Raw genomic sequence first — 45,194 nt, 5'->3', positions numbered from 1 at the left:
CCCCACAGCCGTGTCGATCTTCTACCGCCTACTGGTCGCGGTACATCTCGGCGACCAGGAACGCCAGGTCCAGCGACTGGCTGCGGTTGAGCCGCGGGTCGCAGGCCGTCTCGTAGCGCTGGTGCAGGTCGTCGACGAAGATCTCGTCGCCGCCGCCCACGCACTCCGTGACGTCGTCACCGGTCAGCTCGACGTGGATGCCGCCCGGGTGGGTGCCGAGGCCCTTGTGGACCTCGAAGAAGCCCTTGACCTCGTCGAGCACGTCGTCGAAGCGCCGCGTCTTGTGGCCGGAGGCGGCCTCGAAGGTGTTGCCGTGCATCGGGTCGGTCACCCACGCCACGGTGGCGCCGGAGGCGGTGACCTTCTCGACCAGCTCGGGGAGCTTGTCGCGGACCTTGTCGGCGCCCATGCGGACGACGAAGGTCAGCCGGCCGGGCTCGCGGTCCGGGTCCAGCTTGTCGACGTAGCTGAGCGCCTCGTCGACCGTGGTCGTCGGGCCGAGCTTCACGCCGATCGGGTTGCGGATCCGGGAGGCGAACTCGATGTGCGCGCCGTCGAGCTGGCGGGTGCGCTCACCGATCCACAGCATGTGGCCCGACACGTCGTACAGGTGGCCCGTACGCGAGTCGACCCGGGTCAGCGCCGTCTCGTAGTCCATGAGCAGCGCCTCGTGGGAGGCGTAGAACTCGACCGTGCGGAACTCGGCCGGGTCGGTGCCGGCGGCCTTCATGAAGTTCAGAGCGTTGTCGATCTCGCGGGCGAGCTGCTCGTAGCGCTGCCCGGAGGGGGACGACTTCACGAAGTCCTGGTTCCAGGCGTGCACCTGGCGCAGGTCCGCGTAACCGCCGGTGGTGAAGGCGCGTACGAGGTTCAGCGTCGAGGCGGACGCGTGGTACATCCGCTTCAGCCGCTCGGGGTCCGGGATCCGGGCCTTCTCGTTGAACTCGAAGCCGTTGACGGAGTCGCCGCGGTAGGTCGGCAGCGTCACGCCGTCGCGGGTCTCGGTGTTCTTGGAGCGCGGCTTGGAGTACTGGCCGGCGATCCGGCCCACCTTGACGACGGGCACGGACGCGGCGTACGTCAGGACCGCGCCCATCTGGAGGAGGGTCTTGAGCTTGTTGCGGATGTGGTCGGCGGACACGGCGTCGAAGGCCTCGGCGCAGTCGCCGCCCTGCAACAGGAACGCCTCGCCCTTGGCGACGGCTCCCAGTCGGGCGCGCAGCTGATCGCACTCGCCCGCGAAGACGAGCGGCGGATACGACTCGAGGTCCGCGATCACATCGCGCAGAGCCTCGGCATCGGGGTACTCGGGCTGCTGCGCCGCGGGAAGGTCTCGCCAGGTGTTGCCACCCTCAGGGGTGGTCTTAGCGTTCACGGTCACCTTCACCACATTACGGGGTCAGCCCGCATGTCCATTCTCCGGCTCACCAGATGAGACGGCGGCCGCTCGTACGGTCCGCTCCCCCGCGCTCGGCGCCGCGAGGGCCAGCGTGCGGTGCGTACGGCGCAGCACGGCGCGGGCCATGAAGGGGTGCACCCTGCCCACCACGGCCCAGTAGAGCCGCCCGCGCACGGTCTCGGCCGTCGCGACCGTGCTGAGCGTCACATGGTGTTCGTCGACCAGGACGGAGGCCCGCGCGCGGACGCCCGCGGTGTCGACGTTCATCAGCAGTTCGCCGTCCCGGCGCGCCACCACGGGGAAGGTGTCGCCCAGGATTCCCCTCCAGCCGTCGGGGTCGCGCGGCATTCCGGGCAGCAGCCGCATCCGGTACGCGTCCTGGTAACCGGGCCGGTCGAGGGCGCCGCGGATCAGCCGGGCATCCTCGGGTATCCCGACCGCGGCCGGCCTCTCCCAGTTGAGCCGGTGCAGCAGCCGCACCCAGGGCGACCACCGCACGGGGCGGTCCACGCCGCCCGCGGCCACCCGCTCGATGTTGTCGAGGACCTCCTCGACCACCGTGCCGTGCACCGCCTTCACCACGGCGTGCCACATCAGCAGAGCGGCGCCCCGCAGATCCTGTTCCAGTACGTGCCGGACGAGGCAGCGACCCGGGCCGAGCGGCTCCACGGTCATCTCGTGGAAGCCGTTGTCCGGCGGGGCGAATGTGAACCGGACCCGGCGGCCCGGTTCGAAGGCCGAGACGCTGTAGCGGACCGGGCCGTGGCCGCCGGCGGCCCCCACCGCGAGCGGCCCGTCGAAACGCATCGGCTCCCAGGCCGGCGTGGGGAAGATCGGGTCGTCTTCGGCGGAGAGCCGGTCGAGCAACGCGCCCACCACTTCCGCGGGGGCCTGGACGGTGCGCTCGTGGACATCTCGGATCGCGCTCATGACGGACCTCCATACGCTGGCGTACGGTTGACCATACGGTACCGTACGGTCATGGCACAACAGCGGGACAAGCAGGACAGGAAGCCCCGGCTGAGCGCGCGGGACTGGGCGGACGCGGCGCTCGCCGCGATCGCCGAGGGCGGCCTCGCGGCCGTCGCGGTGGAGCCGCTCGCCGTCCGGCTCGGCACCACCAAGGGCAGCTTCTACTGGCACTTCGCCAACCGCGAGGCGCTGATCGAGGCCGCCCTCGCCCGCTGGGCCGAGACCGCGACCGAGGCGGCCATCACGGAGATCGACGGCGAACCCGATCCCGCCGTCCGCATCCGCCGGCTCTTCACCGAGGCCACCGCGTCCGCGGTCGACGACCCGCTGGAGGTCTCCCTGCTGGCCACCGCGTCGCACCCGCAGGTCGCGGCGGCGCTGCGGCGGGTGACCGAGCGCCGGGTCGACTACGTGACCCGGCTCTTCGCCGACCTGGGCTTCCCCGAGCCGGAGGCACGCCGCCGCGGGCTGCTCGCGTACAGCGTCTACCTGGGGCACACCCAGCTCGGTCACGCCGCCCCCTCGGTGCTGCCCCGGGGCGACGAGCTGGGCGCGTACCTCGCGTCGGCGCTCGACGCGCTGACACGTCGCTGAGGCACGCATGGCGGCGCTGAGACACGCATGACGCGCGCGCCCGATTCCGCTAGGGTGCGGAGCATGTTCGCGCAGACGACTCAGAACTGGTGGTGGACCGCTCATCCGGCGGCCCACTGACAATCGCGCGCACCATTGATCGCGAAGGCCGCCCGAGGGGCGGCCTTTGGTGTTTCCAGCGGCTGTTCCTCTCCACCCGACCGCGTCCCCCGGACCGGCCGGACTCCCCCGGAAGGAACACCACCGATGCGCATCAGCTCCCTCCTCGACGACACCCGCCCTTTCGCCCTCCTGCGCCGGCGGACGCCCGGCCACGACCACGACACCGTCGAGCTGCTGATCGGCGACGTGCACGAGGCCGCCCGCCTCGCCGACATCCCCGTCGGGGACGACGGCCTGCCGGTGCTCGCGCTGGTGCCGTTCCGGCAGATCAGGGAGCGGGGGTTCGACGTACGCGACGACGGCACGCCGCTGAGCGTCCTGGTCCCCGAGGAGGCGCACGCGCTGCCGCTCCACGAGGCCCTCGCGCAGCTCCCCGCCCATGACGTGCGCGTGGAGGGCGGGGCGTTCGACGTGGCGGACGAGGAGTACGCCGGAATCGTCCGCCGGGTCGTCGACGACGAGATCGGGCAGGGCGAGGGCGCCAACTTCGTCATCCGCCGCACGTTCGAGGGCCGCCTCCCCGGGTTCGCCCGGGCCGACGCGCTGGCGCTGTTCCGGCGGCTGTTGGCCGGCGAACGGGGAGCGTACTGGACCTTCGTCGTGCACACCGGGGAGCGCACGCTGGTCGGCGCGAGCCCCGAGGTGCACGTGCGGATGAGCGGCGGAACGGTCGTGATGAACCCCATCAGCGGCACGTACCGCTACCCCTCGGACGGACCCAGCGCCGACGGCCTGCTCGACTTCCTCGACGACGGCAAGGAGCGCGCCGAGCTGTCGATGGTCGTCGACGAGGAGCTCAAGATGATGTGCACGGTCGGCGACATGGGCGGCGTCGTGGTCGGCCCGCGACTGAAGGAGATGTCCCACCTCGCGCACACCGAGTACGAGTTGCGCGGCCGCTCCTCGCTCGACGTGCGCGAGGTGCTGAGGGAGACGATGTTCGCGGCGACCGTCACCGGCTCGCCGGTGCAGAACGCCTGCCGCGTCATCGAGCGGTACGAACCCGGCGGCCGCGGCTACTACGCGGGCGCTCTGGCTCTCGTCGGCCGGGACGCGGGCGGCGCGCAGACACTGGACTCGCCCATCCTCATCCGTACCGCCGACATCGCGTCCGACGGCCGGCTGCGGGTGCCGGTCGGCGCGACCCTGGTGCGCGACTCGGATCCGGACAGCGAGGTCGCCGAGACGCACGCCAAGGCGGCCGGGGTCCTCGCGGCGCTGGGGGTGCGTCCGGGCAGGCCGGAGCACGAGAGCCGGCGGCCGAGGCTGGCGGACGACCCGCGCGTACGCGAGGCGCTGGACTCCCGGCGGGCGCTGCTCGCGCCGTTCTGGCTGCGGATGCGGGAGCGCGCGGCGACGCTGTCCGGGCACGCGCTGGTGATCGACGCCGAGGACACCTTCACCGCGATGCTCGCCCACCTGCTGCGGTCGTCGGGGCTCGACGTGACCGTACGGCGGTACGACGAGCCGGGGCTGCGGGCGGCCGCCCTCGCGCACGAGGGGCCCGTGGTGCTCGGCCCGGGGCCCGGCGACCCGCGCGACGCGGGCGACGCCAAGATGCGGTTCCTGCGCGGACTCGCCGCCGATCTGGTGCGCGGACACCGGCACGGGCTGCTCGGCGTCTGCCTCGGGCACGAGCTGCTGGCGGCCGAACTCGGCCTGGAGACCGTGCGCAAGCAGGTGCCGTACCAGGGGGCGCAGACCCGCGTCGACCTCTTCGGCCGCCCAGAGACGGTCGGTTTCTACAACAGCTTCGTCGCCCGCTGCGGCGACGAGGAGGCCGCCGAGCTGGCCGCGCACGGCGTCGAGGTCAGCCGCGATCCGGCCACCGGTGAGGTGCACGCGCTGCGCGGGCCGGGCTTCGCGGGCGTGCAGTTCCACCCGGAGTCGGTGCTGACGCTGCGGGGCACCGCGATCGTGGCTGGACTGCTGGGTCAGCTGGCAGCCGACGGCTCGCCGTCCCCGGCGGGGACCAGTACGTTCTCGCTGCGCCGGCCCGCCGTGTAGTCGAGGACGTTCCGCACGGTCGCCTCGACGATCTGGCCGACCGCGTCCACGGTGTAGTACGCCTGGTGCGAGGTGACCAGGACGTTCGGGAAGGTGACGAGCCGGGCCAGGGTGTCGTCGTCGATGCCCTCCAGGGACTTGTCGAGGAAGAAGAGCCCGGCTTCCGCCTCGTACACGTCGAGTCCCACTCCGGTGAAGCGGCCCTTGCGCAGTTCACGGACGAGAGCCGCGGTGTCCACGAGGCCGCCGCGGCTCGAGTTCACCAATATCGCGTCGTCCCGCATGGCCCGCAGTTCGCCGGCGCCGATGAGGTGCCGGGTGGCGGGCATCAGCGGTACGTGCAGGCTGACCAGGTCGGACTCGTCGAGGAGCCGGTCCTTGCCGACGTACTCCATGCCGAGTTCGACGCACGCCGGATTGGGCACCACGTCCCAGCCGAGCAGGTTCATGCCGAAGCCGTGGGCGATACGGGTGAAGGCCTCGCCGATCTTGCCGGTGCCGAGGACTCCGGCCGTACGGCCGCGCATGTCCCGCCCGAGGAGGCCGTCGAGGCGGAAGTCGAAGTCGCGGGTGCGGCTCGCCGCGCGCACGACGCGGCGGTTGACGGCCATCGCGAGGGTCCAGGCGAACTCGGCGACGGAGTACGGCGAGTAGTACGACACCCGGGCGACGGTCAGGCCGAGCTGCCGCGCGGTGTCGAGGTCGATGTTGTTGAACCCGGTGGAGCGCTGGGCGATCATCTTCGTCCCGCCGGCCGCGAGGGTGCGCAGCACGCGTGCGCCGAGGTCGGCGTTGACGCTGGAGCTGACGATCTCGTGGCCGGCGGCGATGGGCGCGGTGTCCTCGGTGAGGAACACGTCCAGGCAGCGGACGTCGTGGTGACCGGCGAAGGCCCGCTCGATGAGCGGCTTCTCGTCGGACTGCACGCCGAAAGCCAGGATTTCCACGTCTTCTCCCGCGAGGAGGCGAAAGTGGGGCTGTGGGCCGTTCAGCGCGAATATAAGGCCCACAGCTCCACCCCGCCCGGCCGCCCGGCTCAGCCGAAGAAGACGCCCACCTCGGCGTAGAGGGCCGGGTCGACCGTCTTCAGGCGCGCCGTCGCCTCCGCCATCGGGACCCGCACGATGTCCGTCCCGCGCAGCGCGACCATCGTGCCGAAGTCACCGTCCCGCACGGCATCGATCGCGTGCAGCCCGAACCGCGTCGCCAGCCACCGGTCGAAGGCGCTGGGCGTGCCGCCGCGCTGCACGTGCCCGAGGACGGTGGTCCGCGCCTCCTTGCCGGTCCGCTTCTCGATCTCCTTGGCCAGCCACTCGCCGACCCCCGAGAGCCGTACGTGACCGAACGAGTCGAGCGTGCCGTCCTTGAGGACCATCTCGCCGTCCTGGGGCATCGCGCCCTCGGCGACGACGACGATCGGCGCGTACGAGGCCCTGAAGCGGGAGGTGATCCAGCCGCAGACCCGCTCGATGTCGAAGCGCTGCTCGGGGATGAGGATGACGTTCGCGCCGCCCGCGAGGCCCGAGTGCAGGGCGATCCAGCCCGCGTGCCGGCCCATGACCTCGACGACCAGGACGCGCATGTGGGACTCGGCGGTGGTGTGGAGGCGGTCGATGGCCTCGGTCGCGATGCCCACGGCGGTGTCGAAGCCGAAGGTGTAGTCGGTGGCGGACAGGTCGTTGTCGATGGTCTTCGGCACGCCGACGCACGGGACGCCGTAGTCGTCGTAGAGCCGGGTGGCGACGCCCAGGGTGTCCTCGCCGCCTATCACCACGAGCGCGTCGACCTGGTGCTTCGCCAGATTCTCCTTGACCCGGCGGACGCCGTCCTCGGCCTGGAGCGGGTTGGTGCGCGAGGAGCCGAGGACCGTGCCGCCGCGCGGCAGGATGCCGCGCACCGCCGGAATGCCGAGTTGTACCGTGTCGCCTTCGAGGGGTCCGCGCCACCCGTCCCGGAAGCCGATGAAGTCGTAGCCGTACTCCTGGACGCCCTTGCGGACGACGGCGCGGATGACCGCGTTGAGCCCGGGGCAGTCGCCTCCCCCGGTCAGTACTCCTACCCGCATCACATGTCCCTTCGCCGCAGACAGCAGTGCCGTGCGGCGGCCACGCTAGTGGTGACCCAGGTCACAGCGACATGGGGCGTCGGGCATTTCAGGCGTTGCCCTAGGCGTCGTCCAGGCCGCGTTCGATCGCGTAGCGGACGAGCTCCACGCGGTTGTGCAGCTGGAGCTTGCCGAGGGTGTTCTGCACGTGGTTCTGCACGGTGCGGTGGGAGATCACCAGACGCTCGGCGATCTGCTTGTACGACAGTCCCTTCGCGACCAGCCGCAGCACTTCGGTCTCGCGGTCGGTGAGCTGCGGCGCCTTCGGCTCGTCGGAGGAGGCGGCGGGCGCCGGGTCGGAGGCCAGCCTGCGGTACTCGCCGAGGACCAGTCCGGCCAGCCCCGGGGTGAAGACCGGATCGCCCGCCGCGGTCCGCCGTACGGCGTCGATGAGTTCCTCGGGCCCCGCCGACTTCAGCAGATAGCCGGTCGCTCCGGACTTCACGGCCTCCAGTACGTCGGCGTGCTCTCCGCTCGCGGACAGCACGAGGACGCGCAGCGCCGGGTCCGACCCGACGAGCTCCTTGCAGACCTGGACACCGGGCATGCCCGGCAGGTTCAGGTCGAGGACGAGCACCTGCGGGCTCACCGCCCGGGCCCGGCGCACCGCCTGCGGTCCGTCGCCCGCCGTCGCCACCACGTCGAAGCCCGCCGCGGCCAGGTCGCGGGCGACCGCGTCCCGCCACATCGGATGGTCGTCGACGACCATCACCCTGATCGTCTGCTGTGTGTCGCTCATCGCGCCTGTACCGCCTTCCCCCGTGGAACCTTCAGTTCGACTTCAGTGCCCTGCCCCGGAACGGAGATCAGCTCGGCGGTGCCGCCGATGTCCCGCAGCCGCCCGCGGATCGACAGGGCGACACCGAGACGCCCCTCCCCCTCGGCCTGCGCGAGCCTGCCCTCCGGGATGCCGGGGCCGTCGTCCCGTACCGTCACGATCACTTCGTCCGGCCAGTCCTCGACCAGGATCCATGCCTGCGCCCCCTCCCCCGCGTGCCTGCGCACATTGTCCAGTGCCGCACTGACAGCGGCCGCCAGCTCCGTCGCCGCGGCGGGGGCCAGCAGGACCGGGGCGCCCGGCTCGGCGAGGCTGACCTTCGAGCCGGCGTGCGGGGCGAGCAGGGAGCGCAGGTCGCACTCGCGCCCGCCCGGGCCGCCCTCGTCGTCGCCCTCGTCCACCTCGACCGTACGGACGACCGCCCCCAGGGCGGCGTCCTCCGAGGCCCGCGTCGCGGGCACGAGGCCGCTGGAGACCAGGGTCCGCAGGGCGACCTCCTGCTCCCCCGCCATCCTGCCCAGTTCGGCGGCCTCGCCGCCGAGTGCGGTGCCGCGCCGCTGCACCATGGCGAGCACCTGGAGCACGCTGTCGTGGATGTCACGGGCCAGGCGCTCGCGCTCGCGGGTGGCGGCCTCGATCTCCAGGGCGCGGGCCAGGGTGCGTTCGGAGGCGCGGGCGACCTCGACGACGTACCCGATCGCGATGGAGGCGACCCACACGAGCAGGACGTTGTGGAAGGTGTCCCGGCTCGGTTCGCCGCGCTCGACGATGTTCGCGGCGGCCACGAACGAGGACGCGAAGGCCGCCCAGCGCCAGCCGCCCTTGATGGCGAAGGCGAGGACGGACCCCGCCGTCCATATCGACGGCAGGGTGGGGCCGTCGACCTGCTGCGCCTGGAAGTCGGCGAGCGGGGTGAGCAGGATGCCGGTGAGGGCGACGGTGAGGTCGGCGACCAGGAACCGCTTGGTGCAGCTCGCGGCGTTCGCCACCTTGGGGAGCGTGACGAGCGTCCATACGGTCATCACCGAGAGGAACGCCACGGCGACCCACGGACGCTCGAACTTGTCCCGCGTGAACACGAACAGGAGCACCGCGTAGAGCATCGTCAGTACGCGGTAGGCGGTGAGCGCACGCCACAGCGGCTGCTCGACCGACATGCGTACGACCCGCTCGCGTTGAGCCTTGGCCATCATCCCCACCCCCCGGCGGACGCTGTTACGCGCCGGACCGTTGCGCCTTCCCGGCCTTCTCCAGCTCCGCCCGCTCCGCCTTGGCGGCCTTCTCGGCGTCGGCGATCTGCCGCTTGGCCGCCGTCGCGTAGATGTCGACGTACTCCTGGCCGGAGAGCTTCATGATCTCGTACATGACCTCGTCCGTCACCGACCGCAGGATGAAGCGGTCGCCGTCCATCCCGTGGTAGCGGCTGAAGTCCAGCGGCTTGCCGATCCGGATGCCGGGCCGCATCAGCTTGGGGACGACCTTGCCGGGCGGCTGGATCTTCTCGGTGTCGATCATCGCGACCGGGATCACGGGCGCACCGGTGGCCAGCGCCACCCGCGCGAGACCGCCGGGCTTTCCCCGGTAGAGACGGCCGTCGGGCGACCGGGTGCCCTCCGGGTAGATGCCGAAGAGCCCGCCGCCCCGGATCACGTCGATGCCCGCCTTGATCGCGGCCTCGCCGGCGCCGCGGGCGCCCGAGCGGTCCACGGGGAGCTGGCCGACGCCCTTGAAGAAGGCCGCCGTCAGCCTGCCCTTCACGCCGGGCGAGGTGAAGTACTCCGCCTTGGCGATGAAGGTGACCTTGCGGTCGAGGACCGCGGGCAGGAAGAAGGAGTCCGAGAAGGACAGGTGGTTGCTCGCCAGGATCGCGGGGCCCTCGGCGGGGATGTTCTCGAGGCCCTCCACCCAGGGCCTGAAGGCGACCTTCAGGGATCCTCCGATGGAGAACTTCATTGCGCCGTAGATCAACCGAGTGCCTTCCCTTGTCTGTCGAGATGACCATAACCCGTGCCGGGCCTGGCCCCGCGCTCACAAGGAGGCCCGACGGACCTGGTCGGTGTCGGTCCGGTCGCGTACGGTGAAGGGCATCTTGCGACACCCTCCGCGCGCTGCGCGAACCCACTCATGAACAGGAGACCCCGGTGCCGGTCCTTCCTGGAGCCGAGCCGTTCCGCCACGAGGGCGGAGAGGTCGGCGTCCTCCTCTGTCACGGCTTCACCGGTTCCCCGCAGTCGCTGCGCCCCTGGGCGGACCACCTCGCCGAGCGCGGCCTGACTGTCTCCCTGCCGCTGCTGCCCGGGCACGGCACCCGCTGGGAGGACATGCAGCTCACGGGCTGGCAGGACTGGTACGCGGAGGTCGACCGCGAACTGCGCGCCCTGCGGGAGCGGTGCGCCCAGGTCTTCGTCTTCGGGCTCTCGATGGGCGGGGCGCTGACCCTGCGCCTGGCCGCCAAGCACGGGGACGCGGTGACCGGGATCGTCGTGGTCAACCCGGCGAACAAGGTGCACGGCCTGTCGGCGTACGCGCTGCCGGTCGCCCGCCACCTCGTGCGGACGACCAAGGGGCTGCGCAGCGACATCGCGAAGGAGGGCGTCGAGGAGGTCGGCTACGACCGTGTCCCGCTGCACGCGGCGCACTCCGTGCGGCAGTTCTTCCGGCTCGTCGACGGGGAGCTGCCCCAGGTGACGCAGCCGATGCTGCTGCTGCACAGCCCGCAGGACCACGTGGTGCCGGCCGCCGACTCGGCCCGCATCCTCAGCCGCGTCTCGTCCACGGACGTCACGGAGATCCTGCTGGAACAGAGCTACCACGTCGCGACGTTGGACCATGACGCGGAGCGGATCTTCGACGAGAGCTGTGCGTTCATCGGCCGCCTCGCTCCGAGTGTCGGGAAGAAGGGGAGCACGACCGGTGGCTGAGCACGACGCGGAGCCCGCGGGCCGCGAGGAGGAACGGGAGCCGGACCGTACGGCGGCGGACCCCGCCGGGGCCGCTGCCGCGGCGGGTGTGCCCGCCGGTAAGCCCGTCGACGAGGAGGCGGTGTGGGCCGCGATCGTCGCGGGGTACGGCGAGGAGCCGCCGGACCCGCCGGGCGCCAAGCCGTTCAAGCCGATCGAGGACCTCTACCTGCCGGAGGACGAGCGCAACACCACCGGCGGCGACCGGCCCGGCAGATCGCCGCGGAAGGACTCCGTGGCGACCGGCGGGCAGGACGAGAAGGACCCGGGCGCCGAGCCGGAAGCGGAAGCCGAAGCGGACCAGGAGAGACCGCTCGGCAGTTCCGTCGTCTTCGCGCCCGGCGTCGCCGGTCCGCGCGACTACTCGCTCGACGAGCCGGGCGAGGAGGACGCCGAGGAGAGCGAGGACGGCGACGAGGGCCACTTCGTGCCGCCGGAGCCGCCTCCCCTGCCGCCCGCGGACACCACCTCGCGGTTCGCCTGGCTGGCGGTCGTCGGCGGCCCCGTGCTGCTGCTCGCCGCCGTACTGCTGCAGTGGGACATGACGTGGTGGCTGACGACGCTCGGCGTCGGCGGCTTCCTCGGCGGCTTCGCCACGCTGGTGGCGCGCATGGCGCACGGCGACGACGAGGACGACGACCCGGGCCGCGGCGCGGTCGTCTAGCCACCGCCCCCGGCCGGGCCCGCGCCGCCCGGGGGCCGCGTTCCGGCCGGGGTGCGCGGACCCGCGCTCACGACGCAGGGACGCGCAGCGCCGCCAGTACCGGAAGGTGGTCCGTGGCCGCGCGCAGGTCCGCCTCCGGCAGTCCCCGGGGTACGCCGCAGCCGAGGACTTCGACCCCCGGCGTCGCGAAGAGGGCGTCGATGCGCTGGTGGGGCCGCTCGGGCGTCGAGGTGTACTCCCCGCCCCACGGCTTCACCGCCCAGCAGTCCTGGAGCTCACCGGCCAGCCGCCGGAACGTCGGTCCGTCCGGCCGTTCGTTGAGGTCGCCGCCGGCCACCGCGTGCGGTACGTCCATCGCCTTCAGGCGGTCGAGGAGCATCCCGCCCTGCGCGTACCGCTCCTCGCGCTGGAGGCTGAGGTGGCAGCTCAGTACGCCGAGTCTGGCGCCCCCGATCCGCACCACCGCCGTCGCGAACCCCCGCCGGTGCAGCCCCGGCGTACGCGGCAGCAGGACGTCCTCGGCGCTCTCCACGGTCACCCGCAGCGAGCTCAGCAGCATCGGGCCCGCGGCGGTCGCGCCGCCGCCGACCGTGACCAGGCCGCTGTGGGAGGCCAGCCACGCCGCGTGCTTGCGCCAGCGGAAGAACCGCGGCGCCTCCTGCACGAGGACGAGGTCCGGCTCGCAGGCGGCGACGACCCGGGCCAGCGCCTCGCGGTCGTCGCGCATCGAGCGGATGTTGTAGCCGAGGACACGGATCACGGCCGAACCGTCGGGCTCGGTACGGGACTCGGGCAGCGTGCTCGTACTCGTCGCCATGCCGATCAAGATACGGAAACGCCCGCCGCGCCCCAAGGGGGCACGGCGGGCGCGTCCACGGGCGTGCGAGCCGGCTCGTCAGCCCTGGCGCGCCAGGTCCGCCGCGCCGACCAGGCCGGCCTCGCCGCCGAGCTGCGCCGCGAGCACCTGCGCGTGCGGGCGCCACTGGCCGCCGATCAGCCACCGGCGGAACGACTTGCGGATCGGGTCGAGGACCAGCTCGCCCTCGTCCGAGACGCCGCCGCCGACGATGAACGCCGAGGGGTCGAAGAGCGAGGCCAGGTCGGCCAGGCCCGCGCCCGCCCAGCGGGCCAGCTCGCGGAACGAGTCGACGGCCACCGGGCAGCCCTGCCGGGCGGCGGCGCTGACGTGCTTGCCCTCGATGCCGGCGGCCGTGCCGTCGCCGAGGGCGAGGAGGATCTTCGCGTTCTCGGGTGTGGCGTTGGCGCGCTGCTTGGCGTACCGGACGAGGGCCCGCCCGGACGCGTACTGCTCCCAGCAGCCCTGGCTTCCGCAGCCGCACAGCAGGCCGTCGGGGACGACCCGGATGTGGCCGAACTCGGCGGCCACGCCGAAGCGTCCGCGGCGCAGCTTGTTGCCGATGATGATGCCGCCGCCGAGGCCGGTGCCGAGGGTGATGCAGATGACGTCCTCGTGGCCCTTGCCGGCACCGAACCGGTATTCCCCCCAGGCCGCCGCGTTCGCGTCGTTCTCGACGACGACCGGCATGCCGACGCGCTGCTCGACCTTGTCCTTCAGCGGCTCGTGCCGCCAGTGGATGTTGGGCGCGAACAGGACGGTGGCCCGCTTGTCGTCGACGTAACCGGCGGCGCCGATGCCGACCGCCTCGATCTGGTGCCCCTTGCCGGCCTCGGAGACGGCCGCGCAGATCGCGTCGACGATGCCTTCGGCGGTCGGCGGCGTCGGCACCTTGTGGGTGTCGAGAATGGTGCCCTCTTCGTCGACCACGCCTGCCGCGATCTTCGTGCCGCCGATGTCGACGCCGATGGTGAGTCCCATGTGTCCCTCAGTTTTCGGTCGAGCCCCGCTAGGGCCAACCGTACCCGAGGCGCAGCTCAGTCCAGGTCGATGTGAGTGCTCGGAGAAGGGCCTTCGGGGCCCTCTTCGCCGTCGTCGGGGTGCTGCGCGCGGTCCGCCGGACGCGCGGGGCCGCGGGTCCAGCGGCCCTCCTGCCCCTGGACGGCCGAGCGGTACGCGGCCAGCAGCTCGTTGCCCGCCGCCGCCAGGTGGTCGAAGACCTCCGGATTGCGCTCTATGACGGGTTCGACGGCGGACTTCGCCTGGTCGATGAGCTGGCTGACCGTGCCCTGCGCGGCCATGCCCGGCAGCACCGACTGGAAGGAGGCGACCTTGTCGGCCACGGCGTCGACGAGCTTGCGCAGCTCCTCGGCGGCCGACCCCGGCTGCGCCCCGCCGCTCTCGGCGCGACGGCGGGCCTTCTCGGCGGCGAGGTCCTCGGCGCACGCCTTCGCCCACGCGTCGGCTTCGGGCGCCTCGGCGGGCTCGGGGGTGGGACCCTCGGTGGCATCGCTCATGGCGGACTCCTGCGGCAGGGCGGCGGTTCGTACGGTGCGTACGCCTCGTACCACCGACGTTACCCGAACGGCGGCAGGCCGTTCACGTGGTCTTCGGCCACAGACCGGGGTCGGGCGTGAAGCGCACCTTCAGTACGCCGCCGGTCAGGCCCGCGCCCGACACGTCGCAGCGGCGCAGGGCGGAGGGCAGCGGCAGGATCCGGCGGAACGGGCCCGCGTCCAGGACGAGTTCGTCACCCCGGCGGACCAGGCCGAGTTCCTCCTTCACGGCTCCCGGCAGCGGCAGGTGCCAGACGAGGACGCCGTCCCGCGCGATCCGGTCCTCCACGCGCGGGAGGCCGTCCGCGCTCCCGGAGTCCCGGCGCGGCGGCTCGACGGCCAGGGCCCCGTCGGCGGCCAGCGCGTCGAGGTCGCCGAGGCCGCGCGGATCGCAGCCGTGGTGGCGCACCCGGCGCACGGGCGCCGCCGGCTGCCCCTCGTCGCACCACCCGTCCCACTCGGCCAGGCACTTGCGCTGCTGCGCGGCCGGCGCCGCGAGCCAGGGGTCCGGGGAGTCCCCCGGCAGGATCCGGTTGGCCGTCACCGCGTCGACGCGCAGCCCGAAGAGCGCGCATCCGGTACGGGCGGCGCGCAGCGCGTCGGCACCGGCGGGCCCCGGCTCGGCCACCAGCCGTACGGTCGTGTCCGGGTCGGCGAGCAGTGCCTGGACCGCGGCGAGTTCCGCGTCCCGGCGGGCGGCCGTCTCGTACAGCCACTGCGCGGGCATCGGAACGCCGGCGAGCTGCGCCAGCATGGGCCGCAGCGCGCGGGCCGCCTGGCGCTCGGGCGGCAGCAGCCGGCGCAGGTAGCGGCGCAGCTGCTCGGGGAGGGCCAGGGCGGCGAGCGCGGCGTGCAGCGGCGGCAGGTCGACGACCACGAGGTCGTACGCCCCGGCCGTCTCCCCGGCATCGCCGCACGCCCGCAGGGCGCTGAGCAGGGCGAACTGTTCGCTGCCCGGGAGTTCGGTCAGTTCCTCGGCGGCCAGGCGGTTGGCGCCGAGCAGGTCGAGCGCGGAGGCCGCGCGCTCCTGGAGGGCGAGGAGTTCGGCGCGGAAGTGGGCGCCGGAGTCGATCCTGGCGGCCCAGAGGTTCGGCGCGGCCTCGGCCGGGGCGGAACCGGTGGCCGTGCCCAGGGCCGCGCCCAGGGTGTCCGCCGCGTCGGTGGACAGGACCAGGGCGCGCTGCCCGCCGCGCGCCGCCGCCAGGGCGGTCGCGGCGGCGACGGTGGTGCGGCCCGCGCCGCCGGGGCCGGTGACGAGGACCGTACGCATCAGGGCATCAGGCCTTCGGGGCGCTCTCGACGCGCTTCTTGAGGCCGGCCAGGGCCCGGTCGATGATGACCTTCTCGGCCTTGCGCTTGATCATGCCGAGCATCGGGATCTTGACGTCGACGGTCAGCCGGTAGGTGACCTCGGTGCGGTCGCCGCCGCCGACGGGGGCGAGGCTGTACGAGCCGTCGAGGGAGCGCAGCATCTGCGACTTCACGAGCGTCCAGCCGACCTCGTTGTCGCCGGTCCAGGTGTACGCGAGGGTGTGGTCGTCCTTGATCGCGCCGGCGTCCAGCAGCAGCCGCACCTGCTCGGCGCGGCCCTGGGCGTCGGTGGCCAGCACCTCGGCCTCCTTCACCTCGCCGGTCCACTCGGGGTAGCGGGCGAAGTCGGCGATCACGGCCATCACGTCGGCCGGCGCCGCCTCGATCGTGATGCTCGAGCTGGTGTGTTCGGCCATCGCTGTGGCTCCTCCAGTGCGGTTCCGGTCAGGGGGCACGTGCTCACGGGGCGTGTACTCGGGGGTCACGTACCGCGTGAAGGCTACCGCGAGCCGCCGGACCGCAATTCACCGCTACGGGCTCACCACTCCATGGCCCAGGGGCGGCCGGAGGAGGCGAAGTGACCGACGTTGACGCACTCCGTCGGGCCGACGCGCATCCGCCGCACCTGCGGCTGGTGGACGTGGCCGAAGAGGGCGTACCTGGGCCGGGTCCTGCGGATCGCCGCGAGCAGCGCCCGGCTGCCGCGCTCGAACCGGCGGGCGACAGTGTCGTACACCAGCTCGGGGATCTCCGGCGGGATGTGCGAGCACAGCACGTCCACCTCGCCGAGCGCCTCGACCTTGGCGGCGTACTCCTCGTCGTCGATCTCGTAGGGCGTGCGCATCGGCGTCCTGAGCCCGCCGCCGACGAAGCCGAAGACGCGGCCGCCGATCTCGACGCGCTCGCCGTCCAGGACGGTGGTGCCGGGGCCGGCGTACTCGGGCCACAGCTGCGGCAGGTCGACGTTCCCGTAGGTGGCGTACGTCGGGGCGGGGAACGCGGCGAAGAGTTCGGCGTACTGCTTGCGCACCGCCTTCTCGATGGCGGCCGACCGGTCGACGTCCGCCCACAGCCGGCGGGTCAGTTCCCGGGCCTCCTCGAAGCGGCGGTCGGTGCGCAGCCCGACGAGGAGGTCCGCGTTGGCGGCGCCGAAGAGTTCGGGGAAGATGCCGCGGGAGTGATCGGCGTAGTCCAGGAAGAGCACCAGGTCACCGAGGCAGACGAGCGCGTCCGCGCCGTCCCCCGCCCTGGCCAGGTCCCGGGCGTTGCCGTGTACGTCGCTGACCACATGCACTCGCATGGCGATCACCCTAGGACGCCGGGGCGGCGCCTGGGTAGAGGGGGCCGGACCTGCGGTTACTTCCGTGCCGCCGCGTGGTTGGACTAGTCTGCCCGGAGCACCGCCACGGCGTGTGACGCAGCGAACATCTGGGCGGACCCCCCTATCCGGAACCGACTACCGGTGGGTAACGTCCGGGCAGTCCAACCGTGCTCACCCCACTGAGCACCTGCCCGGTCTTGGACCGCAACCGACGCGCACACCGATGTGGCGCCGGCGCCCGATGAGGAGCAGCAGTCTTGCGCGAGTTCAGCCTTCCGGCCCTGTACGAGGTCCCCTCGGACGGCAACCTGACAGATCTCATCCGCCGCAACGCCACGCAGCATCCCGATGTGGCCGTCATGAGCCGCAAGGTCGACGGCGCCTGGGCGGACGTCACCGCCACGGAGTTCCTCGCCGAGGTCCGCGCCGCCGCCAAGGGCCTGATCGCCGCCGGCGTGCAGCCGGGCGACCGGGTCGCCCTGATGTCCCGCACCCGCTACGAGTGGGTGCAGATGGACTTCGCGATCTGGAGCGCGGGCGCGGTGACCGTGCCGGTGTACGAGACCAGCTCCCCCGAGCAGGTGCAGTGGATCCTGGGCGACTCCGGCGCGGTCGCCGTCGTCGTCGAGAGCGACGCGCACGCCGCCTCCGTGGAGTCCGTGCGCGACCGGCTGCCCGCCCTCCGGCACGTCTGGCAGATCGACCGCGACGGCGTGGAGGAGCTGCGGATCGCGGGCGCCGGCGTCACGGACGAGACGGTCGACGAGCGCAGCGCCACCGCGAAGGCCGACGACCCGGCGACGATCGTCTACACCTCCGGCACCACCGGCCGCCCCAAGGGCTGCGTACTGAGCCACCGCAGCTTCTTCGCGGAGTGCGGGAACGCCGTGGAGCGCCTGAAACCGCTGTTCCGTACGGGCGAGTGCTCGGTGCTGCTGTTCCTCCCGGCCGCGCACGTCTTCGGCCGGCTCGTCGAGGTCGCCTCGGTCATGGCGCCGATCAAGCTCGGCTGCGTACCGGACATCAAGAACCTCACCGAGGAGCTCGCCTCCTTCCGCCCGACGCTGATCCTCGGTGTCCCGCGCGTCTTCGAGAAGGTCTACAACTCGGCGCGCGCCAAGGCGCAGGCGGACGGCAAGGGCAAGATCTTCGACAGGGCCGCCGACACCGCGATCGCCTACAGCCGGGCGATCGGCACGCCGCAGGGCCCGTCCCTGGGCCTGCGGCTCAAGCACAAGCTCTTCGACAAGCTCGTCTACAGCAAGCTGCGCGCGGTGCTCGGCGGGCGGGGCGAGTACGCGATCTCCGGCGGCGCCCCGCTGGGCGAGCGCCTCGGCCACTTCTTCCGGGGCATCGGCTTCACCGTCCTGGAGGGCTACGGCCTCACGGAGTCGTGCGCCGCCACCGCCTTCAACCCGTGGGACCGGCAGAAGATCGGTACGGTCGGCCAGCCGCTGCCGGGGTCGGTCGTGCGCATCGCCGACGACGGCGAGGTGCTGCTGCACGGCGAGCACCTGTTCTCGGGGTACTGGAACAACGACGCGGCCACCGCCGACGCGCTGACCGACGGCTGGTTCCACACCGGTGACATCGGCACGCTCGACGAGGACGGCTACCTCGCCATCACCGGCCGCAAGAAGGAGATCATCGTCACGGCGGGCGGCAAGAACGTCGCCCCCGCGGTGATCGAGGACCGCATCCGGGCGCACGCGCTGGTCGCGGAGTGCATGGTGGTGGGCGACGGGCGTCCGTTCGTCGGGGCGCTGGTCACCCTCGACGAGGAGTTCCTGGGCCGCTGGGCCGCCGAGAACGGCAAGCCGGCCGGTTCGACGGCGGCGTCGCTGCGGGACGACGCGCAGTTGCTGGCCGTCGTCCAGCAGGCGGTGAACGACGGCAACTCGGCGGTGTCGAAGGCCGAGTCGGTGCGCAAGTTCCGGGTGCTGCCGACCCAGTTCACCGAGGAGGCCGGTCACATCACGCCCTCGCTCAAGCTCAAGCGCAACGTCGTCGCGAAGGACTTCGCGGACGAGATCGAGGCGATCTACCAGGGCTGAGCAGGCCCAGTGACGCCAGAGCGGGCCCCGGAGCACGTCCGGGGCCCGCTCCCGCGTCCGTACGGCGGCAGGCGCGTCAGAGCAGCGTCCTGAGCTTCTCCGCCAGCAGGTCCCAGCGCCACTTCTCCTCGACCCACTGACGGCCGCGCTCACCCATCCGCCGCCGCAGCTCCGGGTCCTTGAGCAGCGTCACGATCCGGTCGGCCGACTCGTCGGCGGCGACCGCCGCGGGAGCGCCGCGCACCACCCACCCGGTCTCGCCGTCGAGTACGGCGTCGGGCGCGCCGCCCGAGTCCCCCGCCACCACGGGCAGCCCGGTCGCCGACGCCTCCAGGTAGACGATGCCGAGCCCTTCGACGTCGAGGCCGCCCCGGCGGGTGCGGCACGGCATCGCGAAGACGTCTCCCGCTCCGAAGTGCGCCGGCAGCTCCTCCCAGGGCACGGGCCCCGTGAAGCGCACGGAGTCCGCGACGCCGGTCTCGGCCGCCAGCTTCCTCAGGTCCTCGGCGTACGGCCCGCCGCCGACGACCAGCAGGACCGCGTCCGGCACCTCGCGCAGGACGCGGGGCATCGCCAGGATCAGGGTGTCCTGGCCCTTGCGGGGCACCAGGCGGGACACGCACACCACCACGGGACGGCCCGCCAGGCCGAGGCGCTCGCGCACGGCCTCGCCGCCGGAGCCGGGATGGAAGGTCTTCTCGTCGACGCCGGGCGGCAGTTGGACCATGCGCGCGGCGGCCTGCGGCGTGAGCGCGGCCGCTATGCGCGAGCGCGTGTACTCGCCGAGATAGGTGATCGTGTCCGTGCCCTCGCCGATCCTGCGCAGAAGCTGCCGGGAGGCCGGCAGCTGGGCCCAGCCCGCCTCGTGGCCGTGCGTGGTGGCGACGATCCGGCGCGCGCCCGCCCGGCGCAGCGCGGGGGCCATCAGGCCGAGCGGGGCGGCCGCCCCGAACCACACGGACGCGCAGCCGTGTTCGCGCAGCAGCGCGGTCGCCCGCCGGGTGACCCGCGGCGTCGGCAGCAGCATCGTCGTCCGGTCGCGCACGACGGTGAACGGCTGCTCGGCGTCGAAGGCGGCGGTGGCCAGCGCGCCCTCGCGGCCGCGCTTCCAGGTCGAGGCGTAGACGACGACCTGCTCGGGGTCCAGGCGCAGCGCCATGTTGTGCAGGAACGCCTGGATGCCGCCGGGGCGGGGCGGGAAGTCATTGGTCACGATCAAGGTCTTGTGCATCGCCGCCGACAGTACCGAACGGCCGAGCTCCTTGGCTCGGGCGGCCGGGCCCTGCATCATGTCTCCCTCAGCCATGCGGGAAACGGACGAGGGTGGTCATGACGGGCGCAGGCCGGACAAAGCTCATCGCCGTGTGGGTCCTCACCCGGGCCGTGCTCCTGCTGTGCGTCTTCAAGGTGCTGTCCGTGCCGGGCCCCGACGTGACCAGCGACGTCTCGGTGATCTACCAGGGCTGGTACGAGATCCTGCGCGCCGGCACCTTCCCGCTGGACGACATCACCTGGCAGTACCCGCCCGCCGCCGCCCTCGCGGTCCTCTCCCCCGCCCTGCTGCCGTTCCTCGGCTACGCGACGGCCTTCTTCCTGCTGGCCTGCCTCGCCGACGCGCTCGTCACCGGTCTGCTGCTGTACGCCGGACAGCGCCCCGGCAAGCGGCTCGCGGGCGCCTGGGTGTGGGTGGCCGGGGTGCCGCTGCTCGGGCCGACGGCGTACGCGCGCTACGACGTGATGGTGACCGCGGTCGCGGTGGCGGCCCTGCTGGCGGCGGCGCGCCGCCCCCGGGTCCTGGGGGCGCTCGCGGCCTTCGGCGCGCTGCTGAAGGTGTGGCCGGTGCTGCTGCTCGCCGGCGCCGTGCGCGGGCGGGCGAGCCGCGCCGCGTGGACGGCGGCGGCCGTGACCGGGGGCGCTCTGGTGGCGGTGTTCTGCGCCACGATGCCGGGGGCGCTCGCCTTCCTCACCTTCCAGCGGGACCGGGGCACCGAGATCGAGTCGCTCGGCGCGCTCGTCTTCCACGCCGCCCGGCACTTCGGGTGGCGGGGCGAGGTGCTGCTGAACTACGGGTCGGTGGAGTTCGTCGGCCCGTACGTCCCGCTCGTCAGCTCGGCGGCGATGGGCCTGACGGCACTGGCCTTCGGGTGGCTGCTGGTGTGGCGGCTGCGGGCGCGGGCGTTCCGGGCGTCGACGCCGTGCGACGCGGCCTTCGCGGCGGTCCTGCTGTTCACCACGACGAGCCGGGTGATCAGCCCGCAGTACCTGCTGTGGCTGGTCGGCCTGGCGGCGGTCTGCCTGGTCTTCCGGGGCAGCCGGATGGGGCGGCCCGCGCTCCTGGTGCTGGCCGCGACCGGGGTCACGTGCCTGGAGTTCCCGGTGTGGTTCTCGCACGTCGTGACGAGCGACGGGCTGGGCGTGCTGCTGCTGGTGGTGCGCAACGGGCTGCTGGTGGCGGCGACGGTGAGCGCCTGCCTCCGGCTGTGGCGCGACACGGTGCCCGGCCGCCGCACCCGCGACCCGAACGCGCTGCCCACGCAGCGGGCGGGGGCGGCCCAGGACCCTGAACTGCTGGCGTCCTGACACCGGGCCGGGACGTCAGGCCAGCCGCTGCCGTACGTACTCCCGCCACCGCGCGGTGAAGTCCTCCGGCGTCGTGTCCAGCACGCCCGCCATCGCCTTCTCCACCGCCCCCGCCCGCCGCTCGTGGCCGCCCACGGCCCGGTAGAAGGCGGTCAGCTTCTCCTCGCCCCAGTCCCGCGCGATCAGCTCGCACGCCAGCCACCCGCCCTCGTACGCCCGGGCCAGCGCGCCCGTCTCCCCGCCGAAGCCGAAGTCCCGGTCGGCCGGGAGGGCCGCGGGCGGGCTCCCGGCCTGTACGGCAGTACGCAGCGCGGGGGCGGTCTGCGCCGCCGTGCGTCCCGTCCCCCGGTACGCCGCCCAGTCCGCGAAGCCCTCGGAGAGCCACATCGGGGTGGCGGCCGAGGTGTGCGCCCGGGTGGCGACGTGCGTCGACTCGTGGACCAGGACGATCCGCTGCCCGAAGTCGCCCAGCGCCGCGTACGCCTCCGGATTGACGATCACCCGGTCCGCGGACGCCTCGTTCCGGCCGCCCGCCGAGCCGGTCGTGACGGCCGCTATTCCCCGGTATCCGGCCGCCGGGTCCCCCAGCAGCGAGGCCATGCCGTCGAGGGAGGGCGGCACGAGGACCACCAGCCGGCGGGACCATTCACCGCGCCAGGCCCGGTCGACGGCCGGCACCGCCCGGTCGGCGGCCTCGGCGACGGCGCGCAGCCGCCGCGCGTCCTGGCCCGCGCCGAGCACGAGGCTGCGCGCGCCGCGCACGGCCGTGACCCTGCCCTGGTCCCAGAGCCGGCCTCCGCCGGGGCGCTCCGGCCGCTCGGCGGCGACGTACCAGCGCCCGTCCCGCCGTACCAGGTCGAGCCGTTCGGCCGTCTTCACCGGGGCCTCGTCGTAGCCGGCGAAGCGGTACCGCAGCTCGACCCGCGCGGTGGCGCGTCCGGTGTCCGTACGGTCGAGGCCGGTCAGCCGGTACTGCCAGGACCCCAGCGGCACCTGCGCGAGGTTCGCGAACTCCGCTCGTTCCGCCGCCCTCAGCCGCGCCGCCCGGGGGTCCAGGTCCGCCAGGTAGGCGGCCTCGTCGCGGGAGAGGAGCGCCGCGGCCCTGCGGTCCAGCGCGCGCTGGATGTCCCGTGCGGCGGTGTCCGCGGGCTCGCCCGGCGTGGTGCACGCCGACGTGGCGGCGGACACGACGAGGAGCGGTGCGAGGACGGGCCCCGCCCACCGCCGCCACCGGGTACCGCGCCACCGACCAGCCACCCGGCCGATCGTACGGGCAGGCCGCGGGCGACGGGCAGGGCCCGGTCGGGGCCGCTCAGACCCGGGTCACCGACGAGATCGGCATCATGCCGACGGGGTCGTAGCGCACCGGGGCCCCGGGGTAGGGCGCGTGCACCACCTGGCCGTTGCCGACGTACATGCCGATGTGGCTGGCGTCGTCCCGGTAGGTCACCAGGTCTCCCGGCTGCGCCTGGGCGAGCGGGACCTGCCGGCCGGCGTACCGCTGCGCCTGCGAGGTGCGCGGCAGGGAGACGCCGGCCTGGGCGTACGACCACTGGGTGAGGCCCGAACAGTCGAAACCCGACGGGCCGTTGGCGCCCCACACGTACGGCTTGCCGACGGCGCCCTGCGCGGCCTGCACGGCCGCCGACGCGCGTCCGGAGACGGGCCCTCCGGTGGGGACGGGCGGCGTCGCGCCCCGGTCGCCGGACCGCGAGGACCGGCCTTCGAACTCCTCGCGCTCCTGCTCCGGCAGCGAGTTCAGCAGCCGCCGCGCCTCGGCGAGCTTGTGCTCGACGACGCGCTTGTGGCGGGCGACGGCGGCCCGGCTGCGCTCCAGCTCCCCGAGCTTCACGGACGCCTCCGCGCGCCGGCGGCCCAGGTCGCGCTGCGCCGCCTTGAGTTCGCCGAGGGCGGCGACCTGACGGGCGCCCATGCGGTCGAGGGCCGAGGCCTTGGCGAGGTAGCTGTCGGGGCTCTCGGACAGCAGCAGGGCGAGCGTCGGGTCCAGGCCGCCGGCCCGGTACTGTGCCCCGGCGACCGCGCCGAGGGCGCCCCGCATGTGGTTGATGCGCTCCTGGCCCCGGGCGGCCACGTCCTGGGCGTGGTCGACCTGTTGGCGCAGCCGGTCCGCGAGTTCGTCGGCCTTGTTGAACCGCTCGGTGGCCCGCTCGGCCTGCTCGAAGAGCCGGTCGACCCGCGCCCGGGTGGCCGTGGCGGTGTCCGGGGACGACGCCGACGCCGGGGCGGCCGATGACGTGTCGCGGGGGTCGGCGCTCGCCGGAGCCGAAACGAGCGCCGCCGCCGCCGTCGCCGCGGCGGCGGCGGACAGGACCGTGACCCGGGCGCTCTGCGTGAGGCCGGACTGTGAGGGACGCCGGTGGGTCGCCACAGGAGCCGCACTCCTTCCGCTGCGGGCAGCCCCCTGCCGCCCGGACGGGCGGACCAATGGACCGGGGAGCTGCGCGAGCAGACAGTAGCGGTGCGATCACGCGGCGGCCAAAAGCCCGCGCCGGGCGCCGTCGGGCGCAAATACCGGCGCCCCACCGGAGAACCAGGTCACCGGTGGGGCGCGGCGGTCAGCGGAAGGTGCCGGAATTCGCCCGAACGGGCGGTGTGGGCAACGGCCGTGAGGATCGGCGTTCGTCAGATACGCACACCGAACTGGAAGGAGCCCAGGTAGTCCATCGACTCGTAGCGCACGACCGTGCCCGGCTTGGGGGAGTGCAGCACCTGGTTGTTGCCGGCGTAGAGGCCGACGTGTGCCAGGTTGTTGAAGAACACCAGGTCGCCCGGCTTCAGCTGGCTCTTGCTGTACAGCTTCGTGCCGTCGTTGTGCTGCGTGAAGGTGGTCCGGCTGATGGCGACGCCGGCCTGGCCGTACGCCCACTGGGTCAGCCCGGAGCAGTCGTACGCGTTGGGGCCGGTCGCACCGGAGATGTACGGCTTGCCGATCTGGGTGGCGGCGGCGCTCAGCGCGGCGGCTCCCCGGCCGGAGGCCGGCTTCTCGTTGCCGAGTTCCACGCGCTCGGTGGCCGCGCGGCTGGCGCGCTGCTCCTTCTCGCGCATCTCTTCCCGCTCGGCGGCGGTCAGCGTGTTCAGGAGCCGCTGCGCCTCGGCGAGCTTGCCCTGGAACTTCTTCTTCTTCTCGCCGAGTTCCTGGCGTACGTCCTCGAGGTCGGCGAGCTTGTCCGTCGCCTCGGCGCGCTGCTGGGCGAGGATGCGCTGCTTCGCCTGGATCTTCTCCAGCGACGCGGCCTGCTTGGCGCTGAACTGGTCGACGGCCCCGGCCTTGTCGAGGTACTCGTCCGGGTCGGCGGAGAGGAAGAGCTGCACGGAGGGGTCGATCCCGCCGGAGCGGTACTGCGCGCTGGCCACCGAACCGATGGCGCCGCGCAGTTCGTTGAGGTCCTCCTGGCCGCGGGCGACCTTGTCCTGGAGGTTGTCGACCTCTTCCTTGAGCTTGTCCTGCCGCTCCTTGGACTGGTTGTACTTCTCGGTCGCGGCCTCGGCCTCGTGGTAGAGCTTGTCGACCTTGGCCTTGACCTCGCTCTTGCTCGGCTTCGGGTCGGCCTGAGCGGTCTGGGAGGTGAGTGCGACGGCTGCGGCTGCGGTCGCGGTGAGCACGGTCACACGAGTGCGGCTCGGCTGCTTGGGACGACGGTGGGACGCCACGAAGGCGAGCTCCTTCTTCCTCGAGCCGCCTACCGGGGTCGGGGACGTGAGCCCCGGCTCCACGCTTCGGTTCCCCCGCGGAAATGGACCGAATTGCATGGACTCGGCGGTACCTTCGCTGACACCCCGGGTGGGTGATCAACCGTTCGAAGGTTCGAGGGCAGACCTTAGTGACCTTCTTGTGATCAGTTCAAATCCTCATGAGTAAAAACTCACCCAGTGGTCACAATCTTTACTCTTATCCCACCCGCAGTGACCACGACTTGACGGTACGTTTCCCCAAATCGGGCATAGGGCCGAGAAGTTACTAGACGCGCGAAAGCCTCTTGAGCAACAATGCGGACGCGACGGGCCTGGCGCCCGATCTGGCGACGCCGTCGGCCACTTCGCGGTCGGTGGAGGCCACCACGACGGGCCGCCCCGGCGGTTCGGCGCGTACGAGCTGCCTGATGAGCTCGTCCGCCGTCACGCCCGGCTTGCTGAACAGCACCCGCACTCCGCGCGGCGGCGCGAGGAGCACCGGCGCCACCAGCTCCGCACCGTCGAAGACGCACGTCACCTCGGCGCCGGTCTGCGCCGCCAGCATCGAGAGGCCGCCGAGGAGCCGCAGCCGCTGCTTGTCGAGCGGCATCTGCGGATAACCGGTCTTGGTGACGTTGTAGCCGTCCACGACCAGGTGGCACTGCGGCAGTTCGAGCAGCTGGTCCAGGAGCGCCGGGTCGCTCTCGGACAGCGCCCGCGCGGCGATGTCCTTGGGTGTCATACGCCCCGGCTCGACCGCGTCGACCGTGTCGGCGGGGTGCACGGAGGCCGGCGGCAGGGCCAGTTCGCGGCGGAGCCCCTGGGCCGCGTCCAGCACCGTGTCGAGCAGCAGCCGCACCCGCATGTCCTCGATGCTGCGGCCCTCGCGCACGGCCCTGCGGCTCGCCTCGACCGACGCCTCCGCCTCGCCGAGGCGGGCCCGCAGCCGCCGTGCCTCGCTCTCGGCGGCGGTCACCCGGGCGGCGGCGTCGGACTTCACCGTCTCGGTCTCGGCGTTCGTACGGCGCAGGGCCGCCTCGCCGCGCTTGACGTCGCTGAGCGCGCTGCGCAGTTTGCGGCTGAGCACGTCGGCCTCCTTGCGGGCGGCCTCCAGTTCGGTGCGCAGCCGTTCGGTCTCGCTCTTCGTCTGCTCGCGCGCTTGCGCCAGTTCCTCGCGCAGCCGCTCCAGCTCGCGCTGGGCGGCCTCGTCGGCGCGCTCCGCGTCGGCGCGCAGCGCCTCCTCGCCTGCGGCGGCGACCAGTTTGACCCAGCCGACGGGGCGCAGGACGTACGCCGCCGCCGCCACGTCCACGGGGTCGGCCGCCGCCGGCGGGGAGCCCGCCTCCAGGGCGCGGGCCAGCTCCGGCTGCGCCTCGCGCAGCCGCTCGCCGATGCGCTGGCGGAACAGCGTGTCGCCCTCCAGGGCCGCGGCCATGGCGTTGCCCGCGAACTTGGCGCGCCGGCTCGGGGTGAAGCGGGCGTACTGCCTCAGCTGGGCGGGAAGTTCCGCGACCGTCAGCCCGCCGAAGGCGTCCGAGACCAGGGCGACGACCTTGTGCCGTACGCCTTCGGGCAGCGGGCGGTCGAGCACCTCGGCGGCGTCCCCGGCCGGGCCGGCCGGTTCACCGCCGCTTTCATGCTCCACAATCCGTCACCCCACTACTCTCGGGCCGGTCCCCTCAGGAGCCGGCGCCAGGCCTGTCCACCAGTTCGATCTGGTCCACCGCGTTGCACCAGCGGCAGCGCACGGACTCGATGGTCTCACTGACCACCTCGCGTTCCTCGACCTTCGACTCTCCGGCCAGGTCGAGATGCACGTACTCGATCACCTTCGACGAGCGGGTCACGTCGAAACGTGTGAGATTGCCGCACAGGGCGCAGCGCCACCGGGTGTCGGCAGTCGGCAGGGGAACCGTCGTCATCGTGCGTCCTCTTTCGTCGCGCCTACTGCCCGTAACCCTACGGCCTTACGGGTGCCCCCTGCGGCGGACCGTCCACGGTGCGGGACGGGGTCCGGCGAGGCGCTCTGTCCTGCCCGGTCCCGTTACGGGATGATCTGGTCATGATCAATTGGCGGGAAGCGGCCCGAGGGCCCGTGGTGACGTACGGCGCGATCGGTCTGTGCTGCCTGATCTTCGTCGTCGGCCCCCTCTCGGGCCTCAATCCGGGCTACGGCACGGGGGACGTGCTCCTCGCCGCGCAGAGCGGGTACTTCGAGCGGTGGGGCGTGATCCCCGACGAACTGCTGAGCAGCGGCCCGCCCGCGCTCGCCACCCCGCTGACGGCCCTTTTCGTGCACGGCAGCTGGCTCCACCTGCTGGGCAACATGCTGTTCCTGTTCGTCTTCGGAGCCATGGCCGAGGAACGGATGGGCCACCTCCAGTTCGCCCTGTTCTACGTGGGCTGCGGCTACCTGGCCCTCGTCGTGTACGCCGTCGTCCACTCCGACTCGGACCAGACGCTGGTCGGGGCCTCGGGGGCCATCTCGGCGGTCCTGGGCGCGTTCCTCTTCCTCTTCCCCAGGGCGCGCGTCACCAGCCTGTTCCCGTTCCTCTTCTTCCTGCCGCTGCGCTTCCCCGCCTGGATCGTGCTGATCTTCTGGTTCGCGCTCCAGTGGGTGGCGGCGCAGCGCGCCGGGTCGGGGCCCGGGGTGGCCTACCTGGCGCACGTGGCGGGGTTCTGCGCGGGCTTCCTCTACGCCTGGGGGCGCGGTCGGCGTACGGATAGAGTGAGGACCCCAGCGCCGGCCACCGAGGGAGAAAGCCAACCGTGATCACCGCGATCGTGCTCATCAAGACCAGCGTGGACCGGATCCCCGAGATCGCCGAGTCGATCGCCGCGCTGGACAGCGTCAGCGAGGTCTTCTCGGTCACCGGGACGTACGACCTGATCGCCATGGTCCGCGTGGCGAAGCACGACGACCTGGCGGACGTCATCCCCGGCCGGATCAGCAAGATCCCGGGCGTCGAGGGCACCGACACGCACGTCGCCTTCCGCACGTACTCGCAGCACGACCTGGAAGCGGCCTTCGCGATCGGCCTCGACGCGTAGCAGCCCGGCCTCGACGCGTAGCGGCCGGCCGCGGCGGCGCGTGCGCACCGGCGCGGCCGGGCGGGCCGGCCGACGGGCCCGAGGGCCCGGGGCGGTCAGACCGCCGGAACGCAGCGGCCTTCCTCGGTGCGGTAGTTCCACTTCGCACCGTCCCTGACCAGCTCCTTGACCGCGCCGACGAACCGCTCGACGTGCTCGTCGGGCGTGCCGGCGCCGAAGCTCACGCGGATCGCGTTCAGCGACCGCTCACCCGGCTCCGCCTCCGGGGCGCCGCACTCGCCCGGATCCTGCGGGTCGCTGCCGAGCAGCGTGCGGACCAGCGGGTGCGCGCAGAACAGGCCGTCCCGTACGCCGATGCCGTACTCGGCGGAGAGCGCCGCGGCGAAGTGCGAGCTGTTCCAGCCGTCGACGACGAACGAGATGACGCCGACGCGGGGCGCGTCGTCCCCGAACAGGGAGAGCACCCGGACGGCGCCCACCTCGGCCAGCCCTTCGCGCACCTTGGCCACCAGCCGCTGCTCGCGCTCGACCAGGGAGTCGAAGCCGGCCTCGGTGAGCGCCTTGCAGGCGGAGGCGATCGCGTAGACGCCGATGACGTTGGGCGATCCCGCCTCGTGGCGGGCGGCCGTGGTGTGCCACTCGACGTCCACGCCGCCGTCCGCGCGGCGGGCGACCTTGCGCGAGGCGCCGCCGCCCGCGAGGTACGGTTCGGCGCTCCGCAGCCAGTCGGCACGGCCCGCGAGCACGCCGGAGCCGAACGGGGCGTACAGCTTGTGCCCGGAGAAGGCCACCCAGTCGACGTCCAGCTCGGCGATGTCCAGCGGGTGGTGCGGCGCGAGCTGCGCGGCGTCCAGCACGATGCGCGCGCCGTGGGCGTGCGCGGCGGCGGCGAGTTCCTTCACCGGCCACAGCTCGCCGGTGACGTTGGAGGCGCCGGTGACGCACACCAGGGCGGGGCCGTACGGATCGCGGTCGGCCAGTGCGCGCTCCAGCGTCTCGACCGCCTGGGCCGGAGTGCGGGGCGCGTTCAGGAAGTTGACCCGGGCGTCGCGCCAGGGCAGCAGCGACGCGTGGTGCTCGGTCTCGAAGACGAACACCTGGCAGTCGGCGGGCAGGGCGGCGGCCAGCAGGTTCAGCGAGTCGGTGGTGGAGCGGGTGAAGACGACCTGGTCGTCGTCGCGGCAGCCGAGGAACTCGGCGACGGTGGCGCGGCTGTTCTCGAAGAGGTCCGTCGACAGCTGCGAGAGGTAGCCGGCGCCGCGGTGCACGCTGCCGTAGTACGGCGCGTACGCCGCCACGTCGTCCCACACGCGCTGGAGGGCCGGGGCGCTGGCGGCGTAGTCGAGGGCGGCGTAGGTGACCTCGCCGCCGGTCACGAGCGGCACACGGACATCGTGGCCGAGAACGGGCAGAGGTGCACAAACAGCGCGGTCGGCGGCAGCGGTGGAGACAGACATGGCGAACTCCCGTGTGGGGCAGGCGAATTCACTGCGCCGGCGAGAACGCGGCAGCGCAGGTGAAGAGAAAAGGGTGTGCGGAAGTGGGGCTTCGAGCCCTATCGCATTCGCTTGCTCACGAGACTGCTCCCTTGAGGACCAGGACCCCAGGGTGTGCAGGGGTCCGCGCTTGCCGTGGACCTTTCTGTCCACGACCTGGTCTTCACCCGGGGCACCCCGCCACGGACGGAGGGTTGCCGGACAGCAAGCCGGGGCCAAAACGCTGTCACTCATGACCTGTCAAGCATCTTGCCACAAGATCGGGACGACGCAAGGCGCGGTCCGCCTCTTGAGACCCGTAAAGGGGCCGGGGACCGCGCCTCGCCTCGACGGGAACCGCGCTCAGGCGTTGCTGGCCGCCACCCAGCGCTCCAGCGCCGCGCGGGCCGCCCCCGAGTCGATCGACTCGGCTGCCCGGGCGATCCCGGCCGCGAGCTGATCGTTCAGCGACGCGTCGGACGGATCGAGGGCGACCAGCGCCGCCGCCGTGTTCAGCAGCACCGCGTCCCGCACCGGACCGGTCTCACCGGCCAGCAGCCGCCGGGCGACGTCCGCGTTGTACGACGCGTCCGCGCCGCGCAGCGCCTCGACGGGCACGATGTCCAGGCCCACGTCGCGCGGGTCGAAGGGCTGCTCCGCCACCGCTCCGTCCCGTACGGTCCACACCCGCGAGGTCGCCGTCGTGGTGAGCTCGTCGAGGCCGTCGTCACCGCGGAAGACGAGCGCGGAGTTCCCCCGTTCGGCGAGCACGCCGGCCACGATGGGGGCCATCCGGGCGTCGGCGACACCGACCGCCTGGGCCTTCACCCGCGCGGGGTTCGTCAGCGGGCCGAGGATGTTGAACGTCGTCTGCGCGCCCAGCTCCTTGCGCGCCTTGGCGGCGTACCGCAGGGCGGGGTGGAACTTGACGGCGAAGCAGAAGGTGATGCCCGCCTCCTCGGCCACCTCGGCGACACGCCGGGGCGTCAGCTCCAGGTTGACGCCGAGCTTCTCCAGGACGTCGGAGGCGCCGCTCGCCGACGAGGCGGCCCGGTTGCCGTGCTTGACGACCTTCGCGCCGGTGCCCGCGACGACGATGGCCGACATCGTGGAGATGTTGACCGTCTTGGCCAGGTCGCCGCCGGTGCCGACGATGTCGACCGTACGGCCCGGCACCTCGATGGTGTTGGCGTGGGCGTACATCGCCCGGACCAGACCGGTGACCTCGCCGACCGTCTCCCCCTTGGCCCGCAGCGCGACCGCGAAGCCGGCGATCTGGGCGTCGGTGGCCTCGCCGCTCATGATGCGGTCCATGGCCCAGGCCGTGTCGTCGGCGGAGAGGTCCTCGCCGCGCAGCAGGGCGTTCAGGACACCCGGCCAGGAGCCGGCCGCCACGCTGTCGCCGCCAACCGGGGTCACCACGTTCATGGTCCGCTCCAGGGTCCACAGCCAGTAAGGTTCGCTCCTACCCTATCCAGCCGGGCGGACAGCGAAGAGCCCCGTCCGACGAATGGACGGGGCTCCCGCTGTGGCGACCTGGCGGTCGGAGATCAGTGGTGGCCGTGGCCGCTGGTGATCTCCTTGTACTCGTCGGCGGTCGGCTTGGGGATCTGGTTCCCCTCGCCGTAGTAGCCCTTGCTCAGCTTGGCCCGGAGCTTCTGGCCCCGCGACACCTTGCGCTCGACGCCGTTCTCGTCGACCGACGGGCCGATCTCGGCCGGCGCGTACTGCTCGTGCGCCGTCAGCGTGTGGAGCTGCTGCCGGCTGAGCGGCTCGTGGACCTCGACGAACTCACCGTGCGGCAGGCGCTTGATGATGCCGGACTCGCGTCCGTGCAGCACCTTGTCCTTGTCGCGGCGCTGGAGGCCGAGGCAGATCCGCCGGGTGACGACGAACGCCAGGACCGGTCCCACGAAGTAGGAGATCCGCACGAACCACGTGATCGAGTTGATCGACAGGTGGAAGTGGGTGGCGAAGATGTCGTTGCCACCACCGAGCAGCATGATCACGTAGCCGGTGATCCAGGCGACGCCCAGCGCGGTCCGGGTCGGCGCGTTGCGCGGCCGGTCCAGGATGTGGTGCTCGCGCTTGTCACCGGTGACCCACGACTCGATGAACGGGTAGACCGCCAGCGCGACGAGGACCAGACCGAAGAGCGTCAGCGGGATGAACACGCCCAGGGCGAGCGTGTGACCCCACAGGTTGATCTCCCAGCCGGGCATGACACGGATCAGACCCTCGGCGAAGCCCATGTACCAGTCGGGCTGGGCGCCGGTGGACACCTGGTCCGGACGGTACGGGCCGAGCGCCCAGACCGGGTTAATCGTGAACAGGCCCGCGATGGCCGCGATGACACCGAAGACCAGGAAGAAGAAGCCTCCGGCCTTGGCCATGTAGACCGGGAGCAGCGGCATGCCGACGACGTTCTTGTTCGTACGGCCGGGACCCGCGAACTGCGTGTGCTTGTGGTAGAAGACCAGGATCAGGTGGGCCACCACGAGGCCGAGCATGATGCCCGGCAGCAGCAGGATGTGGATCGAGTAGAACCGCGCCACCATGTCGTGGCCCGGGAACTCGCCGCCGAACAGGAAGAACGAGATGTACGTGCCGACGACGGGGGTCGCCAGGATCGCGCCCTGCGTGAAGCGGACACCGGTGCCGGAGAGGAGGTCGTCGGGGAGCGAGTAGCCGGTGAAACCGGTGAACATGCCCAGGACGAACAGCAGGAAGCCGAACAGCCAGTTGATCTCACGCGGCTTGCGGAACGCGCCCGTGAAGAACACGCGCATCATGTGCACGAACATCGCCGCGAGGAAGATCAGCGCGGCCCAGTGGTGGATCTGCCGGATGAGCAGACCGCCGCGGACGTCGAAGCTGATCTCCAGGGTCGACGCGTAGGCCTCCGTCATCCGGATGCCCTGCATCGGCACGTACGAGCCGTGGTACACGACCTCGTTCATGCTCGGGTGGAAGAACAGCGTCAGGTACACACCCGTGAGGATGATGATGATGAAGCTGTAGAGCGCGATCTCACCGAGCATGAAGGACCAGTGGTCCGGGAAGATCTTGCGCATGTTGGCCTTGGCCAGGCTGTAGATGCCCAGCCGGCCGTCCGCCCAGTCGGCGACCCGCTCGCCTGCGGGCGCCTTGCGCTTTTCGTCAGTCACGGTGCTCATCCGCGCTCCCAGAAACTAGGACCGACGGGCTCTTCGAAGTCGCCGAGCGCTTCGAGGAATCCTTCGTCATTCACGCCGATCCGCAGCTGCGGGAGGGCGTGGCCGGCCGGGCCGAAGATGACGCGCGCACCGTCGGAGAGGTCGAAAGTGGACTGGTGGCACGGGCAGAGCACGTGATGCGTCTGCTGCTCGTACAGGCTGATCGGGCAGCCGACATGGGTGCAGATCTTCGAGAACGCCACGATGCCCTGGTGGGACCAGTCGAGCTCGCGCTTGTCCTTGATGTCCGCCGGCTGGAGCCGGACGATCATCAGGGCCGCCTTGGCGATCTCGTTGTTGAACTCGTGGTTGTCCTCCTCCAGGCCCTCGGGCTTGGCGAAGGTCAGCGAACCGACCGCGACGTCCTCGGGACGCAGCGGCTCGTTCGTGTTCATGTTGATGAGCTGCTTGCCCTTGCCCCACAGCGTGTGGCGGAGCTTCTCCTCGGGCAGCGGACCCAGGTCGCGCAGCAGCACCACACCGGAGAGCGGCACCATGGCCAGCGCGCCGAACATCGTGGTGCGGATCAGCTTGCGGCGGCCGATCGCGGACTCCTCGGCGCCTGCCGCGAAGTCCGACATGACCTTGGCCTTGACGACCGGGTCGGCCTCGATCGGGTGACGGTCGTCGGCGACCTCGACGTCGGACATCAGGGTGCGGGCCCAGTGGACCGCTCCCGCGCCGATGCAGAAGAGGGCGAGGCCGAGCGTCACGCCCAGCGAGAGGTTCAGCGCGCTGACGTGGCCGAGCGGCCAGACGTACACGATCTTCTCGACCGGGAAGGCCACGAAGGAGGCGATGAAGCCGATCGTGGACAGCATGGACAGCGTGAACAGCAGGGCTACCGTGCGCTCGGAGCGCTTGGCGGCCCGCTCGTCGATGTCCTGGATGCGCGGCTTGTGGGGCGGCAGCCCCGGGTCCGCGAACGGGTCTTCCGCCACGGCCACCGCGCCGTGCGCGGTGGCCTGCTCACTGGGCAGGTTCTTCTCTGGAATCTCTTGGCTACTCATGACTTCTTGGCCTTAGCGGTGTGGGCCGCGACCCAGACGGCGACGGCGATCAGCGAACCGAGTCCGAAGATCCAGCCGAACAGACCCTCGCTGACGGGGCCGAGGCCGCCCAGCGCGAAGCCGCCGGGGGTCTCCGTCTCCTCGCCGTTCACCGTCTTGACGTACGCGATGATGTCCTTCTTCTGCTGCTCCGGCATCGTCGTGTCGGGGAAGGACGGCATGTTCTGCGGGCCGGTCTGCATGGCCTCGTAGAGGTGCTTCGGGCTCACGTCTTCCAGGCTCGGGGCGTACTTGCCGTTCGTCAGGGCACCGCCCTCGCCCGTGAAGTTGTGGCACTGGGCGCAGTTGGTACGGAACAGGTCGCCACCCTTGGCGATGTCCGCACCCTCAGGGCTGTACTGCTTCTCGGTCGGCGTGATCGGGCCGGCGCCGAGGGAAGCGACGTACGCGGCGAGCTGGTCGATCTCGGCCTGCGAATAGATGCGCGGCTTCTCGGGCACCTGGGCGCCGGGCTGCTGCGCCGGCATGCGGCCGGTGCCGACCTGGAAGTCCACTGCGGCAGAGCCGACGCCCACCAGGGACGGGCCGTCACTGCCGCCCTGACCGCCGGTGCCGTGGCAGCTGGAGCAGCCAGTGGCGTAGAGCTTCTTGCCCTCCTCGATGGCGAGGGACTGGGCGGTTTCGTCGGCCTGGGCCTTGCTCGCGGGCGCGAACGCGGCGTACAGCCCCCCGGTGGCCGCCAGCGCGAGGAGTAGGACGACGACCGCCGCCAGCGGATGGCGTCGTCGTGCGGAGAGCTTTTTCACGGATTACCCCGGTGTCAGGATCTTCTGCGTCGATGGTGCTGGATGTGGGCCGGGTTTCGGACCCGACCTACTTGATCATGTAGATCGTGGCGAAGAGGCCGATCCAGACGACATCGACGAAGTGCCAGTAGTAGGACACGACGATGGCGGCGGTTGCCTGCTCGTGGGTGAATCTCTTGGCCGCGTAGGTGCGGCCGAGGACCAGCAGGAAGGCGATGAGTCCGCCCGTCACATGCAGTCCGTGGAAGCCGGTCGTCAGGTAGAACACCGAGCCGTACGGGTCGGACGAGAGCGAGAGGTTCGCGTCCTTCACCAGCTCGGTGTACTCGAGGACCTGGCCTCCGATGAAGATCGCACCCATCACGAACGTGATGATGAACCACGCCCGGAGCTTCTTCACGTCCCCGCGCTCGGCGGCGAAGACGCCGAGCTGGCAGGTGAGGGAGGAGAGCACCAGGATCGTGGTGTTCGTCGCCGAGAACGGGAAGTTCAGGTGTTCGGCCTGCTGCTTCCAGAACTCGGGACCCGTCACCGATCGCAGGGTGAAGTACATCGCGAATAGGGCCGCGAAGAACATCAGCTCGGAACTCAGCCAGATGATGGTTCCGACGCTGGTGAGGTTCGGTCGATTGACCGACGGGTGCGCGTGCCCGGTATCTACTGTCGTTGCTGTCGCCACGACCGACATTATGTCGGTCGCTTATCCCGCCCTCACTCCCGGGGGTGCCATTCGGTGTGTCCATGCTCTGGGAAGGCGCCGCGACCTGAGCCGAACGGCCCATCGGAGGTACCGTCGAAGGCGTGAACGAACCCCTGCTGACCGGCTGTCCGACGGAGTAGCATCCGCGCATCGGTTCCTGATCCAACACCGAGCCCGCGCGGGCTCCTCGATGCATGGAGGAACAATGACCGCCACGGTCCTGGTCTACAGCGACAACGCGCACACCCGTGAACAGGTGCGGCTGGCGGCGGGTCGCAGGCCCGCCGCGGACGTGCCGCCGGTCGAGTTCCTGGAGTGCGCCACGCTGCCGGCCGTCCTCAAGGCGCTGGACGAGGGCGGTGTCGACGTCTGCGTGCTGGACGGCGAGGCGACGCCCGCGGGCGGCATGGGGGTCTGCCGGCAGATCAAGGACGAGGTCTTCAACTGCCCGCCCGTGCTGCTGCTGATCGGGCGCCCGCAGGACTCGTGGCTGGCCACCTGGAGCCGCGCCGAGAGCGCCGTGACCCTTCCGGTGGACCCCGTGGAGCTCGCGGACGCCCTGGCGGCGCTGCTGCGCGGCAGGCTCGCCGTCGAGGCGTGACACCGGCACGGGGCCCCGTCAGACCACCGGTCGCAGTCTGGCCGCTTCGACGGGGTCTCCGCCTTCCCTGACCCCTGCCATCAGGGCGCTGCCCTTGCGCCACTTGTCCCAGGGCAGGTTCCAGTCGCCGAAGCCGTTCCCGAACGGGGCCATCATGTCGCCGGCGCTGTTCACGACCTTGACGATGTCGCCCTCCCGGACGGTCTTGAAGAACCAGGCGGCGTTGCTGGTGCTCATGCCGGTGCAGCCGTGGCTGACGTTGGCGGACCCCTGCGAGCCGACCGACCAGGGCGCGGCATGGACGTACTCGCCGCTCCAGGTGACCCGTGTGGCGTAGTAGACGGGCAGGTCGTACGAGTCCGCCGAGCCCTCCGCGATGCCGACGGTCGTTCCGCGCATGCGTACGAAGTACTCCTTGCCCAGTACGACCTTGACGCCGTTGCGGGTGGAGAAGCCGGGCTTGCCCGTGGTCACCGGGATGGTGTTGATCACCTTGCCGTTGCGCAGGACCGTCATCTGGTGCGAGCCGGCGTCGGTGATGGCCTCCACCCGGTCCCCCGTGGTGATCCGCAGCGGCTTGGCGGTGCCTCCGTAGAGCCGGTCGGCGACCTTGATGCCGTCCAGGGTGCTGCGTGCCGTGATCGTGGCGTTGGCGGGCCAGTACTCCTTCGGACGGAAGTGCAGTTTCTTGTCGTCCACCCAGTGCCAGGACCCCTGCACCGCCGGCTCGGAGCGCACCTTCAGGGCGCGTTCGACGACCGCTCTGGCCGCCGCTCCCTTGACGGGGGCGCTGAGTTCGGCGGTGACCGGCTGGCCGACGCCGTACGTGCCCGCCTTGGGGCCGAAGGTCACCTGGAGGCGCTTCCTCGGCGGTACGGAGGTCTCGAAGGTGAGGGTGCGGGCGCCGGGCGCGCCGTCCTCGTCCTCGGTGCTGACCTTGACCGTGTAGCGCGCTCCCGCCGCCAGCGGGGCGGTGCTGTGCCAGCGGGAGCCGTCGGCGGAGAGTTCCCCCGCCAGATAGCGCCCGGCGGCGTCGGAGGCCGTCACGTCCGTGATCCGGCCGTCCTTGTTCCTGGCGGTGATCTCCAGGGGCTTCTCGGGGTCGGCCTTCGACGTGCCCGAGTCCGTGTTGAAGGAGACCTGGTCCGCCGCGTCGTACGGCGCCGCGGAGAGCGGATGGCCGTCACCGGACCCGCTGCACGCCGTCCCGGCCGCCGCGAGGGACGCGATCAGCAGGGAGCAGCTCAGAACCGTCCGGAGTCGAGGTGAATGGGTCATGATCACACATTAGGAACATTTCGTGTGTACGGCGCGCCGGGAGATGCCAAACGAGGGGCCCGCCCACCTGATGTGCAGGTGGGCGGGCCCCTCGGGCGTGTCGCTGGTGTTGCTACTGGTTCTGGTTCTCGCCCCGGTAGTACTCGAAGACCCAGCCGAACAGGCCGATCAGGATCAGCGGCGCGGAGAAGTACAGCAGCCACCAGCCCATCGCGACGCCGAGGAAGGCGAACGCGCCTCCGATGGCCAGCGAGAGCGGCTGCCAGCTGTGCGGCGAGAAGAAGCCGACGTCACCGGCCTCGTCCGCGACGTCGGCCTCCTTGTTGTCCTGGGCCATCGCGTCGACACGCTTGGCCGTGAAGGCCAGGTAGTAGCCGATCATGATGCTCAGGCCGAAGGCCAGGAAGAGCGCCGTGGTTCCGGCGGGCTCCTTCGACCACACGCCATAGACGATCGCCATGGCGAGGATGAAGATGCTCAACCAGATGAACATCTTTCCCTGGATCTTCACTTGCCGACCTCCTTGCCGCCGAACAGCGCGGTGTCCTTCTGTCCGTGGTTCTCGAGCTGTTCGAGAGCGGCGATCTCAGGGTGGTGCAGGTCGAAGGCCGGGGATTCGGAACGGATCCGCGGCAGCGTGAGGAAGTTGTGCCGCGGGGGCGGGCAGGACGTCGCCCACTCCAGCGAACGGCCGTAGCCCCACGGGTCGTCGACCTCGATCTTCTTGCCGTACTTCGCGGTCTTCCAGACGTTGTAGAAGAACGGGAGCATCGACAGGCCCAGCAGGAACGAGGCGATCGTGGAGATCGTGTTCAGCAGGGTGAAGCCGTCGGCGGCGAGGTAGTCCGCGTAACGGCGCGGCATGCCCTCGGCGCCGAGCCAGTGCTGCACCAGGAACGTGCCGTGGAAGCCCACGAACAGCGTCCAGAAGGTGATCTTGCCGAGGCGCTCGTCCAGCATCTTGCCCGTGAACTTCGGCCACCAGAAGTGGAATCCGGAGAACATCGCGAAGACCACGGTGCCGAAGATGACGTAGTGGAAGTGCGCGACGACGAAGTACGAGTCGGAGACGTGGAAGTCCATCGGGGGCGAGGCCAGGATGACGCCGGTCAGACCACCGAAGGTGAAGGTGATCAGGAAGCCGACGGCCCAGAGCATCGGGGTCTCGAAGGACAGTGAGCCCTTCCACATGGTGCCGATCCAGTTGAAGAACTTCACACCGGTCGGTACCGCGATCAGGAAGGTCATGAACGAGAAGAACGGCAACAGCACGCCGCCCGTGACGTACATGTGGTGCGCCCACACCGTGACCGAGAGGCCGGCGATCGCGATCGTCGCGCCGATCAGACCGATGTAACCGAACATCGGCTTGCGGCTGAAGACCGGGATCACCTCGGAGATGATGCCGAAGAACGGCAGCGCGATGATGTACACCTCCGGGTGGCCGAAGAACCAGAAGAGGTGCTGCCACAGCAGCGCTCCGCCGTTGGCCGCGTCGAAGATGTGCGCACCGAACTTGCGGTCCGCCTCCAGCGCGAAGAGGGCCGCCGCCAGCACCGGGAAGGCGAGCAGGACCAGGACACCGGTCAGCAGCACGTTCCAGGTGAAGATCGGCATGCGGAACATCGTCATGCCGGGAGCGCGCATGCAGATGATCGTGGTGATGAAGTTGACCGAGCCGAGGATCGTGCCGAAGCCGGAGAAGGCCAGACCCATGATCCACATGTCGGCGCCGACACCCGGCGAGCGGACCGCGTCCGACAGCGGGGCGTAGGCGAACCAGCCGAAGTCGGCCGCACCCTGCGGGGTGAGGAAGCCGGCCACCGCGATGATCGAGCCGAAGAGGTACAGCCAGTACGCGAACATGTTCAGCCGCGGGAACGCCACGTCGGGCGCGCCGATCTGGAGCGGCATGATCCAGTTCGCGAATCCGGCGAACAGCGGCGTCGCGAACATCAGCAGCATGATCGTGCCGTGCATCGTGAACGCCTGGTTGAACTGCTCGTTCGACATGATCTGCGTGCCGGGACGGGCCAGTTCGGCGCGCATGAAGAGCGCCATCAGGCCGCCGACGCAGAAGAACACGAACGACGTGATCAGGTAGAGCGAGCCGATGGTCTTGTGGTCAGTGGTGGTCATCCACTTGACCACGACGTTTCCCGGCTGCTTGCGCCGTACCGGCAGTTCGTTCTCGTAGGACGAGCCGTCTGCCGCCGCGGCACCCTTGGGTTCGTTGAGGATGCTCACAGTTTGTTCGTCTCCGCATTCCTGGCCGGGTCGGTCTGCTCGATACCGGACGGGATGAAGCCGGTCTGGCCCTTCTCCGCCAGCTCCTTGAGGTGCTGCTGGTACCGCTCCGGGGAGACGACCTTCACGTTGAAGAGCATCCGGGAGTGGTCGACACCGCAGAGCTCGGCGCACTTGCCCCGGAAGGTGCCCTCACGCGAGGGGGTCACTTCGAAGACGTTGGTGTGGCCGGGGATGACGTCCAGCTTCATCAGGAACGGCACCACCCAGAAGGAGTGGATGACGTCGCGGGAGGTCAGGACGAACCGGACCTTCTCACCCTTCGGCAGCCACAGGGTCGGGCCCGGGTTGCCGTTCTGCGGGTTGCGCTCGCCCGGAGTGCCGACCGCGTGGACGCCCTCGGCGCCCGCGGGGAACTCGTCGGCGTAGCGCTTCGGGACGGCGTTCAGCTCCTTGGGGAGCTTCGCGCCCGTGGCGGCGTCGCCGTCCACGTTCTCGACGTAGTTGAAGCCCCAGCTCCACTGGAAGCCGACCACGTTGACGGTGTGGGCCGGCTTGTCGTCGAGCGCGAGGAGCTTGGACTCGTCGCGCGCGGTGAAGTAGAAGAGGACCGAGACGATGATGAGCGGGACCACGGTGTACAGCGCCTCGATGGGCATGTTGTACCGGGTCTGCGGGGGTACTTCTACCTTGGTGCGGCTACGCCGGTGGAAGAAGACGCTCCACAGGATCAGTCCCCACACCAGGACGCCCGTGACGAGCGCTGCCGCCCACGAGCCCTGCCAGAGGGACAGAATAATGGGCGCCTCTTCGGTGACCGGGGTAGGCATCCCGAGGCGGGGGAAGTCTTCCCATGTGTACGAGCAACCAGAGGCGGTCGCCAGGACCACGCCCGCGGTCAGCACCTGGAGCAGCTTCCGCCGCATCGGGCGCCGCGACGAGCGGTCGGAGCCGTTGGGACTCACGTAGCGCCTTCCCGAGAGTCTCGCCCGCGCGGTGGGTCGCGGCCGTCTCGCTGGTCGGTCGCCGGCCCTGACGCGGGCAGGGGTTTGGATGTTTATGCGGACCAAACCCTACTGGACGCATTTTGGGGTCGCGCGGGGAGGGTGCCCAACGCGCCGTACCCCTCCCCGAAGGGGTGGCTTCTCGGTGGAATCCGGGCCTCCGGCCGTCATCTGACCCGGCATCCGGCCGGACCCGCGCGCCGCTCCCCCGCACCCGGCCCGCCCGTGCGGAGCGGGGTCGCGGCGGCGGGGATTAGCGTGGCGGTGTGCCCTACTTCGACGCCGCATCCTCCGCCCCGCTGCACCCCGTCGCCCGGCAGGCCCTGCTGGCCTCGCTGGACGAGGGGTGGGCCGACCCGTCCCGCCTCTACCGCGAGGGGCGGCGCGCCCGGCTGCTGCTCGACGCGGCAAGGGAGGCGGCGGCCCAGGCCGTGGGGTGCCGCCCCGACGAGCTCGTCTTCACCTCCTCCGGCACGCGCGCGGTGCACACCGGGACGGCCGGCGCGCTGGCCGGGCGCCGGCGTGCCGGCCGGCATCTGGTCGTCTCCGCCGTCGAGCACTCCTCGGTGCTGCACGCGGCCGCCGGGCACGAGGCCGCGGGCGGTACGACGACGCAGGTGGCGGTGGACCGGGCGGGCCGGGTGGACCCCGGGGCGTACGCGCGGGCGCTGCGCGAGGACACCGCGCTGGCCTGCCTCCAGTCCGCGAACCACGAGGTCGGCACGGAGCAGCCGGTGGCCGAAATCGCACAGCAGTGCCGGGCGGTGGGTGTGCCGCTCCTGGTGGACGCGGCGCAGTCGCTGGGGTGGGGGCCGGTGGAGGGCGACTGGTCGCTGCTGACCGCCAGTGCGCACAAGTGGGGCGGACCGGCGGGGGTGGGCCTGCTGGTGGTCCGCAAGGGGGTGCGGTTCGCCGCGCAGGGTCCGGCCGACGAGCGGGAGTCCGGACGGGCGCCGGGGTTCGAGAACCTGCCCGCGATCGTGGCGGCGGCGGCTTCGCTGCGGGCCGTGCGGGAGGAGGCGGCGGGCGAGGCGGCGCGGCTGAGGGAGCTGGTGGACCGGATCCGGCTGCGGGTGCCGGAGCTCGTACCGGACGTGGAGGTCGTGGGCGATCCCGTGCGGCGGCTGCCGCACGTGGTCACGTTCTCGTGTCTGTACGTCGACGGTGAGGCGCTGCTGCACGAGCTGGACCGGGCCGGTTTCTCCGTTTCATCCGGTTCGTCGTGCACGAGCAGCACGCTCACGCCGAGCCATGTCCTGCGGGCGATGGGCGTCCTGACGGAGGGCAATGTCCGGATCTCGCTGCCGGCAGGGACGTCGGCGCAGGACGTGGACCGCTTCCTCGACGTGCTGCCCGGGACGGTCGCCGGGGTGCGGGAGCGGCTGGGCGCGCCGGCCGCCGCCGCGTCCTCGCCGTCCGATGCGTCGTCCCTGGTCGTGGACTCGCTCGGCAAGAGGTGTCCGATTCCGGTGATCGAGCTGGCGAAGGTGATCGGCGACGTGCCCGTCGGCGGCACGGTGACGGTGCTCTCGGACGACGAGGCGGCGCGGCTCGACATTCCGGCGTGGTGCGGGATGCGGGGGCAGGAGTACGTCGGGGAGCGGGCCGCGGAGCGCGGCGCGGCGTACGTGGTGCGGCGCCTGAGCTGACCGTACGGGCGGGTGCGGCCGCGGGTACGGCCGCCCCTCCCCGTTGCCACGGTCCTCCGGCGCCGACGGGCCCCGCGGCGCGGCCCCCAGCGGCGTCCGGCGGCGCCCCCCGGCCGCCGTCAGGACCCGGCCGCCGTCAGGACAGGTGGGCGCGGACCTCTTCCGCCGCCTCGTGGCCGTACGCCTTCGTGAAGCGGTCCATGAAGGGGGCGCGGCGCAGCGTGTACTCCTGCGTGCCCAGCGTCTCGATCACCAGCGTCGCCAGCATGCAGCCGACCTGCGCGGCGCGCTCCAGGCCGACGCCCCAGGCGAGCCCGGACAGGAAGCCGGCGCGGAAGGCGTCACCGACGCCGGTGGGGTCGACCTTGCCCTCCTCCTCGGGGCAGCCCACGAGCACCGGCTCCTCGCCGACCCGCTCGATGCGCACACCGCGCGAGCCGAGCGTGGTGACGCGGTGTCCGACCCTGCCGAGGATCTCCTCGTCGTTCCAGCCGGTCTTGGACTCGATGAGCCCCTTCTCGTACTCGTTGGAGAAGAGGTACGTCGCACCGTCGAGCAGCGTGCGGATGTCGTCGCCGCTCATGCGGGCGATCTGCTGCGAGAAGTCCGCCGCGAACGGGATGGAGCGCGTCTTGCACTCCTCGGTGTGGCGCAGCATCGCCTCGGGGTCGTCCGCGCCGATCAGCACCAGGTCGAGGCCGCCGACCCGCTCGGCCACCGCCTGGAGCTCGATCTGGCGTGCCTCGCTCATCGCGCCGGTGTAGAAGGAGCCGATCTGGTTGTGGTCGGCGTCGGTCGTGCACACGAAACGGGCGGTGTGCAGGACCTCGGAAATGCGCACGGAGCTGGTGTCCACGCCGTGGCGGTCGAGCCAGGCGCGGTACTCGTCGAAGTCCGAGCCGGCGGCGCCGACCAGGATCGGGGCCGTGCCGAGCTGGCCCATGCCGAAGCAGATGTTCGCACCGACACCGCCCCGGCGTACGTCCAGATTGTCGACCAGGAAGGAGAGGGAGACCGTGTGCAGCTGGTCCGCGACCAGTTGGTCGGCGAAGCGGCCGGGGAAGGTCATGAGGTGGTCGGTGGCGATGGAGCCGGTGACTGCGATACGCACGGCGAGGACGCTCCTGCGGGCGGTGGGTGAGGACAGTCCACGCTACCCGGTCGTAGGCTTCCCGCACCAAGAGGCAAAACTACCCGATAGTAGGGCTTTTTTCCGTGCGGCCGGGCTGCCTACGGTGCGAGGAACGGGTCCGCGGTGTGGCGGCCCCCAGAGCTCCGGGAGCGTTCCGCATGCAGAAGCACAGCGCCACGTCGTCCGCCCGTGCCGAGCGGGCCGGGGGCCTGGAGGAACTGCGCGGGGACTGCGCGCGCATGGTCCCGCACTGGGCGGTGCCCGCCGAGGCGGCGCCCGCTCCCGTACCGGCCTCGCTCATCCACGGCGTCACCGTGCCGCCCGCTTCGGCCCGCCTGGTGCGCGGGATGTCCGAGTACGGGGGCTGAGACCGGCTTCCGCGGCGCGCGGGGGGAGCGTGAGGGAACCGCACGCTCCCCCGTTCCGTCCCACCGGTGTCTCCCGTCGACGGACCCCCGTTGTGAGGGATACGACACAGGCCCAGGACGGCACAGCAGCCGAAGGAGCGATGCGGTGAGCACCGACGAGCGACCGGAAGAGGACCCGACCGGCGTCCACAGGCGGCGTTCCCCGCTGATCGCCGCCTCAGTGGCCGCAGCGGTGCTGCTGGCCGGGGGCGGCGCGGCGTACTGGGCGTCGAGCGCCTCGGGCGGTGGCGGCGGTACGGGAAGCCGCGCAGCGGCGGAAGACAGCACTCCGCCGCCGCTCAACCTCGACGGCCATACGGACGCGGACACGCCCGGCGTCGCGCCCGGTGAGCCGGACCCGGGCGGCGGGGTGACCTACCGCGCCGAGGGGAAGCTGCCCGAGGGACCCGGCTCCGCCCCGGTGTACCGGGCCTCGGGCGCGGTCACCGCGGGCGATGTGGCGCGGCTGGCCGAGGCGCTCGGCGTACCGGGCAGGCCCCGCGTCGAGGGCACGGTGTGGAAGGCCGGTGTCACCGGGGACGGCGCCGGACCGGTGCTCCAGGTGAACAAGGAGGCACCGGGCACCTGGACGTTCGCGAAGTTCGGCCCGGGCGGCGGCGACGACTGCGCCCGGGGCAAGCAGTGCCCCGACGACTCCTACCGGCCGGGCGGCGAGGAGTCCGCGGTGAGCGAGAAGGCCGCGAAGAAGGCCGCGGCGCCCGTGCTGAAGGCGCTGGGGCAGGAGGACGCAGGGCTGGACGCCCGCCAGTTGATGGGCGCGGTGCGCGTGGTGAACGCGGACCCGCGGGTGGGCGGTCTGCCGACGTACGGCTGGGCGACCGGCATCCAGATCGGCTCCGACGGCGAACCGGTCGGCGGCAGCGGGCAGTTGAAGGGGCTGACGAAGGGCGACACGTATCCGGTGATCGGCGCCGACGACGCGCTGAAGCAGCTGAACCGCGCCGGTCAGGGGGCCGGGAAGATCGGCATCGGCGGGTGCGCGACCCCCGTGCCGCACCGCGAAAGGGCCGATGGGGGCGACGCGGCGGACACGCCGTGCGAGCCCACCGGTGAGCGGCCGCCGGCCGCGCCGAAGCCCGTGCCGGTGAGCAAGGCGGTCTTCGGACTGGCCGCGCAGTACGTCGACGGGCGGCAGGCACTCGTACCGTCGTGGCTGTTCGAGGTGGAGCCGGGCGGCGGCGCGCAGCCGTTCACGATCACGCACCCGGCGGTCGACCCCGAGTACCTGGCGAAGCCCTCCCCCGAACCGGCTCCGACGGAAAGCGGCGAGCCCCCGTCGCCGCCGCGGCAGATCGAGTCGTACAGCGCCGACGGGCGGGAGCTCACGGTGCACTTCTGGGGCGGCGTGTGCAGCGACTACGCCGCGAAGGCGAGCGAGGAGAACGGGACGGTGAAGGTGCGGATCACCGAGACCAACCCCGATCCCGACCGGGTCTGCATCGCCATCGCCAAGGAACTGAAGGAGACGGTGAAACTCGACAAGCCGCTGGACGGCCGGAAGGTCGTCGACGCGCGGAGCGGCGAGCGGGTGCCGCGCGCGTAGGCGCCGCGCCCGGGCGCGACGACGGAAGGCGGCCGCCCCCAGTG

At 71.7% G+C, this 45,194-nt stretch carries 43 protein-coding genes and 1 riboswitch; of the genes, 13 read left to right on the top strand and 30 right to left on the bottom strand.

Features of this window, described 5'->3' with window-relative positions:
- Positions 1 to 28 precede the first annotated feature (28 nt).
- Positions 29 to 1,381, bottom strand: a complete 1,353-nt coding sequence (locus ACWGH0_RS27690; RefSeq protein ID WP_453406964.1) for a class II 3-deoxy-7-phosphoheptulonate synthase — start codon at positions 1,379 to 1,381, stop codon at positions 29 to 31.
- Between the two features lie 18 nt (positions 1,382 to 1,399).
- Positions 1,400 to 2,329 carry a DUF2867 domain-containing protein gene (locus tag ACWGH0_RS27685; protein WP_453406963.1) on the bottom strand — a complete coding sequence of 310 codons (930 nt, stop codon included), beginning with the start codon at positions 2,327 to 2,329 and terminating at the stop codon, positions 1,400 to 1,402.
- Between the two features lie 51 nt (positions 2,330 to 2,380).
- Between ACWGH0_RS27685 and ACWGH0_RS27680 the strand changes: the two genes are divergently transcribed.
- The 3 genes from ACWGH0_RS27680 to ACWGH0_RS27670 all read left to right on the top strand — a co-directional run bounded on the left by ACWGH0_RS27680 (position 2,381) and on the right by ACWGH0_RS27670 (position 5,134).
- Positions 2,381 to 2,965: a TetR/AcrR family transcriptional regulator gene (locus ACWGH0_RS27680; RefSeq protein ID WP_453406962.1), complete on the top strand. Its 585-nt coding sequence runs from the start codon at positions 2,381 to 2,383 to the stop codon at positions 2,963 to 2,965.
- Positions 2,966 to 2,992: 27 nt separating this feature from the next.
- On the top strand, positions 2,993 to 3,085 hold the full coding sequence (locus ACWGH0_RS27675; RefSeq protein WP_453406961.1) for a trp operon leader peptide: 93 nt from the start codon (positions 2,993 to 2,995) through the stop codon (positions 3,083 to 3,085).
- A gap of 126 nt (positions 3,086 to 3,211) precedes the next feature.
- Positions 3,212 to 5,134 carry an anthranilate synthase family protein gene (locus ACWGH0_RS27670; RefSeq protein ID WP_453406960.1) on the top strand — a complete coding sequence of 641 codons (1,923 nt, stop codon included), beginning with the start codon at positions 3,212 to 3,214 and terminating at the stop codon, positions 5,132 to 5,134.
- On the opposite strand, the gene ACWGH0_RS27665 is transcribed toward ACWGH0_RS27670, so the two are convergent.
- The 5 genes from ACWGH0_RS27665 to ACWGH0_RS27645 all read right to left on the bottom strand — a co-directional run bounded on the left by ACWGH0_RS27665 (position 5,062) and on the right by ACWGH0_RS27645 (position 9,969).
- Entirely contained in the window at positions 5,062 to 6,081 is a 1,020-nt protein-coding gene (locus ACWGH0_RS27665) for a 2-hydroxyacid dehydrogenase (protein WP_453406959.1), read from the bottom strand. The genes ACWGH0_RS27670 and ACWGH0_RS27665 overlap by 73 nt on opposite strands.
- Positions 6,082 to 6,170: 89 nt before the next feature.
- Positions 6,171 to 7,199 (bottom strand): 6-phosphofructokinase, encoded by a 1,029-nt coding sequence (locus tag ACWGH0_RS27660; RefSeq protein WP_453406958.1) that lies wholly within the window; start codon positions 7,197 to 7,199, stop codon positions 6,171 to 6,173.
- Between the two features lie 100 nt (positions 7,200 to 7,299).
- Positions 7,300 to 7,977, bottom strand: coding sequence for a response regulator (locus tag ACWGH0_RS27655; RefSeq protein WP_453406957.1), 678 nt, complete (start codon positions 7,975 to 7,977; stop codon positions 7,300 to 7,302).
- Entirely contained in the window at positions 7,974 to 9,209 is a 1,236-nt protein-coding gene (gene macS / locus ACWGH0_RS27650) for a MacS family sensor histidine kinase (RefSeq protein ID WP_453406956.1), read from the bottom strand. Before macS ends, ACWGH0_RS27655 begins: the two co-directional genes overlap by 4 nt.
- A gap of 22 nt (positions 9,210 to 9,231) precedes the next feature.
- Positions 9,232 to 9,969, bottom strand: coding sequence for a lysophospholipid acyltransferase family protein (locus tag ACWGH0_RS27645; RefSeq protein ID WP_453406955.1), 738 nt, complete (start codon positions 9,967 to 9,969; stop codon positions 9,232 to 9,234).
- Between the two features lie 188 nt (positions 9,970 to 10,157).
- Between ACWGH0_RS27645 and ACWGH0_RS27640 the strand changes: the two genes are divergently transcribed.
- Positions 10,158 to 10,937: an alpha/beta hydrolase gene (locus ACWGH0_RS27640; RefSeq protein ID WP_453406954.1), complete on the top strand. Its 780-nt coding sequence runs from the start codon at positions 10,158 to 10,160 to the stop codon at positions 10,935 to 10,937.
- Positions 10,930 to 11,640, top strand: coding sequence for a hypothetical protein (locus ACWGH0_RS27635; RefSeq protein WP_453406953.1), 711 nt, complete (start codon positions 10,930 to 10,932; stop codon positions 11,638 to 11,640). Before ACWGH0_RS27640 ends, ACWGH0_RS27635 begins: the two co-directional genes overlap by 8 nt.
- Positions 11,641 to 11,707: 67 nt before the next feature.
- Here the strand turns inward: ACWGH0_RS27635 and ACWGH0_RS27630 are convergent, their stop codons facing one another.
- From ACWGH0_RS27630 to ACWGH0_RS27605, 6 genes are all read right to left on the bottom strand, one after another.
- The gene (locus tag ACWGH0_RS27630; RefSeq protein WP_453406952.1) at positions 11,708 to 12,457 is read right to left on the bottom strand and encodes an endonuclease/exonuclease/phosphatase family protein; all 750 of its coding nucleotides are present in this window, start codon (positions 12,455 to 12,457) and stop codon (positions 11,708 to 11,710) included.
- A gap of 78 nt (positions 12,458 to 12,535) precedes the next feature.
- On the bottom strand, positions 12,536 to 13,477 hold the full coding sequence (locus ACWGH0_RS27625; RefSeq protein WP_453406951.1) for an ROK family glucokinase: 942 nt from the start codon (positions 13,475 to 13,477) through the stop codon (positions 12,536 to 12,538).
- 56 nt (positions 13,478 to 13,533) lie between these two features.
- On the bottom strand, positions 13,534 to 14,013 hold the full coding sequence (locus tag ACWGH0_RS27620) for a DUF5304 domain-containing protein (RefSeq protein ID WP_453406950.1): 480 nt from the start codon (positions 14,011 to 14,013) through the stop codon (positions 13,534 to 13,536).
- An 82-nt stretch (positions 14,014 to 14,095) separates the two neighbouring features.
- A complete protein-coding gene (locus ACWGH0_RS27615) occupies positions 14,096 to 15,322 on the bottom strand; it encodes an ArsA family ATPase (protein ID WP_453406949.1) in 1,227 nt (408 codons plus the stop codon).
- 7 nt (positions 15,323 to 15,329) lie between these two features.
- Entirely contained in the window at positions 15,330 to 15,779 is a 450-nt protein-coding gene (locus ACWGH0_RS27610) for an SRPBCC family protein (protein WP_453406948.1), read from the bottom strand.
- Positions 15,780 to 15,901: 122 nt separating this feature from the next.
- Positions 15,902 to 16,651, bottom strand: a complete 750-nt coding sequence (locus ACWGH0_RS27605) for a metallophosphoesterase family protein (RefSeq protein WP_453406967.1) — start codon at positions 16,649 to 16,651, stop codon at positions 15,902 to 15,904.
- A gap of 290 nt (positions 16,652 to 16,941) precedes the next feature.
- On the opposite strand from ACWGH0_RS27605, the gene ACWGH0_RS27600 reads away from it, so the two are divergent.
- Entirely contained in the window at positions 16,942 to 18,738 is a 1,797-nt protein-coding gene (locus tag ACWGH0_RS27600) for an AMP-dependent synthetase/ligase (protein WP_453406947.1), read from the top strand.
- Positions 18,739 to 18,814: 76 nt separating this feature from the next.
- On the opposite strand, the gene ACWGH0_RS27595 is transcribed toward ACWGH0_RS27600, so the two are convergent.
- Positions 18,815 to 19,969 carry a glycosyltransferase family 4 protein gene (locus ACWGH0_RS27595; RefSeq protein ID WP_453406966.1) on the bottom strand — a complete coding sequence of 385 codons (1,155 nt, stop codon included), beginning with the start codon at positions 19,967 to 19,969 and terminating at the stop codon, positions 18,815 to 18,817.
- A gap of 98 nt (positions 19,970 to 20,067) precedes the next feature.
- Between ACWGH0_RS27595 and ACWGH0_RS27590 the strand changes: the two genes are divergently transcribed.
- Positions 20,068 to 21,318: a glycosyltransferase 87 family protein gene (locus tag ACWGH0_RS27590; RefSeq protein ID WP_453406946.1), complete on the top strand. Its 1,251-nt coding sequence runs from the start codon at positions 20,068 to 20,070 to the stop codon at positions 21,316 to 21,318.
- A gap of 15 nt (positions 21,319 to 21,333) precedes the next feature.
- Here the strand turns inward: ACWGH0_RS27590 and ACWGH0_RS27585 are convergent, their stop codons facing one another.
- The 5 genes from ACWGH0_RS27585 to ACWGH0_RS27565 all read right to left on the bottom strand — a co-directional run bounded on the left by ACWGH0_RS27585 (position 21,334) and on the right by ACWGH0_RS27565 (position 26,933).
- Complete coding sequence (locus ACWGH0_RS27585; protein ID WP_453406945.1) at positions 21,334 to 22,575, bottom strand: hypothetical protein; 1,242 nt, start codon at positions 22,573 to 22,575, stop codon at positions 21,334 to 21,336.
- 55 nt (positions 22,576 to 22,630) lie between these two features.
- Positions 22,631 to 23,707 carry an NlpC/P60 family protein gene (locus ACWGH0_RS27580; protein WP_453406944.1) on the bottom strand — a complete coding sequence of 359 codons (1,077 nt, stop codon included), beginning with the start codon at positions 23,705 to 23,707 and terminating at the stop codon, positions 22,631 to 22,633.
- 254 nt (positions 23,708 to 23,961) lie between these two features.
- A complete protein-coding gene (locus tag ACWGH0_RS27575) occupies positions 23,962 to 24,990 on the bottom strand; it encodes an NlpC/P60 family protein (protein ID WP_453406943.1) in 1,029 nt (342 codons plus the stop codon).
- A 307-nt stretch (positions 24,991 to 25,297) separates the two neighbouring features.
- On the bottom strand, positions 25,298 to 26,659 hold the full coding sequence (locus ACWGH0_RS27570) for an NYN domain-containing protein (protein ID WP_453406965.1): 1,362 nt from the start codon (positions 26,657 to 26,659) through the stop codon (positions 25,298 to 25,300).
- 31 nt (positions 26,660 to 26,690) lie between these two features.
- The gene (locus tag ACWGH0_RS27565) at positions 26,691 to 26,933 is read right to left on the bottom strand and encodes a hypothetical protein (RefSeq protein WP_138895206.1); all 243 of its coding nucleotides are present in this window, start codon (positions 26,931 to 26,933) and stop codon (positions 26,691 to 26,693) included.
- 140 nt (positions 26,934 to 27,073) lie between these two features.
- Between ACWGH0_RS27565 and ACWGH0_RS27560 the strand changes: the two genes are divergently transcribed.
- Together ACWGH0_RS27560 and ACWGH0_RS27555 are read left to right on the top strand one after the other, a co-directional pair.
- Positions 27,074 to 27,784: a rhomboid family intramembrane serine protease gene (locus tag ACWGH0_RS27560; protein ID WP_453406942.1), complete on the top strand. Its 711-nt coding sequence runs from the start codon at positions 27,074 to 27,076 to the stop codon at positions 27,782 to 27,784.
- Positions 27,781 to 28,062, top strand: a complete 282-nt coding sequence (locus ACWGH0_RS27555) for an Lrp/AsnC family transcriptional regulator (protein ID WP_005318592.1) — start codon at positions 27,781 to 27,783, stop codon at positions 28,060 to 28,062. The genes ACWGH0_RS27560 and ACWGH0_RS27555 overlap by 4 nt, the downstream gene beginning before the upstream one ends.
- A 95-nt stretch (positions 28,063 to 28,157) precedes the next feature.
- On the opposite strand, the gene ACWGH0_RS27550 is transcribed toward ACWGH0_RS27555, so the two are convergent.
- From ACWGH0_RS27550 to ctaE, 6 genes are all read right to left on the bottom strand, one after another.
- Positions 28,158 to 29,519 carry an aminotransferase class V-fold PLP-dependent enzyme gene (locus ACWGH0_RS27550; RefSeq protein WP_453406941.1) on the bottom strand — a complete coding sequence of 454 codons (1,362 nt, stop codon included), beginning with the start codon at positions 29,517 to 29,519 and terminating at the stop codon, positions 28,158 to 28,160.
- A 160-nt stretch (positions 29,520 to 29,679) separates the two neighbouring features.
- A riboswitch (SAM riboswitch) is annotated at positions 29,680 to 29,796 on the bottom strand.
- A 104-nt stretch (positions 29,797 to 29,900) separates the two neighbouring features.
- Positions 29,901 to 30,965 (bottom strand): anthranilate phosphoribosyltransferase, encoded by a 1,065-nt coding sequence (gene trpD, locus ACWGH0_RS27545; RefSeq protein ID WP_453406940.1) that lies wholly within the window; start codon positions 30,963 to 30,965, stop codon positions 29,901 to 29,903.
- A 122-nt stretch (positions 30,966 to 31,087) separates the two neighbouring features.
- Positions 31,088 to 32,713 (bottom strand): cytochrome bc1 complex cytochrome b subunit, encoded by a 1,626-nt coding sequence (qcrB, locus tag ACWGH0_RS27540; protein WP_453406939.1) that lies wholly within the window; start codon positions 32,711 to 32,713, stop codon positions 31,088 to 31,090.
- Positions 32,710 to 33,762, bottom strand: a complete 1,053-nt coding sequence (gene qcrA, locus ACWGH0_RS27535; protein WP_453406938.1) for a cytochrome bc1 complex Rieske iron-sulfur subunit — start codon at positions 33,760 to 33,762, stop codon at positions 32,710 to 32,712. Before qcrA ends, qcrB begins: the two co-directional genes overlap by 4 nt.
- Positions 33,759 to 34,568, bottom strand: coding sequence for a cytochrome bc1 complex diheme cytochrome c subunit (gene qcrC / locus ACWGH0_RS27530; RefSeq protein WP_453406937.1), 810 nt, complete (start codon positions 34,566 to 34,568; stop codon positions 33,759 to 33,761). Before qcrC ends, qcrA begins: the two co-directional genes overlap by 4 nt.
- Positions 34,569 to 34,635: 67 nt before the next feature.
- The gene (gene ctaE, locus ACWGH0_RS27525; protein ID WP_453406936.1) at positions 34,636 to 35,256 is read right to left on the bottom strand and encodes an aa3-type cytochrome oxidase subunit III; all 621 of its coding nucleotides are present in this window, start codon (positions 35,254 to 35,256) and stop codon (positions 34,636 to 34,638) included.
- Positions 35,257 to 35,473: 217 nt separating this feature from the next.
- On the opposite strand from ctaE, the gene ACWGH0_RS27520 reads away from it, so the two are divergent.
- Entirely contained in the window at positions 35,474 to 35,869 is a 396-nt protein-coding gene (locus tag ACWGH0_RS27520) for a hypothetical protein (protein ID WP_453406935.1), read from the top strand.
- Positions 35,870 to 35,887: 18 nt separating this feature from the next.
- On the opposite strand, the gene ACWGH0_RS27515 is transcribed toward ACWGH0_RS27520, so the two are convergent.
- The 4 genes from ACWGH0_RS27515 to ctaC form a co-directional block, all read right to left on the bottom strand.
- The gene (locus tag ACWGH0_RS27515; protein ID WP_453406934.1) at positions 35,888 to 37,147 is read right to left on the bottom strand and encodes an Ig-like domain-containing protein; all 1,260 of its coding nucleotides are present in this window, start codon (positions 37,145 to 37,147) and stop codon (positions 35,888 to 35,890) included.
- A 112-nt stretch (positions 37,148 to 37,259) separates the two neighbouring features.
- Positions 37,260 to 37,658 (bottom strand): cytochrome c oxidase subunit 4, encoded by a 399-nt coding sequence (locus ACWGH0_RS27510; RefSeq protein ID WP_453406933.1) that lies wholly within the window; start codon positions 37,656 to 37,658, stop codon positions 37,260 to 37,262.
- Complete coding sequence (gene ctaD, locus ACWGH0_RS27505; protein WP_453406932.1) at positions 37,655 to 39,394, bottom strand: aa3-type cytochrome oxidase subunit I; 1,740 nt, start codon at positions 39,392 to 39,394, stop codon at positions 37,655 to 37,657. Before ctaD ends, ACWGH0_RS27510 begins: the two co-directional genes overlap by 4 nt.
- The gene (gene ctaC / locus ACWGH0_RS27500; RefSeq protein WP_453406931.1) at positions 39,391 to 40,359 is read right to left on the bottom strand and encodes an aa3-type cytochrome oxidase subunit II; all 969 of its coding nucleotides are present in this window, start codon (positions 40,357 to 40,359) and stop codon (positions 39,391 to 39,393) included. Before ctaC ends, ctaD begins: the two co-directional genes overlap by 4 nt.
- Positions 40,360 to 40,664: 305 nt before the next feature.
- On the opposite strand from ctaC, the gene ACWGH0_RS27495 reads away from it, so the two are divergent.
- Positions 40,665 to 42,047, top strand: a complete 1,383-nt coding sequence (locus ACWGH0_RS27495) for an aminotransferase class V-fold PLP-dependent enzyme (RefSeq protein WP_453406930.1) — start codon at positions 40,665 to 40,667, stop codon at positions 42,045 to 42,047.
- A 136-nt stretch (positions 42,048 to 42,183) separates the two neighbouring features.
- On the opposite strand, the gene ACWGH0_RS27490 is transcribed toward ACWGH0_RS27495, so the two are convergent.
- Positions 42,184 to 43,158, bottom strand: coding sequence for a carbohydrate kinase family protein (locus ACWGH0_RS27490; RefSeq protein WP_453406929.1), 975 nt, complete (start codon positions 43,156 to 43,158; stop codon positions 42,184 to 42,186).
- A gap of 179 nt (positions 43,159 to 43,337) precedes the next feature.
- On the opposite strand from ACWGH0_RS27490, the gene ACWGH0_RS27485 reads away from it, so the two are divergent.
- Complete coding sequence (locus tag ACWGH0_RS27485; protein ID WP_453406928.1) at positions 43,338 to 43,547, top strand: hypothetical protein; 210 nt, start codon at positions 43,338 to 43,340, stop codon at positions 43,545 to 43,547.
- Positions 43,548 to 43,692: 145 nt separating this feature from the next.
- Positions 43,693 to 45,150 (top strand): hypothetical protein, encoded by a 1,458-nt coding sequence (locus ACWGH0_RS27480; protein ID WP_453406927.1) that lies wholly within the window; start codon positions 43,693 to 43,695, stop codon positions 45,148 to 45,150.
- Positions 45,151 to 45,194: the final 44 nt, after the last annotated feature.

It is taken from the genome of Streptomyces sp. NPDC054887, from assembly GCF_053610585.1.
The sequence above is the reverse complement of the archived record's forward strand: the minus strand, read 5'-3'. Positions and strand labels throughout refer to the sequence as shown.

What these genes read in the sequence shown, in the direction of transcription:
- macS (WP_453406956.1), bottom strand. Translation starts at nt 9,209, where the DNA reads ATGATGGCCAAGGCTCAACGCGAGCGGGTCGTACGCATGTCGGTCGAG.
- ACWGH0_RS27685 (WP_453406963.1), bottom strand. Translation starts at nt 2,329, where the DNA reads ATGAGCGCGATCCGAGATGTCCACGAGCGCACCGTCCAGGCCCCCGCG.
- trpD (WP_453406940.1), bottom strand. Translation starts at nt 30,965, where the DNA reads ATGAACGTGGTGACCCCGGTTGGCGGCGACAGCGTGGCGGCCGGCTCC.
- ACWGH0_RS27675 (WP_453406961.1), top strand. Translation starts at nt 2,993, where the DNA reads ATGACGCGCGCGCCCGATTCCGCTAGGGTGCGGAGCATGTTCGCGCAG.
- ACWGH0_RS27595 (WP_453406966.1), bottom strand. Translation starts at nt 19,969, where the DNA reads ATGCACAAGACCTTGATCGTGACCAATGACTTCCCGCCCCGCCCCGGC.
- ACWGH0_RS27515 (WP_453406934.1), bottom strand. Translation starts at nt 37,147, where the DNA reads ATGACCCATTCACCTCGACTCCGGACGGTTCTGAGCTGCTCCCTGCTG.
- ACWGH0_RS27655 (WP_453406957.1), bottom strand. Translation starts at nt 7,977, where the DNA reads ATGAGCGACACACAGCAGACGATCAGGGTGATGGTCGTCGACGACCAT.
- ACWGH0_RS27590 (WP_453406946.1), top strand. Translation starts at nt 20,068, where the DNA reads ATGACGGGCGCAGGCCGGACAAAGCTCATCGCCGTGTGGGTCCTCACC.
- ACWGH0_RS27680 (WP_453406962.1), top strand. Translation starts at nt 2,381, where the DNA reads ATGGCACAACAGCGGGACAAGCAGGACAGGAAGCCCCGGCTGAGCGCG.
- ACWGH0_RS27645 (WP_453406955.1), bottom strand. Translation starts at nt 9,969, where the DNA reads ATGAAGTTCTCCATCGGAGGATCCCTGAAGGTCGCCTTCAGGCCCTGG.
- qcrB (WP_453406939.1), bottom strand. Translation starts at nt 32,713, where the DNA reads ATGAGCACCGTGACTGACGAAAAGCGCAAGGCGCCCGCAGGCGAGCGG.
- ACWGH0_RS27630 (WP_453406952.1), bottom strand. Translation starts at nt 12,457, where the DNA reads ATGGCGACGAGTACGAGCACGCTGCCCGAGTCCCGTACCGAGCCCGAC.
- ACWGH0_RS27660 (WP_453406958.1), bottom strand. Translation starts at nt 7,199, where the DNA reads ATGCGGGTAGGAGTACTGACCGGGGGAGGCGACTGCCCCGGGCTCAAC.
- ACWGH0_RS27615 (WP_453406949.1), bottom strand. Translation starts at nt 15,322, where the DNA reads ATGCGTACGGTCCTCGTCACCGGCCCCGGCGGCGCGGGCCGCACCACC.
- ctaE (WP_453406936.1), bottom strand. Translation starts at nt 35,256, where the DNA reads ATGTCGGTCGTGGCGACAGCAACGACAGTAGATACCGGGCACGCGCAC.
- ACWGH0_RS27565 (WP_138895206.1), bottom strand. Translation starts at nt 26,933, where the DNA reads ATGACGACGGTTCCCCTGCCGACTGCCGACACCCGGTGGCGCTGCGCC.
- qcrA (WP_453406938.1), bottom strand. Translation starts at nt 33,762, where the DNA reads ATGAGTAGCCAAGAGATTCCAGAGAAGAACCTGCCCAGTGAGCAGGCC.
- ACWGH0_RS27625 (WP_453406951.1), bottom strand. Translation starts at nt 13,477, where the DNA reads ATGGGACTCACCATCGGCGTCGACATCGGCGGCACGAAGATCGCGGCA.
- ACWGH0_RS27485 (WP_453406928.1), top strand. Translation starts at nt 43,338, where the DNA reads ATGCAGAAGCACAGCGCCACGTCGTCCGCCCGTGCCGAGCGGGCCGGG.
- ACWGH0_RS27560 (WP_453406942.1), top strand. Translation starts at nt 27,074, where the DNA reads ATGATCAATTGGCGGGAAGCGGCCCGAGGGCCCGTGGTGACGTACGGC.
- ACWGH0_RS27620 (WP_453406950.1), bottom strand. Translation starts at nt 14,013, where the DNA reads ATGAGCGATGCCACCGAGGGTCCCACCCCCGAGCCCGCCGAGGCGCCC.
- ACWGH0_RS27550 (WP_453406941.1), bottom strand. Translation starts at nt 29,519, where the DNA reads ATGTCTGTCTCCACCGCTGCCGCCGACCGCGCTGTTTGTGCACCTCTG.
- ACWGH0_RS27520 (WP_453406935.1), top strand. Translation starts at nt 35,474, where the DNA reads ATGACCGCCACGGTCCTGGTCTACAGCGACAACGCGCACACCCGTGAA.
- ACWGH0_RS27670 (WP_453406960.1), top strand. Translation starts at nt 3,212, where the DNA reads ATGCGCATCAGCTCCCTCCTCGACGACACCCGCCCTTTCGCCCTCCTG.
- ACWGH0_RS27610 (WP_453406948.1), bottom strand. Translation starts at nt 15,779, where the DNA reads ATGGCCGAACACACCAGCTCGAGCATCACGATCGAGGCGGCGCCGGCC.